60 protein-coding genes (2 of these 60 only partly in view) are annotated in these 54,022 nt (G+C 63.6%); 37 read left to right on the plus strand and 23 right to left on the minus strand.

The window, feature by feature from the left end; genetic code table 11:
- A protein-coding gene (locus ACWTU9_RS21570; protein ID WP_455860122.1) for a PA0069 family radical SAM protein crosses the window boundary here: on the minus strand, positions 1–512 show its start. Its footprint begins 643 nt before the window's first position; only the first 512 of its 1,155 coding nucleotides appear in the window; its start codon is at positions 510–512; its stop codon lies beyond the left edge, outside the window.
- A gap of 149 nt (positions 513–661) precedes the next feature.
- Between ACWTU9_RS21570 and ACWTU9_RS21575 the strand changes: the two genes are divergently transcribed.
- Entirely contained in the window at positions 662–1,165 is a 504-nt protein-coding gene (locus ACWTU9_RS21575; protein ID WP_455860123.1) for a glycosyltransferase, read from the plus strand.
- 191 nt (positions 1,166–1,356) lie between these two features.
- On the plus strand, positions 1,357–2,331 hold the full coding sequence (locus tag ACWTU9_RS21580; RefSeq protein WP_455860038.1) for a hypothetical protein: 975 nt from the start codon (positions 1,357–1,359) through the stop codon (positions 2,329–2,331).
- Here ACWTU9_RS21580 and ACWTU9_RS21585 read toward each other — a convergent pair.
- The 7 genes from ACWTU9_RS21585 to ACWTU9_RS21615 all read right to left on the minus strand — a co-directional run bounded on the left by ACWTU9_RS21585 (position 2,321) and on the right by ACWTU9_RS21615 (position 6,605).
- A complete protein-coding gene (locus ACWTU9_RS21585; protein ID WP_455860039.1) occupies positions 2,321–2,749 on the minus strand; it encodes a GFA family protein in 429 nt (142 codons plus the stop codon). The genes ACWTU9_RS21580 and ACWTU9_RS21585 overlap by 11 nt on opposite strands.
- Positions 2,750–2,878: 129 nt before the next feature.
- Entirely contained in the window at positions 2,879–3,433 is a 555-nt protein-coding gene (moaB, locus tag ACWTU9_RS21590) for a molybdenum cofactor biosynthesis protein B (RefSeq protein ID WP_455860040.1), read from the minus strand.
- Positions 3,420–4,310 (minus strand): 4-(cytidine 5'-diphospho)-2-C-methyl-D-erythritol kinase, encoded by an 891-nt coding sequence (locus ACWTU9_RS21595; protein ID WP_455860041.1) that lies wholly within the window; start codon positions 4,308–4,310, stop codon positions 3,420–3,422. The genes moaB and ACWTU9_RS21595 overlap by 14 nt, the downstream gene beginning before the upstream one ends.
- A gap of 26 nt (positions 4,311–4,336) precedes the next feature.
- On the minus strand, positions 4,337–4,522 hold the full coding sequence (locus tag ACWTU9_RS21600) for a hypothetical protein (RefSeq protein WP_455860042.1): 186 nt from the start codon (positions 4,520–4,522) through the stop codon (positions 4,337–4,339).
- Between the two features lie 83 nt (positions 4,523–4,605).
- Positions 4,606–5,463 carry a S49 family peptidase gene (locus ACWTU9_RS21605; RefSeq protein WP_455860043.1) on the minus strand — a complete coding sequence of 286 codons (858 nt, stop codon included), beginning with the start codon at positions 5,461–5,463 and terminating at the stop codon, positions 4,606–4,608.
- A gap of 120 nt (positions 5,464–5,583) precedes the next feature.
- Positions 5,584–6,381, minus strand: coding sequence for a tRNA1(Val) (adenine(37)-N6)-methyltransferase (locus ACWTU9_RS21610; RefSeq protein ID WP_455860044.1), 798 nt, complete (start codon positions 6,379–6,381; stop codon positions 5,584–5,586).
- Positions 6,381–6,605, minus strand: a complete 225-nt coding sequence (locus tag ACWTU9_RS21615) for a putative signal transducing protein (RefSeq protein ID WP_454573744.1) — start codon at positions 6,603–6,605, stop codon at positions 6,381–6,383. Before ACWTU9_RS21615 ends, ACWTU9_RS21610 begins: the two co-directional genes overlap by 1 nt.
- A 199-nt stretch (positions 6,606–6,804) precedes the next feature.
- Between ACWTU9_RS21615 and ACWTU9_RS21620 the strand changes: the two genes are divergently transcribed.
- From ACWTU9_RS21620 to ACWTU9_RS21640, 5 genes are all read left to right on the plus strand, one after another.
- The gene (locus tag ACWTU9_RS21620) at positions 6,805–7,821 is read left to right on the plus strand and encodes a polyprenyl synthetase family protein (protein WP_454573971.1); all 1,017 of its coding nucleotides are present in this window, start codon (positions 6,805–6,807) and stop codon (positions 7,819–7,821) included.
- 76 nt (positions 7,822–7,897) lie between these two features.
- Positions 7,898–8,566, plus strand: a complete 669-nt coding sequence (locus tag ACWTU9_RS21625) for a GntR family transcriptional regulator (protein WP_455860045.1) — start codon at positions 7,898–7,900, stop codon at positions 8,564–8,566.
- Between the two features lie 152 nt (positions 8,567–8,718).
- Positions 8,719–9,318 carry a biotin transporter BioY gene (locus ACWTU9_RS21630; protein WP_455860046.1) on the plus strand — a complete coding sequence of 200 codons (600 nt, stop codon included), beginning with the start codon at positions 8,719–8,721 and terminating at the stop codon, positions 9,316–9,318.
- 6 nt (positions 9,319–9,324) lie between these two features.
- Positions 9,325–9,741 (plus strand): DUF1284 domain-containing protein, encoded by a 417-nt coding sequence (locus ACWTU9_RS21635; protein ID WP_455860047.1) that lies wholly within the window; start codon positions 9,325–9,327, stop codon positions 9,739–9,741.
- Positions 9,742–9,932: 191 nt separating this feature from the next.
- Entirely contained in the window at positions 9,933–11,705 is a 1,773-nt protein-coding gene (locus ACWTU9_RS21640) for a tetratricopeptide repeat protein (protein ID WP_455860048.1), read from the plus strand.
- A 60-nt stretch (positions 11,706–11,765) separates the two neighbouring features.
- Here the strand turns inward: ACWTU9_RS21640 and ACWTU9_RS21645 are convergent, their stop codons facing one another.
- Positions 11,766–12,227, minus strand: a complete 462-nt coding sequence (locus ACWTU9_RS21645; protein ID WP_455860049.1) for an N-acetyltransferase family protein — start codon at positions 12,225–12,227, stop codon at positions 11,766–11,768.
- A 192-nt stretch (positions 12,228–12,419) separates the two neighbouring features.
- Between ACWTU9_RS21645 and ACWTU9_RS21650 the strand changes: the two genes are divergently transcribed.
- Both ACWTU9_RS21650 and ACWTU9_RS21655 read left to right on the plus strand, forming a co-directional pair.
- On the plus strand, positions 12,420–13,340 hold the full coding sequence (locus tag ACWTU9_RS21650) for a glycine--tRNA ligase subunit alpha (RefSeq protein WP_455860124.1): 921 nt from the start codon (positions 12,420–12,422) through the stop codon (positions 13,338–13,340).
- A gap of 83 nt (positions 13,341–13,423) precedes the next feature.
- A complete protein-coding gene (locus tag ACWTU9_RS21655) occupies positions 13,424–14,110 on the plus strand; it encodes a DUF4328 domain-containing protein (protein WP_455860050.1) in 687 nt (228 codons plus the stop codon).
- Here the strand turns inward: ACWTU9_RS21655 and ACWTU9_RS21660 are convergent.
- A complete protein-coding gene (locus tag ACWTU9_RS21660; protein ID WP_455860051.1) occupies positions 14,107–14,277 on the minus strand; it encodes a hypothetical protein in 171 nt (56 codons plus the stop codon). The two genes, ACWTU9_RS21655 and ACWTU9_RS21660, sit on opposite strands and share 4 nt — an antisense overlap.
- Before the next feature lie 313 nt (positions 14,278–14,590).
- Between ACWTU9_RS21660 and glyS the strand changes: the two genes are divergently transcribed.
- Together glyS and ACWTU9_RS21670 are read left to right on the plus strand one after the other, a co-directional pair.
- The gene (gene glyS / locus ACWTU9_RS21665) at positions 14,591–17,032 is read left to right on the plus strand and encodes a glycine--tRNA ligase subunit beta (RefSeq protein WP_455860052.1); all 2,442 of its coding nucleotides are present in this window, start codon (positions 14,591–14,593) and stop codon (positions 17,030–17,032) included.
- 121 nt (positions 17,033–17,153) lie between these two features.
- The gene (locus ACWTU9_RS21670; protein WP_455860053.1) at positions 17,154–17,522 is read left to right on the plus strand and encodes an ATPase (modular protein); all 369 of its coding nucleotides are present in this window, start codon (positions 17,154–17,156) and stop codon (positions 17,520–17,522) included.
- Positions 17,523–17,619: 97 nt separating this feature from the next.
- Here ACWTU9_RS21670 and ACWTU9_RS21675 read toward each other — a convergent pair whose 3' ends face one another.
- Both ACWTU9_RS21675 and ACWTU9_RS21680 read right to left on the minus strand, forming a co-directional pair.
- Positions 17,620–18,012: a hypothetical protein gene (locus ACWTU9_RS21675; protein WP_455860054.1), complete on the minus strand. Its 393-nt coding sequence runs from the start codon at positions 18,010–18,012 to the stop codon at positions 17,620–17,622.
- A gap of 146 nt (positions 18,013–18,158) precedes the next feature.
- Positions 18,159–18,629, minus strand: coding sequence for a hypothetical protein (locus tag ACWTU9_RS21680; protein WP_455860055.1), 471 nt, complete (start codon positions 18,627–18,629; stop codon positions 18,159–18,161).
- Between the two features lie 174 nt (positions 18,630–18,803).
- Here ACWTU9_RS21680 and ACWTU9_RS21685 point away from each other — a divergent pair, with 174 nt between their 5' ends.
- The 3 genes from ACWTU9_RS21685 to ACWTU9_RS21695 all read left to right on the plus strand — a co-directional run bounded on the left by ACWTU9_RS21685 (position 18,804) and on the right by ACWTU9_RS21695 (position 21,971).
- Complete coding sequence (locus ACWTU9_RS21685; RefSeq protein ID WP_455860056.1) at positions 18,804–19,769, plus strand: L-threonylcarbamoyladenylate synthase; 966 nt, start codon at positions 18,804–18,806, stop codon at positions 19,767–19,769.
- 18 nt (positions 19,770–19,787) lie between these two features.
- Positions 19,788–21,218, plus strand: a complete 1,431-nt coding sequence (locus tag ACWTU9_RS21690; protein WP_455860057.1) for an FAD-binding oxidoreductase — start codon at positions 19,788–19,790, stop codon at positions 21,216–21,218.
- 186 nt (positions 21,219–21,404) lie between these two features.
- Entirely contained in the window at positions 21,405–21,971 is a 567-nt protein-coding gene (locus ACWTU9_RS21695; RefSeq protein ID WP_455860058.1) for a DUF6101 family protein, read from the plus strand.
- A 169-nt stretch (positions 21,972–22,140) separates the two neighbouring features.
- On the opposite strand, the gene ubiA is transcribed toward ACWTU9_RS21695, so the two are convergent.
- Positions 22,141–23,124 carry a 4-hydroxybenzoate octaprenyltransferase gene (gene ubiA / locus ACWTU9_RS21700; protein ID WP_455860125.1) on the minus strand — a complete coding sequence of 328 codons (984 nt, stop codon included), beginning with the start codon at positions 23,122–23,124 and terminating at the stop codon, positions 22,141–22,143.
- A 51-nt stretch (positions 23,125–23,175) separates the two neighbouring features.
- Positions 23,176–24,087, minus strand: coding sequence for a LysR family transcriptional regulator (locus ACWTU9_RS21705; protein WP_455860059.1), 912 nt, complete (start codon positions 24,085–24,087; stop codon positions 23,176–23,178).
- A 103-nt stretch (positions 24,088–24,190) separates the two neighbouring features.
- On the opposite strand from ACWTU9_RS21705, the gene ACWTU9_RS21710 reads away from it, so the two are divergent.
- Both ACWTU9_RS21710 and purD read left to right on the plus strand, forming a co-directional pair.
- Positions 24,191–24,985 carry a phytanoyl-CoA dioxygenase family protein gene (locus ACWTU9_RS21710; protein WP_455860060.1) on the plus strand — a complete coding sequence of 265 codons (795 nt, stop codon included), beginning with the start codon at positions 24,191–24,193 and terminating at the stop codon, positions 24,983–24,985.
- A 132-nt stretch (positions 24,986–25,117) separates the two neighbouring features.
- Complete coding sequence (gene purD, locus ACWTU9_RS21715) at positions 25,118–26,404, plus strand: phosphoribosylamine--glycine ligase (protein WP_455860061.1); 1,287 nt, start codon at positions 25,118–25,120, stop codon at positions 26,402–26,404.
- 58 nt (positions 26,405–26,462) lie between these two features.
- Here the strand turns inward: purD and ACWTU9_RS21720 are convergent, their stop codons facing one another.
- Positions 26,463–27,575: a glycoside hydrolase family 25 protein gene (locus ACWTU9_RS21720; protein ID WP_455860126.1), complete on the minus strand. Its 1,113-nt coding sequence runs from the start codon at positions 27,573–27,575 to the stop codon at positions 26,463–26,465.
- A gap of 493 nt (positions 27,576–28,068) precedes the next feature.
- Here ACWTU9_RS21720 and ACWTU9_RS21725 point away from each other — a divergent pair, with 493 nt between their 5' ends.
- Positions 28,069–29,838, plus strand: coding sequence for an acyl-CoA dehydrogenase family protein (locus ACWTU9_RS21725; RefSeq protein WP_455860062.1), 1,770 nt, complete (start codon positions 28,069–28,071; stop codon positions 29,836–29,838).
- A 33-nt stretch (positions 29,839–29,871) separates the two neighbouring features.
- Positions 29,872–30,624, plus strand: a complete 753-nt coding sequence (locus ACWTU9_RS21730) for a crotonase/enoyl-CoA hydratase family protein (protein WP_455860063.1) — start codon at positions 29,872–29,874, stop codon at positions 30,622–30,624.
- Positions 30,625–30,633: 9 nt separating this feature from the next.
- Here the strand turns inward: ACWTU9_RS21730 and pdxH are convergent, their stop codons facing one another.
- Entirely contained in the window at positions 30,634–31,251 is a 618-nt protein-coding gene (gene pdxH, locus ACWTU9_RS21735) for a pyridoxamine 5'-phosphate oxidase (RefSeq protein WP_455860064.1), read from the minus strand.
- A 40-nt stretch (positions 31,252–31,291) separates the two neighbouring features.
- Between pdxH and ACWTU9_RS21740 the strand changes: the two genes are divergently transcribed.
- The gene (locus ACWTU9_RS21740) at positions 31,292–31,753 is read left to right on the plus strand and encodes an RT0821/Lpp0805 family surface protein (RefSeq protein WP_455860065.1); all 462 of its coding nucleotides are present in this window, start codon (positions 31,292–31,294) and stop codon (positions 31,751–31,753) included.
- Positions 31,754–31,876: 123 nt separating this feature from the next.
- A complete protein-coding gene (locus ACWTU9_RS21745) occupies positions 31,877–32,806 on the plus strand; it encodes a DnaJ C-terminal domain-containing protein (RefSeq protein WP_455860066.1) in 930 nt (309 codons plus the stop codon).
- 6 nt (positions 32,807–32,812) lie between these two features.
- On the opposite strand, the gene ACWTU9_RS21750 is transcribed toward ACWTU9_RS21745, so the two are convergent.
- Positions 32,813–33,472 carry a TetR/AcrR family transcriptional regulator gene (locus ACWTU9_RS21750; RefSeq protein WP_455860067.1) on the minus strand — a complete coding sequence of 220 codons (660 nt, stop codon included), beginning with the start codon at positions 33,470–33,472 and terminating at the stop codon, positions 32,813–32,815.
- Between the two features lie 187 nt (positions 33,473–33,659).
- Between ACWTU9_RS21750 and mddA the strand changes: the two genes are divergently transcribed.
- From mddA to ACWTU9_RS21765, 3 genes are all read left to right on the plus strand, one after another.
- Complete coding sequence (gene mddA, locus ACWTU9_RS21755) at positions 33,660–34,394, plus strand: methanethiol S-methyltransferase (protein ID WP_455860068.1); 735 nt, start codon at positions 33,660–33,662, stop codon at positions 34,392–34,394.
- Between the two features lie 225 nt (positions 34,395–34,619).
- Positions 34,620–35,438, plus strand: coding sequence for an enoyl-ACP reductase FabI (gene fabI, locus ACWTU9_RS21760; RefSeq protein ID WP_454573774.1), 819 nt, complete (start codon positions 34,620–34,622; stop codon positions 35,436–35,438).
- Positions 35,439–35,484: 46 nt separating this feature from the next.
- Positions 35,485–36,072, plus strand: coding sequence for a histidine phosphatase family protein (locus tag ACWTU9_RS21765; protein ID WP_454586677.1), 588 nt, complete (start codon positions 35,485–35,487; stop codon positions 36,070–36,072).
- Between the two features lie 111 nt (positions 36,073–36,183).
- On the opposite strand, the gene ACWTU9_RS21770 is transcribed toward ACWTU9_RS21765, so the two are convergent.
- Positions 36,184–36,438: a DUF1344 domain-containing protein gene (locus tag ACWTU9_RS21770; RefSeq protein ID WP_455860069.1), complete on the minus strand. Its 255-nt coding sequence runs from the start codon at positions 36,436–36,438 to the stop codon at positions 36,184–36,186.
- Positions 36,439–36,622: 184 nt separating this feature from the next.
- On the opposite strand from ACWTU9_RS21770, the gene aroC reads away from it, so the two are divergent.
- Both aroC and ribB read left to right on the plus strand, forming a co-directional pair.
- Complete coding sequence (gene aroC, locus ACWTU9_RS21775; protein WP_455860070.1) at positions 36,623–37,720, plus strand: chorismate synthase; 1,098 nt, start codon at positions 36,623–36,625, stop codon at positions 37,718–37,720.
- 87 nt (positions 37,721–37,807) lie between these two features.
- Positions 37,808–38,908 carry a 3,4-dihydroxy-2-butanone-4-phosphate synthase gene (gene ribB, locus ACWTU9_RS21780; protein WP_455860071.1) on the plus strand — a complete coding sequence of 367 codons (1,101 nt, stop codon included), beginning with the start codon at positions 37,808–37,810 and terminating at the stop codon, positions 38,906–38,908.
- A 261-nt stretch (positions 38,909–39,169) separates the two neighbouring features.
- Here ribB and ACWTU9_RS21785 read toward each other — a convergent pair whose 3' ends face one another.
- Entirely contained in the window at positions 39,170–40,393 is a 1,224-nt protein-coding gene (locus ACWTU9_RS21785) for an MFS transporter (protein WP_455860072.1), read from the minus strand.
- A gap of 120 nt (positions 40,394–40,513) precedes the next feature.
- Here ACWTU9_RS21785 and ACWTU9_RS21790 point away from each other — a divergent pair, with 120 nt between their 5' ends.
- The 8 genes from ACWTU9_RS21790 (at position 40,514) to ACWTU9_RS21825 (ending at position 47,160) form a co-directional block, all read left to right on the plus strand.
- The gene (locus tag ACWTU9_RS21790; RefSeq protein ID WP_455860073.1) at positions 40,514–41,122 is read left to right on the plus strand and encodes a TetR/AcrR family transcriptional regulator; all 609 of its coding nucleotides are present in this window, start codon (positions 40,514–40,516) and stop codon (positions 41,120–41,122) included.
- 94 nt (positions 41,123–41,216) lie between these two features.
- Positions 41,217–42,194, plus strand: coding sequence for a hypothetical protein (locus tag ACWTU9_RS21795; protein ID WP_455860074.1), 978 nt, complete (start codon positions 41,217–41,219; stop codon positions 42,192–42,194).
- A gap of 71 nt (positions 42,195–42,265) precedes the next feature.
- Positions 42,266–43,192 carry a histone deacetylase family protein gene (locus ACWTU9_RS21800; RefSeq protein WP_455860075.1) on the plus strand — a complete coding sequence of 309 codons (927 nt, stop codon included), beginning with the start codon at positions 42,266–42,268 and terminating at the stop codon, positions 43,190–43,192.
- Between the two features lie 3 nt (positions 43,193–43,195).
- On the plus strand, positions 43,196–43,447 hold the full coding sequence (locus ACWTU9_RS21805) for an exodeoxyribonuclease VII small subunit (protein WP_112396785.1): 252 nt from the start codon (positions 43,196–43,198) through the stop codon (positions 43,445–43,447).
- A gap of 45 nt (positions 43,448–43,492) precedes the next feature.
- Positions 43,493–43,759 (plus strand): DUF2277 domain-containing protein, encoded by a 267-nt coding sequence (locus ACWTU9_RS21810; RefSeq protein ID WP_455860076.1) that lies wholly within the window; start codon positions 43,493–43,495, stop codon positions 43,757–43,759.
- 10 nt (positions 43,760–43,769) lie between these two features.
- On the plus strand, positions 43,770–44,690 hold the full coding sequence (locus ACWTU9_RS21815) for a pirin family protein (protein ID WP_455860077.1): 921 nt from the start codon (positions 43,770–43,772) through the stop codon (positions 44,688–44,690).
- Positions 44,691–44,799: 109 nt separating this feature from the next.
- A complete protein-coding gene (dxs, locus tag ACWTU9_RS21820; RefSeq protein ID WP_455860078.1) occupies positions 44,800–46,713 on the plus strand; it encodes a 1-deoxy-D-xylulose-5-phosphate synthase in 1,914 nt (637 codons plus the stop codon).
- Positions 46,714–46,875: 162 nt separating this feature from the next.
- Complete coding sequence (locus ACWTU9_RS21825) at positions 46,876–47,160, plus strand: hypothetical protein (RefSeq protein WP_455860079.1); 285 nt, start codon at positions 46,876–46,878, stop codon at positions 47,158–47,160.
- Between the two features lie 97 nt (positions 47,161–47,257).
- Here the strand turns inward: ACWTU9_RS21825 and ACWTU9_RS21830 are convergent, their stop codons facing one another.
- The gene (locus ACWTU9_RS21830; RefSeq protein ID WP_455860080.1) at positions 47,258–47,659 is read right to left on the minus strand and encodes a GFA family protein; all 402 of its coding nucleotides are present in this window, start codon (positions 47,657–47,659) and stop codon (positions 47,258–47,260) included.
- A gap of 140 nt (positions 47,660–47,799) precedes the next feature.
- Between ACWTU9_RS21830 and ACWTU9_RS21835 the strand changes: the two genes are divergently transcribed.
- Positions 47,800–48,564, plus strand: a complete 765-nt coding sequence (locus tag ACWTU9_RS21835) for a TlyA family RNA methyltransferase (RefSeq protein ID WP_455860081.1) — start codon at positions 47,800–47,802, stop codon at positions 48,562–48,564.
- Positions 48,561–49,796, plus strand: a complete 1,236-nt coding sequence (locus ACWTU9_RS21840) for a class I SAM-dependent RNA methyltransferase (RefSeq protein WP_455860082.1) — start codon at positions 48,561–48,563, stop codon at positions 49,794–49,796. Before ACWTU9_RS21835 ends, ACWTU9_RS21840 begins: the two co-directional genes overlap by 4 nt.
- A gap of 4 nt (positions 49,797–49,800) precedes the next feature.
- Here the strand turns inward: ACWTU9_RS21840 and tldD are convergent, their stop codons facing one another.
- From tldD to ACWTU9_RS21855, 3 genes are all read right to left on the minus strand, one after another.
- On the minus strand, positions 49,801–51,213 hold the full coding sequence (gene tldD, locus ACWTU9_RS21845) for a metalloprotease TldD (protein ID WP_455860083.1): 1,413 nt from the start codon (positions 51,211–51,213) through the stop codon (positions 49,801–49,803).
- 106 nt (positions 51,214–51,319) lie between these two features.
- Positions 51,320–51,787, minus strand: a complete 468-nt coding sequence (locus tag ACWTU9_RS21850) for a YbjN domain-containing protein (protein WP_455860084.1) — start codon at positions 51,785–51,787, stop codon at positions 51,320–51,322.
- Between the two features lie 74 nt (positions 51,788–51,861).
- Positions 51,862–52,428 carry an invasion associated locus B family protein gene (locus ACWTU9_RS21855; protein ID WP_455860085.1) on the minus strand — a complete coding sequence of 189 codons (567 nt, stop codon included), beginning with the start codon at positions 52,426–52,428 and terminating at the stop codon, positions 51,862–51,864.
- Between the two features lie 363 nt (positions 52,429–52,791).
- On the opposite strand from ACWTU9_RS21855, the gene coxB reads away from it, so the two are divergent.
- Together coxB and ctaD are read left to right on the plus strand one after the other, a co-directional pair.
- Entirely contained in the window at positions 52,792–53,688 is an 897-nt protein-coding gene (coxB, locus tag ACWTU9_RS21860; protein ID WP_455860086.1) for a cytochrome c oxidase subunit II, read from the plus strand.
- A 38-nt stretch (positions 53,689–53,726) separates the two neighbouring features.
- Positions 53,727–54,022, plus strand: partial view of a cytochrome c oxidase subunit I gene (ctaD, locus tag ACWTU9_RS21865; protein WP_454586659.1) — the 5' portion only. Its footprint extends 1,357 nt past the window's final position; the window shows 296 of its 1,653 coding nt (coding positions 1–296); it begins with the start codon at positions 53,727–53,729; its stop codon lies off the right edge, out of view.

The raw sequence follows: 54,022 nt of genomic DNA on the forward strand, positions 1-54,022 counted from the left end.
TATTGCTTCTCGATCGGCTGGTAGGGATCGGTGTTGGTGCCGATGGCAATGGTGCGCGGCTGGTAGCCGTCCTTGGACAGTTCCTTGTCGAGCAGCCGAGCCGCATCCGGCTTGGCAAAGAGCTTCGATTCGAAATCCAGCCCCGGCGACAGGCCCATGAAGGAATGTGTAGGCCGGGCGAAACAATAGACGCAGCCATGCTCGCACCCGCGATAGGGGTTGATCGAGCGGTCGAAGGAGATGTCCGGCGATTCGTTGCGGGTGATGATGGTGCGCGGCTTCTCGACCTGAACCTCGGTCTTGAACGGCGGCAGCTCCTCCAGCGAATTCCAGCCATCGTCAAACACATGCCGGCTGACCGGTTCGAACCGGCCGGACGGGTTGATCCCGGCAGAACGGCCGCGGCTGCGGTCCGGACGGACGCGCATGCCGCTCTGTTCGATCATCGCATTGGCCATCTCGGCTCGTCCTGCTCCGAAGGCTGCAATGTCCGCACGCACGATATGTTCCATTTTCGCCCTCTCCCAGGGACTGTCGGCCGGCTGTCGAATCGTTCTGTTCATGAAAATAATCCTATTTTGCCGACGAGAACAAAGCAAGAACTTTTTTGCTGCGCGATGCCAAACTGGCGCTTCGCGATGCTTTCCGCTATTGCGCTGAAATGCTCAGCGTTCTCATCGAAACCCATGATGACGAAGAGGGCCTTGCCCGCACGCTCGCCTCGCTGATCGGCGGCGCGGTCGAGGGCGTGGTGCGCGACGTCATCGTCTGCGACACCGGCTCGACGGACCAGACGCATCGGGTCGCCGATCATGCCGGTTGCCACTTCGTCGCCGGCCGCATTGCCGCCGGGATCAGGCAGGCGAAAGGCGACTGGCTGCTGTTGCTGGAACCCGGCGCACGGCTTGTCGAGGGCTGGATCGACGACGTTGTCGCCCATACAGCGCGGCAAACCATGCCGGCGCGCTTTTCCCGCGCCCGCGGCAGCCGCAGGCCGTTCCTGGCGCGGATGCTCCAGGGAAACCGGGCGCTGGCCGAAGGACTGGTCATCAGCAAGCGGCAGGCGACGTCCCTGTCGAAGAACGCGCACAGCGCCGAAGCCCTCGCGCGGGGTCTTGCCACCAGGCGGCTCGACGCCGAAATCTGGGTGGCTTCGGCCAAGTGATGTCTTGCCCTCCCGCGTCGGCGGGCGAGAGCGATGTCAAACTTGTTACTTTAGCTCGTCGTTATTGTGCATTGCACAAAAGTTGACGCGGGGATAACATTCCCCTGATGCGGGACAATTGGGTTTGGGTAATGCTTGGGCGGTGAGCAGCCGACATTTCGTCGGTGCCGCGCTCATAACCGAGGACCCTGATGAACCTTTCCGCCCCTGACAAATCCGGCGCCGCCAGCCTCGAGGCCATTGCCCGCAATGGCAGCCTGTTCCGCCGCATCGCCGCGCGCATTCCGACCTACCTGTCCGACCTGCGCGAGAACCCGGCCTGGCTGCCGATGTTTATGCTGGCCCGCACCATGCCGGCGCGCAGGCTGCACTGGCTGGGCGCCAAAGCCGCTCGCCCGGCGCAAAATGCCGGGGCTACGATGTTCAAAGGCGTCGAGCTCAAGTCGATTGTCGAGACGCTGCGTGCGGACGGCCTGTTCTCTGGTCTGGTGCTGCCGCAGGCAATCCATGAAGAGATCGCCAGCTTTGCACAGAGCACGCCATGCTTCGGCAATTTCGACCGCCGGCTCGAATTCATGCCTGGGGATCATGCTGAGGCCGAGAAGCGTTTCGGCCGCTCCTTGCTCAGCGGCCACTATTTCGAGCGCATCCTCGGCTGCAACGCGGCACTCGCCATCCAGAACGATCCGCTGCTGCTCGACATCGCCCAGAACTATCTGGGCGGGCAGGCAAAGCTGATCACGACGCGCGTCTGGTGGAGTTTTCCGACCGGCGAGGCCTCCGATGCCGACAAGAACCTCGCCTCGCTCGGCAAATACCATTTCGATCTCGACGATTGGCGGATGCTGAAATTCTTCTTCTATCTGAAGCCGTGCGATGCCGGCACCGGTCCGCATGTCTATGTCAAAGGCAGCCACAGGCGACGCAGCCTCAAGCACCAGCTGACGCTGCTCGTCGGCCATTCGGCGCAAGAGGTGCTCAAGGTCTATGGCGACGACAGCCCGGTCACGTTGACCGGCGAGGCAGGTCTCGGCTTTGTCGAGGACCCGTTCGGCTTCCATATGGGCACCGTGCCGTCGCGCACGCCGCGGCTGATGATGGAAGTCGGCTTCGGTGTGTCGCCGCCCTCGCGCCGCCGCTTCCACGGCGAACCGGTCATCCGCTGATCCGGATCTCGACCGGCATCCAACGCGCCTGCCGCCGGGCCATGCGGCCCTCGCGGCTCTCGGCATCGTAATCCATGGCGACCGGCTCGCGGCTGAACCGCGGCCGGTCGTCCAACGCGTTGACGATGACGATCGCTCTCGGATCGCCGCCATCGGTGGTCACCGCCGCGACATAGACGCCGCAGTCCCGGCAGATGAGATAGTCGGCGGTGCGCAATCCGAACCGGTATCGGTGCAACCGCGCCTCGTTCTCGACCGTGACGATCAATCGGCCCTGCGGATCGGCGGCAGCGCGCGAGCCATGCCGGATGCAGAACGCGCATTGGCAGGCGCGGATCTCCATCTGCGATGGGTCGATCCCGGTTTCAAACGTCAGGTGGATGTTGCCGCAATGGCAACCGCCGCGGTACGCACGCATGGCACCTTTCCGTCTCAAGGACCCTGGCGACAGATTACCCGCCTGGCGACCTGCAGGAAATGACCCTTCGAAGGTCCAGACGTCATTCGGCCTGAGATAGGCGGCGCGCGACCGGCACTTTGCCTTGGTTTACGAGCCGGCCCTGCCGCGCTTGAGATGCTCGTCCAGGCGGGGCATGATCTCGACGAAGTTGCAGGGCATGTGGCGATAGTCGAGTTGCGGCTTCAAAATGCCGTCCCAGGCATCCTTGCAGGCGCCGGGCGAACCCGGCAGCACGAAGACGAAGGTGGCGTTGACGACGCCGCCGGTCGCCCGGCTCTGCACCGTCGACGTCCCGATCTTGTCGTAGGAAATGCGATGAAACACTTCGGAAAAGCCATCCATGCGCTTTTCGAAGATCGGCTCCAGCGCCTCCGGCGTCACGTCGCGGCCGGTGAACCCGGTGCCACCGGTGGTGATGACGACATCGATATCCTTGTCGCGCGACCAGCCCAGCACCTTGTCGCGGATTTTCTCGCGATCGTCGGTGACGATGTCGCGGGCGGCGAGAATATGGCCGGCCTCGGTGATGCGGTCGGCCAGCGTCTGGCCGGATTTGTCGTCTGCGAGGCTGCGTGTATCGGACACCGTCAGCACCGCGATGCGCACCGGAATGAACGGGCGGCTCTCGTCAATTTTGGCCATCGGTTCCCTCCGAAGCGATGCTTCGTGTCGCCGCGACAAACCAGTCCGGTTCGCGGCTGCGGATCTCGGCCGCTGCGCGCTTGGCGACATTGCCGGTCTCGAACAGCCCGAAACATGTCGCGCCGGACCCCGACATGCGCGAAAAGCCCGACCCGGCTCTGTTCAGCAGCGAAAGCGCCCTGCCGATGGGTGGCTGTATCGCCTGCGCCGGTGCCCCAAGATCGTTGCGGGTGATCTCCAACCAGTTGCGGACACTGTGGAAGTCGAAGCTGCGAGGCATCGGCGGCAGTGGTTCGTTGTCGCGTTTCTCGAGTGCGTTGAACACGTCCTGCGTTGAGACGGCGACGCCGGGATTGACCAGCACCAAAGCCAGCGCGGGAAAATTCCGCAGCAACGACAGCTCGTCACCAACGCCGCGCGCGACCAGCGGTTTTGCCGCAAGGCACATCGGCACATCGGCACCGAGCGTGAGGCCAATCCGCGCCAGTTCGGCTTCGCTGATGTCGAGACCCCAGGTCTGGACAAGGCCGCGCAGCACCGCCGCCGCATCGCTCGAACCGCCGCCGACGCCGGAGGCGATCGGAAGGTTCTTTTCCAGCCGGATGGCAACCGGCGTGCTTTGCTTGCCGGCCTGCCGGCGCAGCGCCTCGCGCGCCTTCACCACCAGATTGCTGTCGTCGATAGGCACAGACGTCGCGTAGCGGCCCGACACGGCAAGTCGGTCGCTGTCGGCAGGCTCGATCTCGACCCTGTCACCGAAGCGGGTGAAAACGGCGAGACTTTCAAGCAGATGATAGCCGTCGGCACGCCTGCCGGTGACATGCAGCGCCAGATTTATCTTGGCAGGCGCAAGCCATGTCCGGGCTGCGGCATCCACAGTGTCGGCTGCAAGCGGGATGATGCTCAGTCCTTGGCCAGGCGGTATTCGCCGGTCTTCGGATCCTTGACCAGCGTGCCGTTGGTGCCGTTGGCGGCCTGCTTTTCGGTGCGCCGTACCTTGGCGGTCACACGCTCGGCTTCGCGGATGAAAGTTCGGTATCCGAAGTACCCGATGGCGGCGACGGCTGCGAAGAAAATGATCTGTGGCATCTCAAAACTCCTCCCTCGCAAGGCGGCAAAGGCGGCCGGGTCGGGTCAGACAGATTGTTATGCTAGACGCTTTCCCTGGTTTTTCAAAGCCCGAAGCGCGCCCACAATGCGCGTTCTTCCGCCGCATCGATCACGCCGCTTGCCGCGGCGGCAGCAATATCGGGCGCCGAAAAGTTCGAGCCGAACAGGCCGATGCGGCCGAAAAGGCCACGCGGCGCGGTGACCAGCCTGAGCTGGGTTTTCGCGCCGAAGCGGGTCTTCAGCACCGTGCGCATGTCGCTCAACGCATCGACGAGGCCAAGCTCCAGCCCTTTCTTGCCGGTCCAGAACAGGCCGGTGAACAGGTCCGGATCGTCCTTCAGCTTGCTGCCGCGACGCTCCTTGACCAGGTCGATGAATGTCTCGTGCACCTCGAGCTGCAGCGCCTTCAGGCGCTCGACGTCGTCCTTCTTCTCCGGCTTGAACGGGTCGAGCACCGCCTTGTTCTGGCCGGCGGTGTGGACGCGGCGCTCAACGCCGATCTTTTTCATCAGCTCGGGAAAACCGAACGAGGCCGAGACCACGCCGATCGAACCGACGATAGAGGATGGATCGGCAAAGATCTCGTCGCCGGCAACCGCGATCATGTAGCCGCCCGAGGCCGCCACGTCTTCGACGAAGACCAGCACCTTCTTGTTCTTCTCGACAGCGAGATCGCGGATGCGCTTGAAGATCAGCCGCGACTGCACCGGCGAACCGCCCGGCGAATTGATGGAGATGGCGACAGCCGGCGCGTCGAACAGGAATGCCTTTTCGATGAGAGCGGCCGTGGAGGCGAGCGACAGGGTCGGCCGGAATTGGCCGCCGCCGGCCATGATGGCGCCGTGCAGCCTGATGACCGGAATGGTGACGACATTGGAGCGCCAGGATTTCGGCAGCAGGCGGTTGAAAAGGCGTTTCACGATGTGGCTGTCTCCAGTGGCTTCAACGCATGTAGGGATTTGCTGGCCAACGGCAATGCCGCGGTTTTGGGGCGAATGCATGTCGCGTGCAGTAGCTCGCGACACGCCGGCAGCCCAAAATCAATCGCCGAACAGCGACGCCAGTCCGTTGTTGATCATCTCGGTCCTTTCCGACGGGCCGTCGCCCGTCTCGGCGTGCAGCATCAGCGGCGGGCGGATCGACAATTTTCCACGCGCGCCGAGCGCCGCCCGCACGACAATGCGGATTGCGGCTGCTTGCGGGCGTGGATGGACGGCCAGCATCTCGGCGTCGCCGAAGCGGCCGGACAAGGCATCGAGGAGATCGCGGAGCTGTTCAGGCCGCGCGATGACGGCCAGGCCGCCGCGCGGCTTGGCGACGGCGGCCGCACTTCGGATCCAGCTTTCGAACAACCCGTCTTCCATGACATGCGCTTGCCGGCGCAGCGGGTCAGGTGTGGCGCGGTCCTCGGTGGCGTTGAAGGGCGGGTTCATGATGACGAAGTCGAAGGAATTATCGGCAAGGCCGGCCTGCGTGCGCGCCCGGCCCGACAGTGTAACGTCGGCTTTCAGCACCGAAGCGCGGTTGCCGAGATGCGCATTGCCGGGATGGGCGAGTGTGGTTGCCGCGAAACCCGCCATCTCGGTCGAGCGTTCGACAAGCACGACCTGCGCCTCTGGGCAGCGCGACAGCACCGCCAGGCCCGCCGCTCCCGCGCCGGCGCCGAAATCGGCAAGCCGCCCGGCAAAGGTTGACGGTACAGCTGCTGCCAGCATCATGGCGTCCATGCCGGCGCGGTGGCCGGTCGTGGGCTGCACCAGCCAGAAGCGGCCGCGATGGAAGGCATCGACCGTGTGGGCCGGCGTATCGGTGACAGAGGCGGCGCCGGGCACGGCCATTATTTTCGGCGGATTTCGTTGGCAATCCCGGCGTCGGTCAGGATGCGCCGCGCCTGATCGGCCTGGTCGGCATCGACCATAACGCGCTTTTGCAAAAGACCGATCGACCCTTCGAGAATACTCATATTCTGGTCGGCGACGAAAAAGACGATGCCGGCATCGCGCATCAGCGATTCGACAAAAGAGATGATCACGGCATCGTTGGTGCGGATGAGTTCTATCATCGGACGAAGTTCGCAGGTTGTATCGTTGATGTAAACGCTGGAGCATGGTGCCGAAAAGCGTGGAGCGGCTCTAAGGGCTGACATGCCGTCACCAAAGCCGCGCCAATTCGCCTCTTGCCGTGCCCGTATGTGCCGCCCTAGAGTCTGTGGCGGGACCAGGGTGCCGTCGCACGCGTGATCAAGACGGGAGTGTTTGTTGGTGGGTGTCGTTCTCAACATCGAAAACGGGAAGCGGGAACCTGCTTCCATCAAGGATCTCATCGACCTGACATCCGCCGATATGGGCCGCGTCAACGAGTTGATCCTGTCCAAGGCCGGCTCCGACGTCGAGATGATCCCGGAGGTCGCCAACCATCTGATCTCGTCGGGCGGCAAGAGGCTCAGGCCAATGCTGACGCTCGCCGCCGCCCAGATGTTCGGCTATTCCGGCGAGGGTCACGTCAAGCTCGCCACCTCGGTTGAATTCATGCACACCGCCACGCTGCTCCACGACGATGTCGTCGACGAGAGCGGCATGCGCCGCGGCAAGAAGACGGCGCGCATGATCTGGGGCAACCAGGCGAGTGTGCTGGTCGGCGATTTCCTGCTCGGCCAGGCTTTTCGCATGATGGTCGATGTCGGCTCGCTGGAAGCGCTGGACATCCTGTCCAGCGCCGCCTCGATCATCGCGGAGGGCGAGGTGATGCAGCTTGCCGCCGCCAAGAACCTGGACACCACCGAGGACGAGCATTTCGCCGTCATCAAGGCCAAGACCGCGGCACTGTTTTCCGCCGCCGCCGAGGTTGGGCCGGTCATCGCGCTGGCGACGCGCAACGATCGCGCCGCATTGCGCTCCTACGGCATGAATCTCGGCCTTGCCTTCCAGCTCATCGACGACGCGCTGGATTATGGCGGCTCCAGCCAGGAGCTGGGAAAAAATGTCGGCGATGATTTCCGCGAGGGCAAGGTGACGCTGCCGGTCATCCTCGCCTACCGACGCGGCACCAAGGCCGAACGCACCTTCTGGAAACGCGCCATCGAGGACAATGTCACCGACGATGCCGGGCTGGAAAAGGCGATCGGCCTGATGACCCGCCATGGCGCCATTGCCGACACCATCGGCCGCGCCCGCCATTTCGGCGAGATCGCCCGCGACGCGCTGGCGCCGCTGGAAGCGACGCCGCAGAAATCGGCGCTGATCGACGTCATCGATTTCTGCATCAGCCGGGTGAACTGACCGTCGAGCGCGTTTGCCGCGAAATCGCACAGCGGCCGGCTCGACAAAGCGGCGCGCGTCAAATTATCTATAAAACATGGCAAAGACCGCAGACGACACTATCGCCGTGCGCATCAGCAAGGTGCTGGCCGACCGCATCATATCCGGCGCGATCGAACCGGGGGCTCGGCTGCGGCAGGATCATATCGCCGAGGAGTTCCAGACCAGCCATGTCCCGGTGCGCGAGGCCTTCCGGCGTCTTGAGGCACAAGGGCTGGCGATCGGCGAGCCCAGGCGAGGCGTGCGCGTTGCCGCTTTCGATCTCGGCGAGGTCAGGGAAGTTGCCGAAATGCGGGCGGCACTTGAAGTTCTGGCGCTCCGCCATGCCGCGCCGCATCTGACGGCGGCCATTCTCAACCTTGCCGAGGAAGCCACCAAGGCCGGCGACAAATCCCGCGATGTCCGCTCCTGGGAGGAGGCCAACCGCACCTTCCACCGGCTTATCCTGGCGCCTTGCGGCATGCCGCGGCTCATCGCCACCATCGACGATTTGCATGCGGCAAGCGCGCGCTTCCTGTTCGCCGCCTGGCGCTCGGAATGGGAAATCCGCACCGACCAGGACCACCGCGCGATCCTGAGCGCGCTTAGGCAAGGCAACATCGAATCGGCCGCCGCCACTCTTGGCCGGCATGTGCAGTGGATCGGCCAGAAACCGGTCAAGACCGCCTCCGGCAAGATGCGCGAGGCGTTTGCCATCGTTGGCTAGCCGCGCGAGACGTGGACCTACGATCATCGCTATTTCGGTCCGCTCCAAGCCTTTTTCAGGGCGAGGGGTTGCCATCTCTGCGCAAATATGGATTCGATAATAGATCGAACATCAAAATTATCTATAATTTGCAATCAACCAGGGAAGCCGCCATGACCGACATCGCCTTTTCGCCCTCCAAGCCATCCTTCAGCCCGTTGCGCCTGCAGACCCGCTCGCTTGGCTGGCAGGTCGGAGCCGTCGTCCTGGGCACGCTGTTTCTGGCGCTGTCGTCCTACATCGAAGTGCCGATGGTGCCGGTGCCGGTAACCATGCAGACCTTCGCGGTGACGCTGATCGGCGCGCTCTATGGCTGGCGGCTCGGCGCCATCACCATCGCCGCGTGGCTCGTCGAGGGCGCCGTGGGCTTCCCGGTGCTAGCGGGCGGCGCCGCCGGCATCCAGCACTTTGCTGGGCCAACCGCCGGCTACCTCTTCGCCTTCCCGCTTGTCGGCGCGCTTGTCGGCTGGCTGGCCGAGCGCGGCTGGAACGGCAACCGGGTAATGATGGCCTTCGCCGCCATGATCCTCGGCAACCTTGCCTGCCTGGTTCTCGGCACCGCCTGGCTCGCCGTCATGATCGGCCTCGAACAGGCCATCACCTTCGGCTTTCTGCCCTTCGTCGTCGGCGGCTTGCTGAAGTCGGCGCTCGGCGCCGCGACACTCAAGCTGCTTTCGGGCAACAAGGCGGATCCGGCCGCAACCGCGTCCTGAGACCCGATGACCGTCAGGCTGCGCTCCCATCATCTGCTTTGTCTGCTGACCTATGTCGGCAAAGGGTACAGCGCAGCCTTCGTCGCCAATTATGACGCGGTCGCGAAACGTCTTGGCCGGGGCGAGGATGTTCTGATCGTCTCAGGCCCGGACGACATCTGCCAGCCGATGCTCGGGGAGGCCGAGTCCCATTGTTTGGGCGAAAGCGCCGCCGGCCGGGACGAACTGGCGGCACGCGATGTCGGCAAACTGCTGGCCCGGCCGATCCAGCCCGGTTCCCGCTTCAGCCTCGACGCGGCAACGTTGGCCAGCCTGCGCGCGGCCTTTTCAGCCGGTGTGACGCGTCAGGCCTGCCAAGGTTGCGAGTGGGCAGGCCTGTGCACCACTGTCGCAACAGACGGATATCGCGATGTCAGGCTGTAGCTCCCAAGCCTGATCTGCTATTATCCCGAACCGACAGTGTGTGCGTTGCCATGGTTTGTTAATCGGGTGACCCGATTGTGAATTCGGCCCGGATTGAAGCCTGACCCCAAAAAGGCCATGCTTTGTCCGGAAACATCGAGTCTATGGCGGTCCCGCCTATGTGCGGGTTGTGTCTGGCTGAAAGGGATACGATGCGGCAAGGACGTGCGCGCTGGCTCGCGGGGCTGGCAATTGTGGCAGGGATGGCGATTTCTCCGCTGCCCGCCTACGCCAAGGAATCGGCCGACCCGGTCAAGATCACCTCCTTCTCGGGCGCCTATCTCGCCGCCCGGATCGCCGAAGGCGACAACGACCTCGACAATGCCATCGCCTATTACAAGCAGGCGCTGGCGTTCAATCCCGGCGACACCTCGCTGCAGCAAAGCCTGATGCTGTCGTTGATCGCGCAGGGGCGCTTCGAGGAATCGCTTGTCTATGCCGACAAGCTCAAGGAAGTTCCCGATGTCGAGCGCTTCTCGCGGCTGGCGCTGGCGGTTGATTCTTTCCACAAGAAGGATTTCACCAAGGCGCAGTACTGGCTGAAGCTGTCGCTCGAATCCGATCTCGATCGCCTGATTTCCGGCGTCATGTCCGGCTGGGCACAAGAGGGTGCGGGCGACCCAACCGGGGCGATGGCCTCCATCGACAAACTGCAGGGGCCGGACTGGTTCGGCCTGTTCAAGTCCTTCCACCGCGCGCTGATCGCCGATGCCGCAGGCATGTCGGACAAGGCCGATGCGCTCTACGACGCGACCCTGACCGACACCACGGCCGGCGGTGCCGCGCCCGAGACATGGATGCGCAGCGCCCAAGCCTATGCCTCTTTCCTGGCGCGCAAGGGCGACAAGAACAAGGCGCTCTACGTGCTCGACAAGGCCGAGGCCTTCGCGCCCGGCAAGCTCGACATCCAGGCGCTTCGCGACAAGATCAGCAAGGGCGACAAGATCGAGCCCTTTGTCTCCAGCCCGTCGGAAGGCGCGTCCGAAATCCTGCTTGACCTCGCCATCGCGCTCAATCGCGGCGGCGGCGAGCCGTTCGTGCGCCTCTATCTGCAATATGCGCTGGCGCTGAAGCCCGACAGCGACGCCGCTTTGGTGCAGCTTGCCGCCGTTGCGGAGCAGCTGAAGGACGGCGAAGGCGCCATTGCGCTCTATCGCCGCATTCCAGCCTCCTCGCCGCTGAAGGAGCTTTCCGACCTGCAGCTCGGCCTCAACCTTGCCGATCTCAACCGTCACGATGAGGCGATCACCCATCTGAAGGCCTTCGTCGACGCCCACCCAGACGACATGCGCGCCTATCTGGCGCTGGGCGGGGTCTATGCCTCGAAGGAGGATTTCCGCTCCGCCGCCAACCTCTACGACAAGGCGGTCGCGGCGCTGAAGACGCCGACCAATGCCAACTGGAACATCTATTACCAGCGCGGCATCGCCTATGAGCGGCTGAAGGAATGGCCGAAGGCCGAGCCGAACTTCCGCAAGGCGCTGGAACTGTTCCCCGACCAGCCGCAGGTGCTGAACTATCTCGGCTATTCCTGGGTCGACATGAACATGAACCTCAAGGAAGGTCTGGCGATGATCCAGAAGGCCGTCGACCTGCGGCCGAGCGATGGCTACATCGTCGATTCGCTGGGCTGGGCCTATTTCCGCATGGGCCGGTTCGACGACGCCGTGCGCGAAATGGAGCGCGCCGTGTCGCTGAAGCCGGAAGATCCGGTGCTCAACGACCATCTCGGCGATGCCTACTGGCGCGTCGGCCGCAAGCTCGAAGCCACCTTCCAGTGGAACCAGGCGCGCGACCTGAAGCCCGATCCCGATGTGCTGGCCACCTTGCAGCAGAAGCTGATGAAAGGCCTGCCGCCGATCGAATCCAACACCGCGCAGGAAACCCCAAAGGTCAAGCCTGTCGTGCCCGCACCGAAAGGGTGAAACGGCCATACGTCTGATGAAACGGGGCTCGCTGAGCCCCGTTTTCGTTTCAGAACAGCATCAAAAGAGCTTTCGGTAGACGACAAACCCCGAGCGCTCGCCGATCTTGTCGTAAAGCTTCATCGCCGTGTGGTTGGTCTCATGCGTCAGCCAGTAGACGCGGCCCGCCCCGGCAGCTTGCGCACGCTCATAGACGCCTTCGATCAGCGCCCGGCCGACGCCTTTGCCGCGCGACGCCTCATTGGTGAAAAGGTCCTGCAGATAGCAGTTCGGCGAAATCGCCGTCGTGGTGCGGTGGTAGAGAAAATGGACAAGGCCGAGAAGCTTGCCTTCGCTCTCGGCCACCAGCGCATGCATCGGCTCGTAGACATCGAAGAAGCGCGACCAGGTCATTGCGGTGATCTCGCCTGCAAGGGCCGTTGGGCCGGAGCGCTCGTAAAACGCATTGTAGCCGTTCCACAGCGGCAGCCATTGCTCGTAATCTTGCCGGGCGATGGGGCGCACGATGGACTGGGCGGGCATGGCGGAACCTTTGTCGTTGGAACTTGCCCGAGCAAATGGCGCTCAGCGCCGTCCGGCAATGGGCCAGCCGGAAGCAAAGCGTTCAACCTCTGAAGGCACAGTGCGGCAGGCGCTGCCTTGACGCTTGCCGGCCCGGCAACTAGGGAATGGCTTCATTTTTGCGCTTCCGAGGCCGCCGTGTCGACAGACCATATGCATCCCAGCCGTTCGTTCCAGGGGCTGATCCTGACCCTGCACAATTACTGGGCCGCCTATGGCTGCGTGATTTTGCAGCCCTACGACATGGAAGTCGGCGCCGGCACCTTTCATCCGGCGACCACGCTGCGCGCGCTTGGCCCCAGGGGTTGGAACGCCGCTTATGTGCAGCCCTCGCGCCGGCCGAAAGACGGCCGCTATGGCGAAAACCCCAACCGGCTGCAGCATTATTACCAGTACCAGGTGATCCTGAAGCCCAATCCGTCGAACCTGCAGGAGCTCTATCTCGGCTCGCTCAAGGCGATCGGCGTCGATCCGCTGCTGCATGATATCCGCTTCGTCGAGGACGACTGGGCAAGCCCGACGCTGGGCGCCTGGGGGCTCGGCTGGGAGTGCTGGTGCGACGGCATGGAAGTGTCGCAGTTCACCTATTTCCAGCAGGTCTGCGGCATCGAATGCGCGCCGGTGGCGGGAGAACTGACCTACGGCCTGGAGCGGCTGGCCATGTATGTGCAGGGCGTCGACAATGTCTACGACTTGAACTTCAACGGCCGCGAAGGCGCCGAAAAGGTTACCTATGGCGAGGTCTTCCTGCAGGCCGAGCAGGAATATTCCAGGCACAATTTCGAATATGCCAACACCGCCATGCTGCTGAGGCACTTTGAAGATGCCGAAGCCGAATGCAAGGCGCTGCTCGCGGCCGGCGCCCCAGCCTCGAACGACAATCTGCCGATGCACCGCATGGTCTTCCCGGCCTATGACCAGTGCATCAAGGCAAGCCACGTCTTCAACCTGCTCGATGCGCGCGGCGTGATTTCCGTCACCGAGCGGCAGAGCTACATCCTGCGCGTGCGCAATCTGGCGAAAGCCTGCGGCGAGGCGTTCCTGATGACCCAGGCCGGCGGACTGGCGGCCTGACCTGACCGATAAGGTGCTGGCCGCTTGAGCGTCGGCCTTTGCGCGTCTAGCTTGTGCAGGGCGCGGATGAGGAGCGGGCTGACGTGAGCATCTTCAAGGACTTCTCGGCAAGCACCGCTTGGGTGATCCGCATCTTGTGGGTCCTCATAGCGGTCGATGTCATCGCTGTCGTGTCCGGCTATTTCGAGTTCCAGCTTCTGGTCGACATCGGCAGCGGAACTGGAAGCCTGGGTTACGACGTTTCGGCGGCCGCCGATTCGAGCGACAACAGGCAGAGGATTGTCGGCATCATCCAGGTCATTCTCTGGCTGGTGGCGGGAATAAGCATTCTTGCCTGGATAAGGCTGGCCAACAAGAACGCCAGGGCGCTTGGCGCCACGGATATGGAGTTCACGCCCAATTGGGCGATCGGCTGGTATTTCATCCCCGTCGCCAATCTCTGGAAGCCGTATCAGGCGATGGCTGAGATCTGGCGGGCGAGCGGCGGATCGAAAAGCTGGAAGACAGAGTCGGCGCCGGGCATATTGACGATCTGGTGGTTAGTCTGGCTCGCCTCAAACATTTTCGACCGGGTCGCATTTCGGCTCACCATGAAAGCAGAGCAAATCCCGGAACTGCAGAATGCAAGTCTGGCGATGATGGCTTCCGATGTCGTCAGCGTGTTCTTGAGCCTGGCCTTTCTGGAGGTCGTCAAGGATATTTCGCGACGGCAGACGGTCCAGCCGGCGGCAGCAATGGAGAAGATCTCGGAGCAGCCGGATCCCGCCTAGGCGGAAAGGGAAACGGTGTAGATTACGTCAGGCGTGCTCTGGCCGCTCGCCCCAGCCATCGTGCGCATTGCCTGACGCACGCCCGGCATCGAGAAGGCGCCATGCACCTGCGCGGCGAAACAGGCGCTGAGTGCGAGTATCTGGAGAAGTCTCGATGCCGTTTTCATGGTCGTTCAGCCAATAGTTCCCTGCCTGAGCGTTGGTCGCTTCAGCGCTGCGTTTGGTTCATGGAAATCTTTGATCCAAGGACGGGTGGGGTCCGCTCGTCCCGACAGGGCGGTCAAAATTTCTGGAAAGGGTGACAGCGGCCAGCCGAGTTGCTATGCCCCGCGCGGACCATTCTCCCGCACGAGCCGAACCTATGCCTGACCTGCTACTAGAACTTCGCTCCGAGGAAATCCCCGCCCAGCCGTGCGACCGCAGCGCCGGAGGCGCGAGGACGCGCAAACAGAAAAACGGCATGCGGGTGGAGAAGCTCTGATGCCGGATTTGCTGCTGGAACTTCGCTCCGAGGAAATACCGGCCCGCATGCAGCGCAAGGCGGCGGGCGATCTCAGGAAGATGCTGACCGACGGTCTGGTCGAGGCGGGTCTGACCTATGAGGCCGCGCGCGAATACTGGACGCCGCGGCGCCTGGCGCTCGACGTCAGGGGCCTGACCGCGCGCTCGAAGGACATCCACGAGGAGATCAAGGGGCCGTCGACGACGGCGCCGGAACAGGCTGTGCAGGGTTTTCTGCGCAAGGCAGGCCTTGCCTCGGTTACCGAGGCGCATGTCCATTCCGACCCGAAGAAGGGCGATTTCTACGTCGCCCATATTTCGAAGCCGGGCAGGGCGGCGGAAGCAATCATCGCCGAGCTGGTGCCGGCAATCATCCGCAGCTTCCCGTGGCCGACATCGATGCGCTGGGGGCCGGCTTCGGCCAAGCCCGGCTCGCTGCGCTGGGTGCGGCCGCTGCAGACGATCCTGTGCACCTTCGGCCCCGAGACCGAGGAGCCGGTGGTGGTCGATTTCGAGATCGACGGCATTCGCTCCGGCAACGTCACCTACGGCCATCGTTTTATGGCGCCCGGCGAAATCACGGTGCGCCGCTTCGACGATTACGTGACCAAGCTGGAAGCGGCCAAGGTCGTGCTCGATGGCGACCGGCGCAAGGAGATCATCCTGGCCGATGCCCGCAACCTTGCCTTCGCCAACGGGCTCGATCTGGTCGAGGACGAAGGGCTGCTGGAAGAAGTGTCGGGCCTTGTCGAATGGCCAGTGGTGCTGATGGGCGAATTCGAGCAGGCCTTTCTTGCCATACCGGCCGAAGTGGTCCGGCTGACCATTCGCGCCAACCAGAAATGTTTTGTCACCCGGCCACAGGGCGACGGCGAAAACCTATCCAACCGCTTCATCCTCACCGCCAACATCGAGGCCAGCGACGGCGGCAAGGAAATCGCGCACGGCAACGGCAAGGTGGTGCGCGCGCGCCTCTCGGATGCTCTGTACTTCTGGAGGACCGACCAGGGCGATCTGCCCGATCTGGAGCAGCTCGAGGCATCGGCGAGAAAGTTCGGGCTCGATCTGAAAAAGCCGCTCGACCAGCGCATGGCCCGGCTCGACCATCTCAATGTCACCTTTCACGCCAAGCTCGGCACGCAGGGCGAGCGGGTGGAACGGATCAAGCGGCTGGCGCAACAGATTGCCGACAGCCTGTCGAAGCAGCCGAAATTCTTCGACGGCAAGCTTCTGTCGGCCGACGACCTCAACGCCGAGCAGAAATACCTGCGCGAGCGCGCCGGGCGTGCCTCTGTGCTGGCGAAGGCTGATCTGACCACCGAAGCAGTGGGTGAGTTTCCCGAACTGCAAGGCGCCATGGGCCGCAAGTATGCGCTGCTGCAGGGCGAGCATCCGTCCGTCGCCGCAGCCATCGAGGAACACTACAAACCGCAGGGCCCATCCGACCGTGTGCCGACCGATCCCGTGTCGATTGCCGTAGCGCTGGCCGACAAGCTTGATACGCTGGTCGGCTTCTGGGCAATAGATGAAAAGCCGACCGGTTCGAAGGATCCCTATGCGCTGCGCCGGGCCGCACTTGGCGTGGTGAGAATCATCCTGGAAAACAAGCTCAAGCTTTCGCTTGGCACCGCCATTGCGGCGGCAGTCTCCTCCGCACTCGCCGCATATGAACAGCAGGGCGAAGGGGTGGAGAGCCGCGGTGTTGTCGCGATGCTCGACTCCCGTATCCGTGACTACAAGGGAACAAGTCAGCTGTTGTCGGAAGCAAGCTTGATTTCCGACTTGCTGAAGGGTGGGCTGGCCGACGCACGTTCACGGACCTTTGGCTCTGCCGACCAGGAACGAGAGTTCTTCGACGGTCAGCGCATGATGGAATTGGAGGCGTCGCTGTCGCCATTTATTGCTGACCTCCTCGCCTTCTTCCACGACCGCCTGAAAGTCTATCTGCGCGATCAGGGCGCCCGCCACGATCTCATTGACGCTGTGATAACGCCGCAGTCGGACGACCTCCTTCAGATCGTGCGCCGCGTCGAAGCGCTCGGCTCCTTCCTCGACACCGAGGACGGCAAGAATTTGCTCGCCGGCACCAAGCGGGCGGCCAACATTTTGGCCGCCGAGGAGAAGAAGAAAACGGCCATCGCCGCGACTGTTGAGCCGGCGCTGTTTCGCGAGGAGGCCGAGAAGTCGCTGTTTGCCGCGGTGAATCAGGCCGAGAAGCAAGCCGGCGAAGCGATTCAAAAGGAAGACTTTTCCGCCGCCATGCTGGCGCTTAGCGTGTTGCGTGAACCCGTTGATTCATTCTTTGAGCGCGTTCTCGTGAATGATGAGGACCAGGCCGTGCGCGCCAACCGTCTGGCGCTGCTCGCCCGCATCCGCGCAGCCACCGATCAGGTCGCGGATTTTTCCAAGATAGCTGGCTAAGGGGCGGGGAAAAGCCCAGAAAATTTTCTCCGCCGCCAGCGGTTCGAGCCGGCTTACAGTCATATGGCGATGATCTCTCCGTGGCAAAAAGGACATGTTCCCAACCCCCACGGAGGCTTCCATGAATTCCGCTCACGACATCGAAGTGACAGAAGAAACCTTAGGCACTCCCGAGGCGCTCGAATCCGCTTCTGAAAATAGTCTCGACCATGCCGCCGCCGCGGCGGTCGAGGCCGCTGACCTGTCGGACGACGAGGAAGGCGATGACGAAGACAGCGACGAATTGGGCGAGGAAGAAGGTACCGAATCCACCGCTTCTTCGGACGACGATGAGGACGAGGAAGACGACGAAGACGAAGGTGAAGACGACGACAGCGTGAAGGCCGAAGCCGGCGGCGCTGACCAAACCGAGGAATCCGACTACGAGGACAACGACGACAAAAAAGAGTCCGAAGACGAGTCGGACGACGACAAGGAAGAAGCGGCCTGAGCTTTCAGGCGACTGACATCAACGAGAAGGGCGGCGTTCACACGCCGCCCTTTCTTGTCTGGAACTGACTCCGTCAGTCCTCCCGAGGTTGACGAAGTCAATCCTCCAAAATGCTCACATGCACGCTGTCTGAATAGACGTCGACCTGGATCAGCGGCTCGCCATTGACGATGGCGTTCCGTGTCGAGGAACTCATGGCGCCGCCGCGCTTCAGCATGCGCTCCAGATACGCGCGGTCGTCGTTGCCGCGGAACCAGTCGTCGCCCTGGTCGTCGGCGTCGCGGCGGTGGAATTTGTGCCAGTTGGCGCGGTCCTGCCGCACCATCTGCGCCGCGCTGCTCAGCTCGTAGCCGTCGCTGGCATGGTGGTCGCGATCCGAAATGCGCGCGACGTAGGACCCCAGCATGTCGTCACCGGCCTGCGCGCTGCCAACGCCCAGAAATGACGCCAGCAACAGGCCGGCAACAGTCAATGATTTCGTCATGTTCATGATAACCCCTCGCTCTCCTAGAACCCGGCGCGCTCATGCCAAACCCGATGGGCGAAATTGGGGCCGTCGCCGACAAGACGATCGTGCGCCGAGGCGCCGATCGACGTCAAGCTGAATGGACTGGCCGACTGTCTTGGCTGAATGGCCTACTCGGCCTTGCCGACGCCCTGGCTCGGCTGCTGCGGCGTTGCCGCTGCCTGCGGCGCAGCAGCCGGCTGCGACTCGGGCTTGCCATTCGACGCCGTAGCAGTTCCGGCCGGTGCGGTCTCTGCTCCAGGCTTCGTCTCCGCTGCCGGTGCTGCTGCAGCGTTCGCCTTGGCGGGAGCCGGCGCGGCGAAGGCGCCGCCGACGATGCCGCCGCGAATGATCATCGGGCCCTGGCCATGCCTGGGCTTCTCGGGGATCGCCGCGACCTTTTCATAAGTCACGTCGGGCTGGGCATCGCCGAGCGCCACGATCGATGGCGACGACGCGAGCTTGACCGATTGGGGTCCGCCGACTTTGATGACCGATGGCGTCGAGGTCGAGACGCCGAGAAAGACGATCGACGAGGCCTGTGCCCCACCGGTCACCGCCGCCAGGGCCAAACCAAGCGCTGCAAGCATACGCATCGACATCGAAACCATCCCCTTGCCCAACAAGCCGCCAGCCTTGATCCAGAAAGCCTTAACCCCAGTGGATTGATGCCGGCTTGCGGAGAAACATAGCATTTTAGGCATTGATAATTCACCAACGCCGGCTTGCCCGAAAATCGCTGCCGTACTAGGTCCGGCGCCTGTGAGGTGATGCGAGTGGCTGAGATACTACCCGTCGGCGAAGCGATGGAGCGGGCGCTGGCGCTGCTTGAGGGCGGCGACGTCGTCGCCATCCCGACGGAGACTGTCTACGGACTGGCCGGCGACGCCACCAATGGCGTCGGCGTCGCCCGCATCTTCGAAGCCAAGGGCCGGCCGCGCTTCAACCCGCTGATCGCCCATGTCGCCGATCTGGCGATGGCCGAGCGCATTGCGACCTTCGACCCGCTGTCGGAACGATTGGCCCAGGCGTTCTGGCCGGGGCCGCTGACGCTGGTGCTGCCGCAGCAAGCCGGCAACGGCATCCATCCGCTGGTCACGGCGGGGCTGGATACGATCGCGCTGCGCATGCCAAGAGGGTTCGGCGGCGAGCTGATCGCCAGGCTCGGCCGGCCACTGGCCGCGCCCAGCGCGAACTCTTCGGGCAGGATCAGCGCCACGACGGCGCAAGCCGTGGCGGCCGATCTCGGCGCCAAGATCCGGCTGGTGGTCGATGGTGGCGCGACCCCGGTCGGGCTGGAATCGACTATTCTCAAGGTTGAAGGCGACACTGTGCGGCTGCTGAGGCCGGGGGGCATAGCCGCGGCCGAGATCGAGGCGGCCGTCGGCACCAAGTTGCTGCGCGGCGCGACGACCGGGATTGAGGCGCCAGGCATGCTGGCGTCGCACTATGCGCCGGGCGCATCGGTGCGGCTCAATGCGCAAAGTGTGGCCAAAGGAGAGGCCTTGCTGGCCTTTGGCGGTGACCGCGCCGACGGCTGGCAAGCGGCTGTCGCCTTGCGCAACCTGTCCGCGTCAGGCGACCTGCGCGAAGCGGCAAGCAATCTCTTCGACTATCTGCAGGAGCTCGACCGCAGCGGCGCGGCGACGATCGCCGTCGAGCCGATCCCGTTCGAAGGCCTGGGCGAGGCGATCAACGATCGGCTCTTTCGCGCCGCCGCCCCACGTGACAAGCTCGACTGAGCGCCATAGTTTCTGCCCATGAACGACCAGCCCTTCGATCTCGATCCCGCCCTCATCGACCGCTTCGCCGCAATCGTCGGCGACAAATATGCGCTGCGCGGCCAGGCCGATATCGCGCCTTACCTCATCGAGCGGCGCGGGCTGTGGCACGGCAGGACAGGGCTGGTGCTGCGTCCCGGCAGCGTCGACGAGGTCAGCCAAATCATGCGGCTGGCGAGCGAGACCGGAACGCCGGTCGTGCCGCAGAGCGGCAACACCGGGCTGGTCGGCGCGCAGGTGCCGGATGCCTCCGGCCACGAGATCGTGCTGTCGCTGTCGCGGCTGAACCGTATCCGCGAGATCGACGTCTTCTCCAACACGGTGACCGTCGAGGCCGGCGTCATCCTGCAGACGCTGCAGGAAGCGGCGGATGCCGCCGACCGGCTCTTTCCGCTGTCGCTTGCCGCGCAAGGATCCTGCCAGATCGGCGGCAATCTGTCGTCCAATGCGGGCGGCACGGGCGTGCTTGCCTATGGCAATGCGCGCGAACTTTGCCTCGGTGTCGAAGTGGTGCTGCCGACCGGCGAGGTGTTCGACGATCTGCGCAAACTGAAGAAGGACAACACCGGCTACGATCTGAAGAACCTGTTTGTCGGCGCCGAAGGCACGCTCGGCATCATCACCGCCGCGGTGCTGAAACTGTTTCCCAAGCCCAAGGGGCGCGAAGTCGCCTTTGCCGGCCTGTCGTCGCCGGAAGCAGCCCTTTCGCTGTTCAGCCTGGCGATGGACCGGGCAGGGGCGGCACTCACTGCGTTCGAACTGATCGGCCAGCGTCCTTATGATTTCACGCTGCGCCACGCGCAGGGCGTCACCCGGCCGCTGGCTGAGGACTGGCCCTGGTATGTGCTGATGCAGGTGTCATCCGGCCGTTCGGCCGAGGACGCCAGAGGGCTGATCGAGGAGGTGCTGTCGGAAGGCCTCGAGCAAGGCATTGTCGGCGATGCGGTGATCGCGGCAAGCCTGGCGCAGGGCGACGCGTTCTGGAATTTCCGCGAGGTGCTGCCGGATTCGCAGAAGCCCGAAGGCGCCTCGATCAAGCACGATATTTCGGTGCCGGTGGCATCCATCCCGGCGTTCATCGCCAAGGCTGCGGGGGCTGTCGCCTCGGTCAGTCCGCAAGCACGCGTCGTCTGCTTCGGCCACATGGGCGACGGCAATCTCCACTACAACATCTCCCGGCCGCAGGGTGGTGACGACGAAGCGTTTCTCGGCCTCTACCACGCCATGAATCATGCCGTGCACGATGTCGTGCGCTCCTTCCATGGCTCGATCTCGGCCGAACACGGCATCGGCCAATTGAAGCGTGATGAACTGATCGCGACTGCGCCGCCAATGGCGATCGAGCTGATGCGCCGGGTGAAGGCGGCCTTCGACCCGGCCGGCATCATGAATCCCGGTAAGGTTATCTAATCCTTTCAACATCTTGTGGCTGGTCTCATTCCGATAACCATCCACCGAGATCAGCAAAATTTAACCGACTTTCTTAAGCGCGCAGGTAAGAAGCCCGCGCTACTGTTTCGCCATAACGAGGCTGGGAAAACTGGCCCGGTGGGATCCGTGAAAGCGGCTCTCAGGAGAGACACAGGAAGGCAGTAGATGAACAGTGTACTGAAGCCCGTCTGGGCTGGGCGCAACATGCGTCTTGACCCATTCCGCCTGCCGCAAGTGGTAAGCTATGCCACGCGCGACGACTATGGCGACGTTACCTTCACCATCGACCAGCGTGGCGCCGTCATTCGCCGCACGCTCGAGATGAGCGGCCTGCCGGCGATCATCGCGCTGCCCGCCAATGCGTTTCGCGGCGTCGCCGCCCGCGCGATGGAGGATCCGGAAGGCAATGTCACGGTAACCCTGGAACTCCTGCACAATGACCCGATGCTGTCGGTGCCGTTGCTGGTGGCCGACGATCTCGACGACGTCGCCGCCGACTGGCGCGCCTGGGCCGATGCCTACCGGCTGCAGATGCTTTTGATCGAATCCGACGGTATTGCCCGCACACTCGAAGAATCGCTGGGCGCCGCCATCAAGGCGCTGCCGGCCAAGGATCGCCGCAAGGGCCGGGTTTCGACCACGCGCCGTCCGCGTTTCCTCGTCCGCCGCCGGGCCGGCGATCTCGGCTTGAGGCTGGTCGTCGACGGCGAAGAGATTATTTCGAGAGAGTGAGAAGCAGTCCTTTTCCTTCCCCCCTTGTGGGAGAAGGTGGATCGGCGCGCAGCGCCGAGACGGATGAGGGGTGTTCCAGCGGAGTGAGGCGTTAGCGTTCCTTGGAACACCCCTCATCCGTCGCCTTCGGCGACACCTTCTGCCACAAGGGGAGAAGGGAAAAGCTGACCTACACCAGCGGCTTCAGCGCCACCCAGAGCGCGCCGCCGATCAAGCCGAGGAAGATCAGCCAGCCGACCTGGTTGTTCGATTTGAACAGCCGCAGGCATTGATCGGGATCGTCGATATCCAGAACTGCTATCTGCCGCGCCATATGCGCACCGGCGGCGATCAGCCCGGCCAGCGCCACCACCGGCGCCTGCGCCGAGGCGAAGGCGATGGCAAAGCACACCAGCGTGCCGCCATAGAGCCCGACCAGCCAGGTCTTGGTGTTGTCGCCGAACAGCCGCGCCGTCGAGCGCACGCCGACAATGGCGTCGTCTTCCTTGTCCTGATGCGCGTAGATGGTGTCGTAGCCGATCACCCACAGGATCGAGCCGATATAGAGCATGATGGCCGGGCCATCGAGATCGCCGAACTCGACCGCCCAGCCCATCAGCGCGCCCCAGGAGAAGGCGAGCCCAAGCACGAATTGCGGCCAGTTGGTGAAGCGCTTCATGAAGGGGTAGACGGCTACGATCAGCAGAGAGACAATGCCGAGCGGAATGGCGAAGTCGTTGAACTGCAACAGCACGACGAGGCCCAGCAGCGCCTGGATGACCAGGAACGCCCAGGCCTGGCGGCGGGTCACCTTGCCGGCCGGCAGCGGTCGCGAACGCGTGCGCTCGACCTTGTTGTCGATGTCCTGGTCGACAATGTCGTTGTAGGTGCAACCGGCGCCGCGCATGGCGACGGCGCCGACAAAGAACAGGAACAGATACCAGGGCGACGGCAGCAGCGTCAGCAGCGGGTCGGTGGGGCGGGGATAGGCGCTGGCGGCAAGTGCTGCCGACCACCAGCAGGGCCACAGCAGCAATTGCCAGCCGATCGGCCGGTCCCAGCGCGCAAGCTGCGCATAGGGCCACAGCCAGCGCGGCAGTATCTTGTAGACCCAATGGCCGCTCGGCGCGTCGGCGACACGGCCCTGGGCCGCTTTCGACTGGATGGTTTCCATCGTGCTGGAGTGGCAGCAGCGGCGAGCGCCGTCAAGCGCCCGCATTGTCGCTCAGGCGGTGAAAACATCGTGGCTGGCAAACCATTCCTTCGCCACCTCGATGAAGGCCAGCGCCGCCTTCGACAGCCTTTGCCTTGTGTCATGGGTGAGGATGATCCGCTGCATCGGTAACGGATCGGACAGCGGCTTGCAGACCAGCGGCAGGCCGTCATAACTCCTGTCGCCATACGGCCTTGTGTAACTCACCGCGACGCCGAAGCCGTTGGCGACCATGCTGCGGTGCAGTTCGAATGAACTCGTCGTCGATTGCGAGACCGGCGACAGGCCGCGGCTCAGAAACAGGTCCAGCATATGCTGCCAGCTGTGCGGCTGGTCGGTGGTGACAAGCGGATGGTCCGCCAGTTCCGCCAGGCTGACGCTCGCCTGGCTGGCCAGCGCGTGGCCCTGCGGCAGAAGCGCGTGCGGCCGCAGCTCATGCAGCAGGATGCGGGCGAAGTGCGAGGGCAGGCCGAGATCATAGGTCAGGCCGAGATCGATGGCGGAATCGCCGAGCCGCCGCCCCAGCGTCTCGAAGGTCTCGTCGCGCACGACCACAGTGACCGCCGGGCAGCGTTCGGAAAAAGTGCGGATCAGCGCCGGCGCGAAATAGGGCGCCAGATCCTCGAAACAGCCGAGCACCAGCTCGCCGCCGACATCGGCATCGCGCATCCCGAGCCCAACAAGTTCGTCCGCTTCGGCCAGCACCTGCTTCGCCTTCGCCACCGCGCTGCGGCCGAACGAGGTCAGCGCGATGCCGCTGCCGCGCTGGCGCACGAACAGTTTCTGGCCGAGCGTCGCTTCGACATTGTCGATCGCCACCGAGATCGAGGGCTGTGAGACGTTCAGCATCCGGGCGGCCGCGGTGACGCTGCCATGCCGGGCGACGGCGACGAGGTAGCGCAATTGGGTGAGTGTCAGGTTCATAGGTTAAAGCTATAAACGGAATGAGAAGTTATTATTTTACGTGATGTTGTGCGGCTGCGATAGTCGGTTATCCAACTTCGGGATCCAACAGGGGAGACATGACATGGCCGCCAGACATATCGACGCCGCAGCGATTGCCGACTGTCAGCGCGACGGCGCCGTCTGCATACGCGGCGCGTTCAAGGACTGGGTCGGCACTATCGCCGCCGGCATCGAGCGCAACATGCAAAACCGCAGCGCCACGGCGTCTGACATCGCCAATGGCAAGGGCAGCTTCTTCGACGATTACTGCAACTGGGAGCGCATCCCTGAATTCGTCGATGTCGTGCGCAATTCCCCGGCCGCCGAACTGGCGGCGGCGGCAATGCAGTCGCGCAGCGCCCAGTTCTTCCACGACCATGTGCTGGTCAAGGAACCGGGTACGCAGAAGCCGACGCCCTGGCATCAGGACATCCCTTATTACTTCGTCGATGGCACGCAGACCGTCAGCTTCTGGATCCCGATCGACCCGGTCAAGGAAGCGACGCTGCGGCTGATCGCCGGCTCGCACAAATGGGACAAGATGATCCTGCCGGTGCGCTGGCTCGACGACAGCAATTTCTATGCCGGCGACGGTGACTATCTGCCGGTGCCCGATCCCGACAAGGACCCGACTCTGAAGGTGCTCGAATGGGAGATGGAGCCGGGCGACGCCATATTGTTCGACTTCAGGACCGCGCATGGCGCGCGCGGCAATCCGACCGCGGCGCGGCGCCGGGCGCTGTCGCTGCGCTGGGTCGGCGACGATGCGCGCTATGTCGAGCGCCCTGGCCGCACCTCGCCGCCCTATCCCGGCCATGACATGAAGCCCGGCCAGAAACTGCGCGAGGATTGGTTCCCGGTGGTTTTTCAGAGCTGAGCTTCCGCTATCGCCCTGCCGGTGCGCGCGACGTTCCCGTGCGCAACCGGCGTCGCGCAAGGTAAAACTCTTGACCCGCGCCGCCCGGCGCAATAGCGCAGTCCCTGTCGTGAAATGACAAGGGACATCGGCATGCGCGTTTTGTTGATCGGCTCCGGCGGCCGCGAACATGCCCTGGCCTGGAAGATCGCTGCCTCGCCGCTGTTGACGAGGCTCTATGCCGCGCCCGGCAATCCGGGCGTCGCCCGCGAGGCCGAACTGGTCAAGCTCGATATCGCCGACCACGCCGCTGTGGCCACTTTCTGCAAGGAGAACGCAATCGACCTCGTTGTCGTCGGGCCGGAAGGGCCGCTGGTGGCAGGCATTGCCGATGATCTGCGCGATCAGGGCATCCGTGTCTTCGGCCCGTCGAAGCGGGCAGCACGGCTCGAAGGCTCGAAAGGTTTCACCAAGGACCTCTGCGCCAAATACGATATCCCGACCGCCGCCTATGGCCGCTTTACCGATCTGGCCGCGGCAAAAGCCTATGTCGAAAAGGTCGGTGCGCCGATCGTCATCAAGGCCGACGGCCTCGCCGCCGGCAAGGGCGTCACCATCGCCATGACGCTGGATGAGGCGCGGGCCGCGCTCGATGCCTGCTTCGACGGCGCCTTTGGCGAGGCCGGCGCCGAGGTGGTGGTCGAGGAATTCATGACCGGCGAGGAGGCGAGCTTCTTCTGCCTGTGCGACGGCACCACAGCACTTCCCTTCGGTACCGCTCAGGACCACAAGCGCGTCGGCGACGGCGACACCGGCCCCAACACCGGCGGCATGGGCGCCTATTCGCCGGCGTCGGTGATGACGCCTGAAATGATCGAGCGCACCATGCGCGAAATCGTCGAGCCGACCATGCGCGGCATGGCCGAGCTTGGCGCCCCGTTCGCCGGCATTCTCTTCGCCGGGCTGATGATCACCGACAAAGGGCCGAAGCTGATCGAATACAACACCCGCTTCGGCGATCCCGAATGCCAGGTGCTGATGATGCGGCTGAAGGACGATCTCCTGGTGCTGCTCAACGCCGCGGTCGACGGCCAGCTTGCGCACAGTTCGGTGCGCTGGCGCGACGAGGCGGCGCTGACCGTGGTGATGGCGGCTCGGGGCTATCCCGGCACGCCGGAAAAAGGTTCGGTCATCCGCGGCCTGGACGCCGCCGCTGGTGAAGGCGTCCAGATCTTCCATGCCGGCACCGCCATCAATGGCGGCGCGCTGGTCGCCAATGGCGGCCGCGTGCTCAACGTCACTGCGTCAGGCAAGACGGTCGGTGAAGCGCAGGGCCGCGCCTACGCCGCGCTCGACCGCATCGACTGGCCGCAAGGCTTTTGCCGCCGCGACATAGGCTGGCAGGCGGTGGCGCGGGAAAAGGCAAGCGCGGCCGGGTAAGCAATTCCAGGAAAAGCGCGTAGCGCTTTCCCTGAGGAATTGCGCAGAAACAAAGATTTCAGCGCTCGCGAACGAGTTCCGTCGAAGCGGTGCTGACCGGGTCGGCGGCCTGGGAGAAGGCGGCCCCGAGCAGAGCCTCCGAGCGATAGGCGGTCCGCTTCCAGGCGACATACTCGGCAATGCCGAAGCGTGCGCGGCGCGGCACCGTCTTGACCACCGGCATGCGGAAGGCGGCGCGGAATGTCTGCCAGCGCGCGCCGAGCACCGCTACCATCTCCTCGACCGTCGGCGGCGTCGCCACATCGGCATAGGTGATGGTGACTTTGCCGGCCAGCCCCGCCTCGCGCGAAACCGGCACCGGGACCGAGGCGAGGTAGTCGGGCGGCACATTGACCAGGCCGCCGAACGGCCATTGCTGGCGCAGCGTGGCTGCATCCATCGGCGCGACGTTGACATCGATGTCGTTGGGCGTGCCGGCGACACGGTACGGGCAGCGCAGGCGACCGCAATTGGCCTGCGCCGAAAACTGCCACAGTGCATAGCCCTGCCAGTTGCCCATCGGAAAATGCACGTCGATGTCGGGCTTGTAGCGCGCATACCAGAGCGGCAGTCGCGACAGCAGCCGATATTGATAGCGGTTGTCGGCGATATACTGTGCGGTCTTGCCGTTGCTGTAGAGTATCGGAAAACGGCCGAGCCGCCGGTGCACCTGGCGGACGAATTCCTCGGCATCCTCGAGCGACATCCATTGTGTTGGGTCATTGCCTTCGAGGTCGAGGGCCACCAGATCGTCCGGCGCCGGTTCGGCGAAATCGATGAAATTGTTCGCCTGCTCGACCGGATTGCCGGGGCGGGCAAGGTGATAGGCGCCCCATTTCAGCCCGAGCGCCTTGGCCACCACCTTGCGCGTCTGGAACAGCTCACGCGTCACCGCAAAGCGTTTCCACAGCGTCTTGCAGAGTTTTACCGTGGTCTCGTCGCCGTAGCAGAAATAGGGCGGCGGCAGCCCGTCGGAGGCCTTGTTGATGAAGCCGACGACGCGCTTGTCGGTGGCAAGCTCACCCCAGTCGATGGAATTGTATTCATAGGCGTCGACGACAAGCGCGCGGTCGCCATCCCGCCAGGGCTGGGAAAAATCAGAGGCTTTTGCCGCTGATGTCAGCGCCATCATCGCCGCGAGAGCGATCGCTGAGCGGCGAAGAAGATGCGCCGGCGTTTTCAAACAGGGAGTCCCCGCTGACCAAACACTGATGGTGAACTGCTATGGTTAAGGAAGTGCTTTCGTCGTGACTGGCGAAGGCCGGCGTGAAATCCGATCTCGAGGGGGAGATTGGCCAAGCCCTCGCGATTTCGTCATTCCATGGCGAAGCAAGGAGCGAAGCGACGCGGCGCAGACCACAGAATCCATGCCGCGACTTCGAAGCGTTGCCACGGCCCAGAATTCTGCGCGTCCCGCCCTGCGCGCGAGATCGCGACATGGATCCTCGAGACTTCGCGTCCGCTCCCTTCCGCTCCGCCCGTGGATGACTAAGTTCAGTTGCAAAATCCGCGTGACAAAGTTTGACGTTTACGTAAAAAGAAGGTCGGAGGCCGCCCAAAGGCGGATGGTTTTGCGTCGTCCAGGGTCCTAGGATCGAGGGGCGAGCAGCGGAGGAGAAAGCGGCATGTACAAGGCGCCGGTCGAGGACATTTCGTTCACGCTCAAGCATGTCGCCGGTCTCAAGACGGCGCTCGACAGCGGCGCGTTCGGCGATCTCGGCGAAGCCCTTGTCGATGCCATCCTGGCCGAGGCCGGCCGCTTTGCCAGCGAGGAGGTGGCGCCGCTTTACAAGATCGGCGACGAGCACGGCGCGGTGCTGAAGGATGCCGCCGTCACCACGCCGCCTGGCTGGAAGGCGCTCTACCGCAGCTGGATCGACGGCGGCTGGAACGCGCTGTCGGGGCCTGAGGAATTCGGCGGCCAGGGCCTGCCGACCATGCTCGGTGTCGCGGCGCTCGAAATGTGGAACTCCGCCGCCATGGCCTTCGGCATCGGTCCGACGCTGACCATGGGCGCCGTCGAGGCGCTCGACAAGCACGCCTCCGAAGCGCTCAAGGCCAAATATCTGGCAAAACTTGTCTCCGGCGAATGGATGGGGACGATGAACCTCACCGAGCCGCAGGCCGGTTCCGATCTCGCGGCGCTACGCAGCCGCGCGGAACCTGCCGGAGACGGCACCTATCGCATCTTCGGCCAGAAGATCTTCATCACCTATGGCGAGCACGATTTCACCGACAACATCGTCCATCTTGTGCTGGCGCGGCTGCCGGATGCGCCCGCCGGCACGCGCGGCATTTCGCTGTTTCTGGTGCCGAAATTCCTGGTCAATGATGACGGTTCGCTCGGTGTCCGCAACGATGTCTTCTGTTCGGGCCTCGAACACAAGCTCGGCATCCATGCCTCGCCGACCTGCACCATGATCTATGGCGACGGTTTTGGAGGCGCCGCGCCCGGCGCCATCGGCTGGCTGATCGGCGAGGAGAACAAGGGGCTCGCCTGCATGTTCACCATGATGAACAACGCCAGGCTTTGCGTCGGCGTGCAGGGCGTGGCCGTGGCTGAAGCCGCGACGCAAAAGGCGATCGCCTATGCCAATGAGCGCCGCCAGGGCAAGGCATCGGATTTTGCAGGCACCGGCATGGCGCCGATCGTCCATCACCCCGACGTGCAGCGCAATCTTCTCACCATGAAGGCGCTGACCCAGATCGCGCGCGCCATCTCCTACTCCTGCGCCCACGCCATCGACCTCGCGCGTGTCTCGACAGGCGAGGAAGCACTGCATTGGCGCGACCGCGCCAATCTGCTGACGCCGTTGGCCAAGGCCTTCTCCACCGATGTCGGCGTCGACGTCGCTTCGCTCGGCGTCCAGGTGCATGGCGGCATGGGTTTTATCGAGGAGACCGGCGCCGCAGCCCTTTATCGCGACGCCCGCATTGCGCCGATCTATGAAGGCACCAACGGCATCCAGGCGATCGACCTCGTGGCGCGCAAATTGCCGCTCGGCGGCGGCGAGCACGTGCATGGCTACATCGCCGAACTGAAGGCGGTCGCAAATGAAGTGCGGACCTCGAACCTGCAGGGGTTCGGCCGCACCGCTGAGACCCTCGACCGGGCCTTCGACGATCTCACCGACGCAACACGTTTCCTGCAGAAGCTGCTGGCCGAAGGCCGCCTCGACGAAGCGCAGGCCGGTGCGACGCCCTATCTCCGGCTGATCTCGCTTGCCGCCGGCGGCGCCTATCTGGCGCGTGGCGGGCTTGCCGAGCCGAACCGCATCGCCCTCTGCCGCTTCTTCGCCGAAAACCTGCTTGGCGAGGCCAGCGCCTTGAAGGACCGCGTCATCGACGGCGCCGAAAGCCTCGCGGCTGCCGGCAAGACGCTGATTTCAGCCTGAATACTCAGCTTGACGTTCATCAGGGAAGAAACCGTGACAGACCATATCCTCGTCGAGCGCCAGGGCGCCATTCAGATCATCCGCATGAACCGTCCGGACAAGAAGAACGCGCTGACGCGTGCCATGTACGCGAAAATGTCCAAGGCGTTGGCCGAAGGCGATGCCGATCCGGCGGTCCGCGTCCATGTCTTCCTCGGCGTGCCGGGCGCCTTCTCGGCCGGCAACGACCTCGCCGACTTCCTGGTCATCGCCACCGGCGGCGACGGCGGCACGGAAGTCTGGGACTTCCTGCTGGCGCTGGCCAGGACGGAAAAGCCGATGGTGTCGGGCGTCGACGGCATCGCCGTCGGCATCGGCACCACGCTCAATCTGCATTGCGACCTGACCTTTGCCACGCCGCGCACGATGTTCCGCACCCCCTTCGTCGATCTCGGCCTTGTGCCGGAGGCCGGCTCCAGCCTGCTGGCGCCGCTCATCCTTGGCCGCCAGGGCGCCTTCGCGCTGCTGGGGCTCGGCGAAGGCTTTTCCGCCGAGCGCGCCAAGGCCGCCGGCTTGATTTACGAAGTGGTAGAGGAGAATGCGCTCGAAACCGCTGTGCTGGCAGCCGCCGGCGCAATCGCCGCCAAGCCGCCGCAGGCGCTGAAGATCGCCCGCGACCTGATGCGCGCCCCGCGCGCCGAGCTTCTCGCCCGCATCAAGGTGGAGAGCGAGCATTTCTTTGAGCGGCTGACGTCCGATGAAGCGCGCGCCGCGCTGACTGCCTTCATGACGCGCAAGAAGGGCTAAGCCCACCGCTCAGGGATAGAGCCGCGTCTTGTCCCAGCCGCCTTCGGCGTTGCGCGAAAAGACCAGGCGGTCATGCAGCCTGAATGGCCGGTCATGCCAGAACTCGATTTGCTGCGGCACGATGCGGAAGCCCGACCAGTGCTTTGGCCGCGGGATCTCACCGATCGGGTAGCGCGCCGCGTATTCGGCCACCGCCTTCTCCAGCGCAAAGCGGCTTTCCAGCGGCCGCGACTGTTTCGAGGCCCAGGCGCCGATGCGGCTGCCGCGCGGCCGCGTCGCGTAATAGGCGTCGGCCTCGGCGTCGCTGACGATCTCCACCGGGCCGCGTATGCGCACCTGGCGGCGCAGCGATTTCCAATGGAAACACATAGCCGCCTTCATGCTGCCAAGAATCTCGCGGCCCTTGGCGCTCTCGAAATTCGTGTAGAAGACAAAGCCGCTTTCATCGAAGCCCTTGAGCAGAACCATACGCACATCCGGCATGCCGTCGGCATCGACGGTTGCCAGTGCAACGCCGTTGGCGTCGTTGATTTCGCTCTTTGTGGCGTCCTCCAGCCACGCGGCAAAGAGCCGGAACGGCTCGGCGGCCTCGGTAAAGTCACCACTTGTTAACTCGGTGTCACTCATAGTTTTTCTCAAATTGTCTCGAATCTCAGGGGGTTGCCGATTGTCGCGTATCGCGCAAGCTTTTGACAGCGGGCAATGGAGCGCTATCGCTTCGGCCAGATCGAAAGCCGTGATCGTGATCGTCGCCTTGCCGCTTGCCGCCTGCGGCGCCGGCGGCTTCAGCCTGGAAAAAGCCGAAGTAGATCGTGCCATCGTCACCTCGAGCGCGCCGGCTCAAACGATATCGGCCGACGCCGACAACGCTTCCGACCAGACCACCATCGGCAATGCGGTCTCTTCGGCCGATATAGAGGAGCTTCGCGGCCAGGCCGTGCCTTGGGCGAATGCCGACACCGGTTCGCGCGGCTCCATCACCGAACTGGCCGAGCTGCAGGACAACGGCCAGACCTGCCGCAGCTTTACCGCCTCGCGTGAAAGCTTCGACGGCGTCGCTTTGTTCAAGGGGCAATTGTGCATGGCCGGCGCCGGCGGCTGGCACATGCAGGACTTCAAACCGCTCTGATTTTCAGCCATTACTGGTGCCACAATTTCAGCCGTCAATATGGCTGTGCAGCACTGGAATTTCTTCCTATTCGAGCGCATATAGAAGACAACTACAGACTCACTCCTTCTGCAGGCAGGACGCATGCGCGACCCCTATGAGGTGCTGGGCGTTGCCAAGAACGCATCGGCCAAGGACATAAAATCGGCCTACCGCAAGCTCGCCAAGAAGCATCATCCGGACCAGAACCCGAATGATCCCAAGGCGAAGGACCGGTTTGCCGCAGCAAACCAGGCCTATGAGGTCGTCGGCGACGAGAAGACGCGCGCCGCTTACGACCGTGGCGAGATCGACGCCGACGGCAAGCCGAAATTCCAGGGTTTCGAGGGCGCAGCCGGTGGCGGCGATCCATTCGCCGGCTTCCGCCGCCAGCAGGGCGGCGGGGGCTCGCGCTTCGAATTCCGTTCAGGCCGTCCCGGCGGCGATCCGTTCGACGGCAACAGCGACATCTTCAGCCAGATCTTCGGCGACGCCTTTTCGGGTGCCCGCGGCGCCGGAACAGGAGATCGCCGCCAGCCCGTCCAGGCTGCCGACCTCAACGTGACGCTCGACGTCACCATCGAGGAGATGGCGACCGCCGAAAAGGTGACCGCCATGTTCCCCGACGGGCGCAAGATCGCGGTCAAGCTGCCGGCCTATGTCGAGGACGGCCAGACCATCCGGCTGAAGGGCCAGGGCGAGCAGGGACCGGGACAGCCGGGCGATGCCCTGGTCAAGATCCACATCCGCAGGCATCCGCGCTACCGCATCGAGGGGCGCGACCTGCATGCCGATCTCGAGGTCGCGTTGGCCGATGCAGTGCTGGGCGCCAAGGTTCCGGTCGAAACGCCGACCGGCAGGCTGGCGGTCAATGTCCCGGCATGGTCGAGTTCGGACAAGGTGCTGCGGCTGAAGGGCAGGGGCTTGCCGGAAAAGGCCGGCGGCCATGGCGATCTCTACGCCCATGTCCGCATCATGCTGCCGGAAGGTGGCGACAGCGATCTCGAAGCGCTGGTGCGCGGCCGCAAAGGCTGACACGTTTCATTTCGCCAATTGGGCGTCGGGCGCTGCTTCCTCCATCCGCCGGATGGTTGCGCCGAAGCGGCGCAGCGCCTGCCGCACCGGAACGTGCGGACTCTCGATATCGAGCAGGATCATCGTCTCGCTGCCAAGGAAGGCGGCGCTGACCAGACTGGTCACCTCGGCGGCGGAAAATGGTCCAAGGCCACCGAAGCGCCGCTCCGCCTCTTGCGCCAGTCCGTCCAGCAGTTCGAACCAGCCGCGCAGGTCGCGGCGCACTGCCTTGGCGATTTCGGGGCTCGACAGGCTTGCCGCGATCATCTCGTGCAGGATCCGGACATAGCCGGACGCCAGATCATCATCGAGGAAATCGCAGGCGCGCTCCCAACGCTGCCACAGCGGCATCGGTGCTGCAAACGTCTCCGCCTGCCGCTTTAACAGCCCCTCGTTCAGATGGTCGAGCAGGGCCAGGAACAGCCGTTCCTTGGAGCCGAAATGATAGTGGATCTGGCTGAGCGGAACGCCGGCGATCTCGGCAACCCGCCGAGTCGACAGGTCGGCGTAGCCGCCTCGATAGAGGCACAGCTCGGCTGCCGAAATCAGTTCAGCACGCGTGTCGCGCTTTGTCTTGTTCTGGGCCGTGACGGCGGCTTTGGCGGCGGCTTTGACAGCGTCCGTCATGCGGTGTGCCTGCCGCTGGAATCGGCACAATCTGGGCGGATCATAAACTCTCCTGTCCGGGGCTGGGCGTCTCGCCACCATATCTCGGTCGAACGACCGATCAAGTTGACTCGCTATCAAATTTATGGTTTTTGACCCTGAATTCGGTCGACCGACCGAATCCTGATGCTTGCATGGAGGGGCAATCATGGCGGGCGTAATCACCCTAATCTACGGCGTTGCCGCATACCTGATATTTCTCGGCTCGTTTCTCTATGCGGTTGGTTTCGTCGGCAACATTGCGGTGCCGAAATCGATTGATTCAGGGATCGTGGGAAGTCCGGTCGAAGCCGTCATCGTCAACGCACTGCTGCTCGGCCTTTTCGCCGCCCAGCACAGCATCATGGCGCGGCCGGTGTTCAAGCGCTGGTGGACGCGGATTGTCCCGCACGCGGCCGAGCGCAGCACCTATGTGCTTTTGGCCAGCCTCGTCCTGCTATTGCTCTACTGGCAATGGCGGCCGATCCCCGGCCCCGTCTGGACGGTCGAGAGCCCGTTCTGGGTCGCCGTCCTCCATGGCGTGGTCTGGCTCGGCTGGGCTGTCTTGCTGATCAGCACCTACCTGATCAACCATTTCGAACTGTTCGGCCTGCGCCAGGTTTTCGCGGCTTTGCGCAAGAGCAAATTGCCCGAACCTGTGTTCAGGACGCCGCTTTTCTACAAATGGGTCCGGCATCCGATCTATGTCGGCTTTCTCCTGGCCTTCTGGGCGACGCCGTCCATGACATGGGGCCATCTCCTCTTCGCAGCCGGCAGCACCGGCTACATCCTGCTCGGCATCTTCCTCGAGGAACGCGATCTCATCGCGATGTTCGGCGATCAGTACCGCCTCTACCGCAAGCAGGTGGGAATGATCATTCCCTGGCGCAAAGTCGCCGAATAAGGCGATATCCGGTGCCGACCAGCCGATTCGGCTGGTCGCCCGGGCCTCGCCGATCCAGGCGCGCGGGCCGAAGTGAGGCGTTGAATCTCACAACATCGTTATTATCCCCCATTCGTTGTTTATGCCGAGTGTCTGAATTGAACGCGCAGCCCGTCTGCGCTTGAAGCGCCTTTCTGCCTGTGCGATAGGCACTCCAAAGCAGAAAATCTTTCGGAGAGCGCTGACATGGCGGGTGGACAGGGCCTTATGGCCGGCAAGCGCGGGCTTATACTGGGCGTCGCCAACAACAGATCGATCGCCTACGGCATCGCCAAGGCTTGCGTCGACCATGGCGCCGAGATCGCGCTGACCTATCAGGGCGAGGCGTTCAAGAAGCGCGTCGAGCCGCTGGCTGCGGAACTGGGCGCCTTTGTCGCCGGCCATTGCGATGTCACCGATCCGGCAAGCCTCGATGAGGTTTTTGCCAATGTTGCCAAGCACTGGGGCAAGCTCGACTTCCTCGTCCATGCCATCGCCTTTTCCGACAAGGACGAGCTGACCGGCCGCTATGTCGAGACGACGCGCGACAATTTCCTGCGCACCATGGACATCTCGGTGTTTTCCTTCACCACCATCGCCAAGCGCGCCGAGGCGCTGATGACCGATGGCGGCTCGCTGTTGACGCTGACCTATTATGGCGCCGAAAAAGTCATGCCGCACTACAACGTCATGGGTGTCGCCAAGGCCGCGCTCGAAGCCAGCGTGCGCTATCTCGCCGTCGATCTCGGCGGCAAGAAGATCCGCGTCAACGCCATCTCGGCCGGCCCGATCAAGACCCTGGCGGCCTCCGGCATCGGCGACTTCCGCTACATCCTGAAGTGGAACGAATACAATTCGCCGCTGAAGCAGACGGTCACCCAGGAAGAAGTCGGCGATTCCGGCGTCTATTTCCTGTCGGATCTGTCGCGTGGCGTCACCGGCGAGGTGCACCATGTCGATTCCGGCTACCATGTCGTCGGCATGAAGGCGGTCGACGCGCCGGATATTTCGACCGTCAAGGAATAGTCCTGCCGCGATTTCCGCCTGCCTGTCCTGACACCCGGAAGACTTGATGGTTCCGCTCGTCTACATCGTGCGCCACGGCCAGACACAGTGGAATGCAGAGGCCCGGCTGCAAGGCCAAGCCGACACCGATATCAATGAACTCGGCCGCCAGCAGGCGACCCGTAACGGACGGCGGTTGGCCGGACTGATCGACAATCCCGGCGATTTCGACTTTGTCGCCAGCCCGATGAAGCGGACGCGTGAGACGATGCAGCGGCTGCGCTCGGCAATGGGCCTCGATCCTGATGCCTACCGCACCGACCCGCGCCTGGTCGAGGTGCACTTTGGCGACTGGCAGGGCTTTACCTTTGCCGAACTTGAGGCGCACAGCCCCGGCTCGCCGAAGGCGCGCCGCCGCGACAAGTGGAATTTCCATCCGCCGGGCGAGGACGCCGAAAGTTACCAGATGCTGCTCGAACGGGTGAAGCCGTGGTTCGATGCGCTGGACTGCCAGACCGTCTGCGTCACGCATGGCGGCGTCATACGGACCCTGTTCAGGATGGTGGAAGGTGTTTCCGAGCACGAAGCGGCAAACCTGGCAGTGCCGCAGGACCGGGTGCTCAGGCTGCAGGACGGGCGTCTGGAGTGGCTTTAGGCTGGAAGCCGGAGCTTCGCATGACCAGAAGCTCCACAAACAGGACGTCCCTCCTGTTTTGTACGCAGGGTGAAAGATCCCGTTCGATGCCGGTCCTATACGGTGTCGGCCTTACTCGGTATCGGGCAGTTCCATGTCGGTGACGACGTTCTCGCCATTCGTCACGTCATAGGCAATGACGATATCCATGCCCGGCTTCAGCGAGTCGAGATCGGTCTCGGCGTTGAGCTTGTAGGACTTGCCGTCCTCCAGCGTCAGCGTCAGCGCGTCCTTGTCGACCTTCGCGATCAGGCCTTCGGTCTGGCCGGCATAGGCGGTGGTGGAAATCAGCAACATGGCGGCAGCAGCGCCAATCAGGGTACGCATCGTCGTCCTCTTTGTCATTGCGCCTGTACAGGTGGCGGCGAGCTTTCAACGGGCGGATGGAAGAGAGCAGAAACCAACCGAATGTGTCAAAACTAAAACCGCCAGATCACAGTTTGACCCCTGTGGAAAACGCCAATAGAAGGCAGGTTTAAGCCGGCTCTCATGCCGGGCAGGGCTAAAATCCATGTCTCACAACACGTTCGGCCATCTGTTCCGCGTCACCACCTGGGGCGAAAGCCATGGTGCGGCACTCGGCTGTGTCGTCGACGGCTGCCCGCCCGGCATCCGCTTCACGCGGCAAGATATCCAGGCCGAACTCGACAAGCGCCGTCCCGGCCAGTCACGTTTTGTGACACAGCGCCGCGAACCGGACGAGGTGAAGATCCTGTCCGGCTTCATCCTTGACGAGGACGGCGAGACGATGATCACTACCGGCACGCCGGTCTCGATGCTGATCGAGAATGTCGACCAGCGCTCCAAGGACTATGGCGAGATCGCCCGCCAGTACCGTCCCGGCCATGCCGACTACACCTATGACGTCAAATACGGCGTCCGCGACCATCGCGGCGGCGGCCGTTCCTCGGCGCGCGAGACGGCGGCACGCGTGGCGGCCGGTGCGCTCGCCCGCAAGGTGGTGCCCGGCATGGTGGTGCGCGGCGCCCTGGTCTCGATGGGCGAGAAATCGATCGACCGCGCCAACTGGAACTGGAATTTTATTGGCGACGCCGAAAACCCGTTCTTCACCCCGGATCCAGCGTCGGTTCCGGTCTTCACCCTCTATCTCGACGGCATCCGCAAATCCGGATCCTCCGTCGGCGCGGTGATCGAGATCGTCGCCGACGGCGTGCCGGCCGGCCTCGGCGCGCCGATCTACGCCAAGCTCGACCAGGACATTGCGTCCGGCCTGATGTCGATCAACGCCGTCAAGGGCGTCGAGATCGGCAACGGTTTCGAAGCCGCCCGCATCACCGGCGAACAGAATGCCGACGAGATGCGCATGGGCAATGACGGCAAGCCGGTATTCCTGTCCAACAATGCCGGCGGCATTTTGGGCGGCATCTCGACCGGCCAGGCCATTGTCGCCCGTTTCGCGGTCAAGCCGACCTCGTCGATCCTGACACCGCGCAAATCCATCGACAAGGACGGCCACGACGTCGACGTCATGACCAAGGGCCGCCACGACCCCTGCGTCGGCATCCGCGCCGTGCCGATCGGCGAAGCCATGGTTGCCTGCGCGATTGCCGATCATTATCTGCGGCACCGAGGACAGACAGGGAAGTGAATTGTGAATAGTGAATGGTGAAATCAGCCAGCTGTGGCATTCACCATTCACTCACTACGAGACTCACGACGAGCGAAGCGAGCATCCATGCCTTACGATCAGAAGAAAATCGTCGAAGCCCTCCGCGCATTCGAACGCGGCGAGATCGTCGTCGTCATGGACGATGACGGGCGCGAGAACGAGGGCGATTTGATCGTTGCCGCCGTGCATTGCACGCCCGAAAAGATGGCCTTCATCATCCGCCACACCTCCGGCATCGTCTGCACGCCGATGCCGCGCGACGAGGCCAAGCGGCTGAACCTGTCGCCGATGGTCGCCGACAATGATTCCGCCCACACCACCGCCTTCACCGTCAGCGTCGATTTCAAGCACGGCACCACGACCGGCATTTCGGCAGAAGACCGCACGCTGACCGTGCGCAATCTTGCCAATGGCAATGTCGGCGGCTCGGACTTCGTCCGGCCCGGCCACATCTTCCCGCTGATCGCGCGCGAAGGCGGCGTGCTGATGCGCTCTGGGCACACCGAAGCCGCGGTTGACCTCTGCAAGCTCGCCGGCCTGCCGCCGGTCGGCGTCATTTCCGAACTGGTCAATGACGACGGCACGGTCAAGCGCGGACCGCAGGTAGCAAGCTTTGCCGAGGAACACGGCCTCAAGCAGGTTTCGGTCGCCGACCTTATCGCCTACCGGCAGCGCAAGGAAACGTTGGTCGAGCGCGTCGCCTGCTCCGAGATCGACACGCTGGGCGGCAAGGCGCAGGTCTTCACCTACACGCTGCCCTGGGATTCGATGCACCATGTCGCCGTCGTCTTCGGCGACATCAGGGACGGCGAGGATGTTCCGGTGCGGCTGCATTCGGAGGATGTGGTGACCGACGTCTTCGGCACCAGCCATCGGCTCGACGGCATCATGAAGGCGATGGGCGAGCGCAAGCGCGGCGTCATCGTGTATCTCAGAGAAGGCTCGGTCGGCGTCGCCCATCAGGAGCGCAAGCGCCCGCTGAGCGGCGACCGCGAGGACCATGAAGAGGCACGCCGCCGCGAGAACGAGTGGCGCGAAATCGGCCTCGGCGCGCAGATCCTGAAGGATCTCGGCATTTCATCGATCAATCTGATCGCCTCGCGCGAACGCCACTATGTCGGCCTCGAAGGCTTCGGCATTCATATTGCCAAGACCGAGATTTTCTAGCTGGCTGAGAGCCCCGCGACTTCGTCATCGTAGGGCGAAGCAAGGAGCGAAGCGACGCAGCGCAGACCCTAGGATCCATTCCGTGACGTTGAGGCGTCGCAACGGTCCAGAAATTCTGCTCCGCTGCACCCTACGATCAAGGTAACGGAATGGATCCTCGGGTCTGCGCGTCCGCTTCGCTCCCGCTACGCCCGTGGATGACGACATCGCATGGGCCTTGCATCTGTTCAGCAGGCACCGCAGCGAAGAACGGCGCTTAGGTCACTCCGCGGGAACGGCGGCTGCGTCGCATCCGTCCAAGTCGCATGTGTGGGTGGCCAGGCTGCGCTGGCCCGCGAGCACGGTGACCAGTGCGATGGTGCCCGCCGCCACCGAAACCCAGAACCCGTTCCGGGCGCCGAATTCATCCACCACCGCGCCGGCGGCAAACGACCCGAGCGCCATGCCGATGCCGATGCCGGTCATCACCCAGGTGATGCCTTCGGTCAGCATCGCTTCCGGCACGTGCCGCTCGATCAGGCCGAAGGCGGTGATGAAGGTCGGCGAGATCGCCACGCCGCTGAGGAACACCGTCAGCGCCAGCAGCGGCACGGTGCCGGCCGTGAGCGGCAGCAGCGTGCCGAGCGCGACAAGGGCGACCGCGATGGCGAGCTGGCGTTGCAGCGGCGCCTTCAGATTGAGCGCGCCGACGACGAGGCCAAGCACGAACGATCCCAGCGCATAGACGCCGATGACGAGGCTGGCGGCGCCGGGCTGGCCGAGCTCCTTGGTGATCGCCACCGTACTCACTTCCGTCGTCGCGAAGGTCGCGCCGACGAAGATCAGGGCAAAGGTGATGATCTGCACCGGCCGCAGGCGAATTGCCGAGCCGCTCGTGACATGATCCACCGGCCGCACTTGCGGCTCGGTCGAGCGCTGCAGGATGAAAGCCGTCGAACCGATGGCAAGGAACAGCGTGCTGACCAGAACACCGGCTTCCGGGAAGAGGGCCGCGCTCAAGCCCACGGACAGCGATGCCCCGGCGATGTAGACGAGTTCGTCCGCCGCCGACTCGAAGGCGAAAGCGGTGTTCATCTGCGGCCGGCCGCGAAAGATCTCGGTCCAGCGCGCGCGCACCATTGCCGGCATGCTGGGCATGGCGGCGGCCGCCAGCGCCGAAACGAACAGCGTCCATACCGGCCAGTCCTGATTGGCTGCTGCAATCAGCACCGCGAAAGCGATTACGGTGACGATGGTGGTTGGCACCACGACCCGTGTCTGGCCAAGGCGGTCGACCAGCCTTGAGATTTGCGGCGCCACAAAAGCATTGCTCAGCGCGAATGTCGCCGAGACCGCACCCGCCAGCCAATATTCACCACGTGTTTGTGAGAGCATGGCCACGATACCAATCGGCGCCATGGCGATCGGCAGGCGCGCCAGGAAGCCCGCGGCGGCAAAGCCCTTGGCTCCAGGAGCGCGAAAGATTTCCGAATAGGGGTTTTGCATGGCTTGGTTCCTCGACAAAGGCCAATTCGACAATTACATACGATGCGTATGATTGTTAAATAGATCATACGTTGCGTATGTCAATTGGCATACGAGACGTATGTGAATAGGTCCAAAGCCATGCACAGACCCCGCAAGGAGATGATTGCCGAAACGCGCGCCAAGCTGATCACGGCGGCCCGCCATGCCTTCGGTACGATCGGCTATGCCGAGGCGTCGATGGACGACTTCACCGCGTCCGCGGGACTGACGCGTGGCGCGCTCTATCATCACTTCGGCGACAAGAAGGGCCTGCTGCAGGCGGTCATCGCCGAAATCGACGGCGAGATGGCGGTTCGCATAAATGAGATAGCCTCGAGGGCGCCGACCCGCTGGCAGCGTTTCGTTGACGAATGCACGATCTATATCGAGATGGCGCTGGAGCCGGAAATCCAGCGCATCATGTTCCGGGATGGTCCGGCCGTGCTCGGCGATCCAGCGCAATGGCCGAATGCCAATGCCTGCGTCGGTTCAATGACCGATCATCTGACCAGTCTGCAACAGGAGGGCGTGGTCGTACCCGGCGTCGACCCCGAAACCGCCGCGCGGCTGATCAACGGCGCCAGCAGCCAGGCGGCGCAGCGGATCGCCAATTCGAACGACCCCGAAGCGACGTCGAAGACCGTGGTCGCGGCCTTCAAGCAGCTGCTCGAAGGGCTGCTCAAGAAGCAGGGTTCGCAGCCGGTCTGAAATCTCACCAGCCGAGACCCGGCATTTGCCGAGATTGACAATTCCCGGCCCGGGTTCATCCTCCCCACCCATCTCTGAGGGGAGATTCGGGCGCATGTGGGATTTCGAGATCGGCAGGTCGGTGTCCATCATGACCAGGACATGGCCGTTCATCGTCTTTCGCATGATCGTCTATTTCGGCATCACGCTGGCCTACATCGTGGCGACCGGCACCGGCGCGTCCGTCGGCTATGGCGTCGGCCATATCTCCACCGATCCAGACGGGCCGCTTTCCTTTGCGCTCTGGGGCGGCATCGTCGGCATTGGCGTCGTTTCGATCGCGCTCTACTGGATCCGCGAATACATCCTTTACGTCGTCAAGGCAGGCCATATCGCCGTCATGGTGCATCTGATCGACGGCCGCGACGTCCCCAATGGCCAGGACCAGATCGCCTACGCCAAGGATGTGGTGAAGGAGCGTTTCGCTGAGGCCAACACCCTTTTCGTGCTCGACCAGCTGGTCAAGGGCGCCATCCGCGCCATCACCGGCCTGATCGGCGGCATCGCCGCTTTCCTGCCCATTCCGGGCCTCGGCGGCCTGGTCTCGTTCATCAACACGGTCATCCGCCTGTCGCTGACCTATGTCGACGAGATCATCCTCGGCTACAACATCCGCATCAACTCGTCGTCGCCCTTCGAAACAGCCAGGCAAGGCGTCGTGCTCTATGCCCAGAACGGCAAGACCATGGTCAAGAACGCTGTCTGGCTGGCGGTCATCATGTGGGGCGTGTCCTTCGTCATCTTCCTGCTGATGCTGGCGCCGGCCGCAGCCATCATGTGGTTCATTCCGGGGCAGCTCGGCGGCTGGGCCTTCGTGCTCGCCATCCTCCTTGCCTGGGCCTTCAAGGCGGCCTTCATCGAGCCCTTCGCCATCGCCTGCCTGATGCAGGTCTATTTCAAGACCATCGAAGGCCAGGCGCCGAACGCCGAATGGGACCGGCGGCTGGCCGAGGCATCGTCCAAGTTCAGGGAACTCAAGGACAAGGCTCTGGCCTCCTTTGGTGGTTCGCGCTGGACGCAGCCGGGCACCTAAACCCTGTTGAACACCGGCCTTTCCTACCGCGAAAACATGGTCAAAGCGGCGGGACGCGCCTATATCGGGTCATGGTCACCCGTCTCTACACCCATCCGATCTTCCTCGAACATCTGACGCCGCCCGGTCATCCGGAGCGGCCAGATCGCTTGCGCGCCATCGAGCGCGTGCTCGATGACGAGGCGTTTGCCGGGCTCGACCGGGTCACGGCGCCTCAAGGCGACGAGGCCACCATTCTCTACGCCCACCCTGAGGATTTCGTCGCCCGCGTCCGCGCCGCGATCCCCGAAAACGGCATAGTTTCGATCGACGCCGACACCAGCGCCAGCCCGAAAAGCTGGCAGGCGGTGGTCACCGCGATCGGTGCGGCCAACGCTGCCGTCGACGACGTCTTCGAGGGCCGCGTCGCCAATGCCTTCGTCGCTTCACGTCCGCCCGGCCACCACGCCGAAAAGACCACGGCGATGGGCTTTTGCCTGTTCAACACCGCGGCGGTCGCGGCGCGCCATGCACAGAAGAAACACGGCGCCGAGCGTGTCGCCATCGTCGACTGGGACGTGCATCACGGCAACGGCACGCAGGACATTTTCTGGGACGATCCCTCGGTGCTCTATTGTTCGACGCACCAGATGCCGCTCTATCCCGGCACCGGCGCCAAGACCGAAACCGGCGCCGGCAACATCGTCAACGCGCCGCTGGCGCCGCAGACCGGCTCAGACATGTTCCGCGACGCCTTGCTGTCGCGCATCCTGCCGGCGCTCGACAATTTCGCGCCGGATCTAATCATCATTTCCGCCGGTTTCGACGCCCATCATCGCGACCCGCTGGCCGAGATCAACCTCAGCGAGGACGATTTCGACTGGGCGACCGGCCAGTTGCTGGAACGCGCCGGGCGCCACAGCGGCAACCGGCTCGTCAGCCTGCTCGAGGGCGGCTACGATCTGCAGGGATTGGCATTTTCGGTCGCCGCCCATGTCGGGCGGCTGATGAAGGGATAGGGTATGGCTGGCGAAGCAAATGAAGACGTCAAGGCGATGAGCTTCGAGCAGGCACTCGACGCGCTGGAAAAGATCGTCGATGACCTCGAACGCGGCGACGTGCCGCTCGACCAGTCGATCAAGATCTATGAGCGCGGCGAGGCGCTGAAGGCCCATTGTGACCGGCTGCTGAAGTCGGCCGAGGACAAGGTCGAGAAGATCCGGCTTTCGCGCGACGGCAAGCCGGTGGGAACGGAACCACTCGACGCGGAATAATTTGTCAAACGGGGCGGGCAGAGAAAGCAGGTAAGGAGTTCAAGCATGTGCAGAAACATCAAGACCCTGTTCAATTTCGATCCGCCGGCAACACATGACGAGATCCGCAATGCCGCCCTCCAGTTCGTGCGCAAATTGAGCGGTACGACGCGGCCCTCACAGCGCAACCAGGCAGCCTTCGACCGCGCCGTCGAGGCGATCGCCGAATCGGCGCATGAATTGCTCCATTCGCTCGAAACCAACCATCATCCGCGCAATCGCGAAGAGGTGGCAGCCAAGGCAAAAGCCAAATCGGCGCTGCGCTTCGCCTGAGGAAATCCAGATGAGTTTCTTCCCCGGCAAGGACCCTGAGCCTGGCGATGCCTTCGCCAGCGACCAGATCGAGTTGATGGTCATTCCGAACGCCAAGGACATTGACGGCTTCCAGGTCCGCCGCGCTTTGCCGACGGCAAGGCGGCGGCTGGTCGGCCCCTTCATCTTCTTCGACCGCATGGGTCCGGCCATTTTGCGCGCCGGTCAGGCACTCGATGTCCGTCCGCACCCGCATATCGGGCTTTCCACCGTTACCTATCTGTTCGACGGCAAAATCAGGCACCGCGATTCGCTCGGCACCGAAATGGTGATCCAGCCCGGCGACGTGAACTTGATGACCGCCGGCCGCGGCATCGTCCATTCCGAGCGGACGCCGGAAGAATTGCGCGGCGCGCCGATGTCGGTCTCCGGCCTGCAGACCTGGCTGGCGCTACCCGACAACAAGGAGGAGGTCGATCCGGTGTTCGAGAACACCGCAGCACTCCGTCTGGCCGAAATCGACGCCGAAGGCGTCAGCGGCCGCGTGGTGATCGGCGATTTCCAGGGCCTGCGCTCGCCGGTAAGAGCCGACACCGAAACGCTTTACGCCGATCTGCGCCTGGCGCCGGGCGCCAGCGTGAAAATTCCAGCCGACGCCGAGGAACGCGCCATCTACACGCTGGACGGCGATGTCTCGATATCGGGTGACCGCTTTCCGGCCGAGCGGCTGCTGGTGTTCCGGCCCGGCGACGAGATCGTCGTGTCGTCCGAGCGTGGCGCTCATTTCATGCTGTTCGGCGGGGCGTCGCTCGGGTCGCCACGCCACATCTGGTGGAATTTCGTCTCGTCATCGAAGGAGCGCATCGAACAGGCCAAGCAGGAATGGAAGACGGGCCGCTTCGATATCGTTCCTGGAGATGAGGAAGAGTTCATTCCGTTACCGGACAATTAACGTCAGCAACACCCGCGTCACTGACACGCATTTACATTCGGGCGGCGCAGGCATATTTCGCCCATGATCAACGCGCATGAACGAAAATAGCTGGGCAGGCTCCTAAACAGTGAACGCAACGCTGCATACGCCGCTTCTCGACAAGGTCCGCATTCCCGCCGACCTGAAGAGGCTTGACGAAAGCGAGCTGCCGCAGCTGGCCTCGGAGTTGCGCGCCGAACTGATCGATGCCGTTTCGCATACGGGCGGGCATCTCGGCGCCGGCCTCGGTGTCGTCGAACTGACGGTAGCGTTGCACTATGTCTTCAACACGCCGGAAGACCGCGTGATCTGGGATGTTGGCCACCAGGCCTATCCGCACAAGATCCTGACCGGCCGCCGCGACCGCATTCGCACGCTGCGCCAGGAGGGTGGCCTGTCCGGCTTCACCCGCCGTGCCGAAAGCGAATACGACCCCTTCGGCGCCGCGCATTCCTCGACTTCGATTTCCGCTGGCCTCGGCATGGCCATGGCGCGTGACCTCTCAGGCGGCCACAACAATGTCATTGCCGTTATCGGCGACGGCGCCATGTCGGCCGGCATGGCCTTCGAGGCATTGAACAATGCCGGCGCGCTCGATGCCCGCCTTATCGTCATCCTCAACGACAACGACATGTCGATTGCGCAGCCGACCGGCGCCATGAGCGCCTATCTGGCGCGGCTCGCTTCAGGGAAGACCTATCTTGGCCTGCGCGATTTCGGCAAGAAGCTGACCTCCTATCTCGGCAAGCGCGCCGATCGCGCCATCACGCGGGCGGTCGAGCATGCGCGCGGCTATGTCACCGGTGGTACGCTGTTCGAGGAGCTCGGCTTCTACCATATCGGCCCGATCGACGGCCACAATCTCGAGCATTTGATCCCGGTCCTGAAGAACGTCCGCGACCATGCCGATGGCCCGGTGCTGATCCATGTCGTGACCCAGAAGGGCAAGGGCTACGCGCCGGCCGAGGCTGCGGCCGACAAATATCACGGCGTCAACAAGTTCGACGTCATCACCGGCGCGCAGACCAAGGCACCGGCCAACGCGCCGGCCTACACCAAGGTGTTCGCCGAAAGCCTGATCCAGGAAGCCCGCGCCGACGACCGCATCGTCGCGGTGACCGCCGCTATGCCGAACGGCACCGGCCTCGACCTGTTCGGCGAAGCGTTTCCGACCCGGACCTTCGATGTCGGCATCGCCGAACAACATGCGGTGACGTTTGCCGCCGGCCTCGCCAGCGAGGGCTACAAGCCTTTCGCCGCCATCTATTCGACCTTCCTGCAGCGCGCCTATGACCAGGTCGTCCACGATGTGGCGATCCAGAAATTGCCGGTGCGCTTCCCCATCGACCGGGCCGGCTTTGTCGGCGCGGATGGCGCCACGCATTGCGGCGCCTTCGACACCACCTTCCTGGCGACACTGCCGGGCTTCGTGGTGATGGCGGCCGCCGACGAGGCGGAGCTTCGCCACATGGTGCGCACCGCCGCCTATTATGACGAAGGTCCGATCGCCTTCCGCTATCCGCGCGGCAACGGCGTCGGCGTCGATATGCCCGAGCGCGGCTCGGTGCTCGAAATCGGCAAGGGTCGCATCGTCAGGGAAGGCACCAAGGTGGCGCTGCTCTCCTTCGGCACGCGGCTGCAGGATTGCCTTCTGGCGGCCGAGGAACTCGGCGCGGCCGGGCTTTCGACGACGGTTGCCGACGCCCGCTTCGCCAAGCCGCTCGACGAGGATCTGATCCGCCGGCTTGCCCGCTCGCACGAAGTGCTGGTGACGGTGGAAGAGGGCGCTGTCGGTGGCTTCGCCAGCCATGTGCTGCAGTTCCTCGCCCATGAAGGCCTGCTGGAAAGCGGCCTGAAAGTGCGGCCGCTGGTGCTGCCCGACGAATTCACCGACCACGCCAAGCCGGAAAAAATGTATGCCGATGCCGGGCTGGATGCCGCCGGCATCGTGCGCACCGTATTCGTTGCGCTTGGCCATTCCGCTCGCGCCCAGCGGGCTTGAAATCGCGCCTGAATCAAAATCTCACGCCTTTGAAGCGGTTTGCCGGCTTCCTTCCGTAACGTTCTGTTAACGCTTCTGTTTGGCGTTTCGCTTACCGTGTCTTTTGGCCGTTTTTCAACGCCGCCCTGCTAGAACCCGACCAAGGCAGGGAGTTAAAAAACAATGCGAACGCTTCTGTGCGGCGTGGCCCTTTTGGCCGTCATCGTCGCGCCGGCCGTGGCCGAAACACGCTATGACCGCAAGCTCGAACAGGCGGTGGCAAGCATCGTCGCGGGCAAGATGGGCGACATCAGGGGTGGCTTCTCCTACAAGCAGGTGCCGCAGCTCGTTGTCGTGCCGGACGTACCGGTTGCGCCCGTCGAGAGCCCGCCCAAGCAGGCTTCCGGCGACGCCAGTGACGAGCTGGCGCCCGCCATCGAACGCCAGGTTTCTCGCACGATTTTCTAGAGCCTGTTCCATCCCGATGGGATCGGGGTGGGGCTCTATCTCTTTTGCTTGAGCATGATCTTGTCCGAAAACCGGTTCCCACTTTTCGGGATCATGCTTAAAACCACATATCACGCACGCAGCGCCCGTCGCGTGACAGGTCATCGTAGGTATCGAGACCGTCGAAATGGTCGATCGGCAGGTCGGCGACCGCCTCCGGCGGCGCCAGCCTGACATTGACGGCGATCCGCGTGCGGCCGCTGTCACTGCGGCGCAAGCCGCGCCAGGCGAGCACACAGGCACAGGTCGGGCAAAACAGGATTTCCAGCGACGGCTCGTCTTTCCCAGCTCGCGTATAGGAATGCACGGGTCCTACTACGCGTATGCGCTCATCGACGAAATCATAGGCCCAGAGGGTGCCGTAGCGGCGACAAAGCGTGCAGTTGCAAGCGGTGATCGGGCCGGGGTCTCCCTCCAGGGTCCAGTGGGCGGCGCCGCAATGGCAGGTTCCCGTCAGCATTCGTCCTCCTCCGCATTGCCGAGCCATCCCGCCCCGGCCATCTTGCCGGACTGGGTGCGATTATCAACTGGCGGCGGGTCGGCCAGCTTCTCTCGCCCCAATGTCCTTGCCTTCGCGACCGGCTTTCGCCATGAAGGCCAATGAATTCCCCTCTGCCAGCCAGCACACGTCAGCGGCTCGACGAATTGCTCGTCCAGCGCGGCCTGTTTGCGAGCCGCTCTCGCGCCCGCGACGCGGTCGAGCGTGGAACTGTCTCGGTGGATGGCGTGGTCGCTCGCAAGCCCGGCCAGACTGTCCTGCCGCAATGCCTCATCGTCATCGACGATCCCGCGCAGGGCTATGTCTCGCGCGCGGCGCTGAAGCTGATTGCCGGGCTCGACCACTTCAGTCTTGATCCCTCGGGCTCCGAAGCCCTTGATATCGGCGCCTCGACCGGCGGCTTCACCCAGGTATTGCTCGAACGCGGCGCGGCCCACGTCACGGCCATCGATGTCGGCCACGGCCAGATACATCCCGATGTCTCGTCCAACCCGCGCGTCACCGTGATCGAGGGCTTGAACGCCCGCGAGCTCACCGGCGCCGATCTCGGCGGCTGTATTCCGGATTTCATCGTTTCTGATGTCAGCTTCATTTCGCTGAAACTGGCCCTGCCACCGGCGCTCGCCATCGCCAGGCCGGGAACCCGTGCCGTGTTTCTGGTCAAGCCGCAATTCGAGGCCGGCCGCGAGGCGATCGGCAAGGGAGGCTTGCTGAAGGACCCGTTTGACGCCGCCCGCGTTGCCGGCCTGCTGCAGGAATGGCTCGAAGGCGTCCCTGGCTGGCGAACGCTGGGTCTGCATCTGTCGCCGATAGAGGGCGGCGACGGCAACCGCGAGTTCCTGCTCGGTGGGATCAAGGACCGATGAGCACGCGCTTCACCATCAAGAGACTGGGCTCGCAAGGCGATGGTGTCGCCGAGACGGAAACCGGCGAGCTGTTCATTCCTTTCACGCTGCCCGGCGAGACCGTCACCGCGGCGCGCGAAAGGGATCGCGCCACGCTGATGGCGGTGCTGGAGGCCTCGCCGCTGCGCATCGATCCGGCCTGCCGGCATTTCACAGAATGCGGTGGCTGCGCCGTCCAGCATCTGCAAGCCGACGCCTACCAGCAATGGAAGCGCGACAAGGTCGTGCATGCCTTGAAAGGCATTGTCGCCGACATCGGCGCCTTGGTGCCGTGCGCGCCCCATACGCGCCGCCGCGTCGTGCTCGCCGTGCGGCGCACCGCCACCGGCATCCGGCTTGGCTTCCATCGCCATCTGTCGCCGGAAATCATCCCGATCGAGGAATGTCCGATCTCGCTGCCGGAGATCGTTGCCGCGCTCGATCGCTTGCGATCGGTCGCAGACCTGGTTTGCGCCACCACCAAATCGTTCCGCATGGCGGTCACGGTGACGGGCTCGGGCCTCGACGTCGCGGTCTATGAGTCAGGCAAGCTGGGCGAGCACCAACGCCGGATCGCCTCCAACTTCGTCATGGCCAATGGATTTGCCCGGCTTTCGATCGACGACGAGATCGTCATCGAGCCGAAAAAACCGGTGGTCATGTTCGGCACCGTCGCTGTCGCCGTACCGCCCGGCGCCTTCCTGCAGGCAACCGAAGCCGCCGAACAGACGATGGCCAACCTCGTTTGCGGACATCTGAAACGCGCCAAGAAAGTCGCGGATCTTTTCGCCGGCTGCGGCAGCTTTGCGCTTCGGCTGGCGGCGAAATCCGAGGTGCATGCGGTCGAAGGCGATGCGGCCGCCCTTTCGGCGCTCGACCGCGGATCACGCTTCGCCACCGGCCTGAAGCGAGTAACCGGCGAACGTCGCGACCTGTTCCGGCGCCCACTGACGTCCAAGGAGCTGAACGCTTTCGACGGCGTCGTCTTCGACCCGCCGCGCGCCGGTGCTGAGGACCAGTCGAAGCAGATCGCCCGCTCCGACGTGCCGTTCGTCGCCGCGGTCTCCTGCAATCCAGCGACGCTGGCCCGAGACCTGCGCATTCTGATCGACGGCGGTTATGCCCTGAAAAGCGTGACGCCCATCGACCAGTTCCTGTGGTCACCGCATGTCGAGGCGGTGGCGCTGCTGGAGAAGCCGAAACGGCGGCGGTAGCCGCTCAAACCCTGGTGCCGCCGACCGTCATCTGGTTCATCCTGAGATGCGGCTGGCCGACGCCGACCGGCACGCCCTGTCCGGCTTTGCCGCACATGCCGATGCCGTTGTCGAGCTTCATGTCGTTGCCGATCATCGACACACGGTGCATGGCGTCCGGTCCGTTGCCGATCAGCATGGCGCCCTTGATCGGCTGCGTCACCTTGCCGTTCTCGATCATGTAGGCCTCGGTGCAACCGAACACGAACTTGCCTGAGGTGATGTCGACCTGGCCACCGCCGAAGGAGACGGCGTAGATGCCGTTCTTGACCGAAGCGATGATCTCGTCGGGCTCCATGTCGCCCGATGTCATGTAGGTGTTGGTCATGCGCGGCATCGGCTGGTGCGCATAGCCTTCGCGCCGTCCGTTGCCGGTCGCCTTCATGCCCATCAGCCGGGCGTTCTGGCGGTCCTGCATGTAGCCGACCAGCTTGCCGTCCTCGATCAGCACGTTGCGGGCGGAGGGCGTGCCTTCGTCGTCGACGGTCAACGAGCCGCGCCGCTCGGGCATGGTGCCGTCGTCGACCACGGTGACGCCCTTGGCAGCCACCTGTTGACCCAGCAGGCCGGCAAAGGCGGAGGTCTTCTTGCGGTTGAAGTCGCCCTCAAGCCCGTGACCGACGGCCTCATGCAGCATGACGCCCGGCCAGCCGCTGGACAGCACGATGTCGAAGGTGCCGGCTGGCGCCGGAATGGCTTCGAGATTGACGAGCGCCTGCCTGAGCGCCTCTCGTGCCGCATGCCTCCAGCTGTCCTCGACCAGGAACTCGCCGAACGCCTTGCGACCGCCCATGCCGTAGGAACCGCTCTCCTGGCGGTCGCCATCGCCGACCACGACGGACACGTTGATCCTGACCAGCGGGCGGATATCGCGCACGACATGGCCGTCGGCGCGAACGATCTCGACATGCTGCCACGAAGCCGCGAGCGAGGCTGTCACCTGGCGCACGCGCGGATCCTCGGCCCGCAGCCAGGCGTCGATCTCCTGCAACAGCTTGGCCTTGACCTCGAAGGAAGGCGATGGGATCGGGTTCTCGTCGCCATAGAGATGGCGGTTGGTGCGGGCAGGGGCCGCGGCAAGCGTCCCGGAATAGCCGCCCTTGACGGTCGAGACGGCGTCCGCCGCGCGCAGCAGCGAGGCTTCGGACAGATCGCTGGAATGGGCGTAGCCGCTGGCCTCGCCCGCCACCGCGCGCAGGCCAAAGCCCTGGTCGGTGTTGAAATTGGCGGTCTTCAACTTGCCATTGTCGAACATCAGCGCTTCGCTCTCGCTGTATTCGAGGAACAGCTCGCCGTCATCGGCGCCGTTGAGAGTGTCGGCGACGATCCGCTTGATGTGATCGTCTGAAATGTCGAATTGGCCGATCAGGCTGTTCATGGCAGGTCCGTTCACAGGAGGAATGGTTGTTGCCACGATGTAGGCGTGAAGACGCGCCTGCACAATCCGCAATGACGATCCGCAGCCGGACGTGGAGCGCGGAGCCCTATTTCTCGTTCACGAACTCTTTGATGTCGCTGGTCATGGAATCCCAGTTCGAGAACTGCTCCTCGAGGTAGGAGCGGGTAACCCCGCCCCTGAACATGACATCCATCTTGAAGTTCGACCCGTCACCGGAAAAGGCCTTCACCCAGCGGAACTTCTTGTTCCATTCATTGGCCTGGTCGGCCGTGAAGGCATCCGTATAGCCCGAGGAGAACTGGATCGACTTGCACTTCTCATGGTTTTCGCAGCCATAGAAGTAGATCACATATTTCATGCCCTGAAGCCGGCCGGAGACCATCGGATCGCCGCCGTCATCCTTGTCCATCTTGGCCGAGCCATAGCCTTTCGCAATCTCGAGAATGACGGCCGGATCGGGCGCCATGATGATTTCGGCATCCTCGGCAAAGGCTACGGAAATTGCGCCGGACCAAATCAGGCCGATCGACAGAAGAAGAGAAAAAGAGCGCATGATGACCCCCACAGCCAAAAATCGAACCCGTGGGAAATTCTGCTTCGGGACCGGGCTCTTCGCAAGCATCAAGCTCAGGGGAGCGCGGCAAAACCGTCGGCGAAGCCCTTGAGGTCGACAGGGATGCCGATGCCTTCTTCCGGCGTCTGGAAGACGATGAAGGTGGCCGACGTTCCGGTCTTCAGCGTGTCGAGCAGCGGCTTTTCGAGAATGACCTCGGCGTAGCAGCCGTCCTGGAAGCAGCGCACGAAATAGGCGCGGCCGATATCCTTGCCGTCGACATTGAGACCAAGCCCGTTGGGCAGGAGCACGCCGAGTGGCGCCAGCACGCGCAGGATCTCGGCCTTGTTGTCGGCGGTGCGCAGCACCACGACAGACAGCCCCATTTCCGGGCGATCCTCGGCGACGACGTTCTGCATCATCACGCACTGTTCGGAGGTGGCGCCGGCCGGCGTGTCGCAGATGATCGACCACGCGCCATGCGTCGACTTGACCGTGCCGCTCGGCTGCGCTGCATTGGCGATGCCGGCCGCGGACGAGCCGATACCGATCAGGGCGGCGAGAAAGATGACCTTCGCCTCGCTGCTCGAAAGCCAAGCGCTTTTCGAATGCCAAGCGTTTCTCGAAAGCCAAGAGGTCATGACGGCTCCATTGCGAATCACGGCACTTTAAGCCGCGCCAAGGCCAAGTAAAGGATAAGGGCGACCGCCGGTCAGCCCCGGCAAGCGCAATAGTGCGCTTTTCCCTAGCAAATTCGCCCGAATTGCGACCGTCGGGCGTATTCCGGCCACAAGCCCGCATAGCTCGTCTGCCGACGATCGGCGCGGGGCAAAAAGCCGCTGAAACGGCGCGGCAGCACTTGCGCGCAAAAATGCCGCACGGTTTCGCCCGCTCCTTTCTTGCGGAGGGAAATAGAGTATGGTTTGAACCACCCTTGGAACTGTCCGGGATTCCCATTCCGGCATTGTTCGATATTCTTGCGTGCGATCGCGAGGAACCGGGAGATGAAGAGGGCGATGAGAAAATTCCCAGCAAGCGCCAAATTGATGGCAACAGCAGGCGCTGCCGCCGCATTTTTCGCCGGTGCCTCCGCCCATGCGGCCCAGCCGCAGCCGTGGGAGATGACCTTTCAGCCGGCAGCGACCGACATGATGCGGCAGATCGAGTGGTTCGGAAACTACACGATGTTGTTCGTCGTCCCGATCACCGCGCTGGTTCTGGCTCTTCTCGCCTGGTGCATCTTCAGGTTTCGCGCCAGCGCAAACCCGGTTCCGTCCAAGACCAGCCACAACACGCTGATCGAGGTCATCTGGACCGTCGGGCCGGTCGTCGTCCTGCTCTTCATCGCCATCCCCTCGTTCCAGCTTCTGACCGCGCAGTACACGCCGCCGGAAGAAGCCAAGCTGACCGTCAAGGCGACGGGCAATCAGTGGAACTGGGACTATGAGTACCAGACCGAGAACACGCTCTCCTTCAACTCGGCCATCCTTCAGGACGCAGACCGCGCGGCGATCGGCAAGGAAGACCGCAAGGTCTATCCGCGCCTGCTGGCGGTCGACAATGAGCTGGTGGTGCCGGTCAACACCATGACCCGCGTCCTGGTCACCGCGACCGACGTCATCCACTCCTTCGCCATGCCGGCCTTCGGCATCAAGATGGACGCGGTTCCTGGCCGCACCAACGAGACCTGGTTCAAGGCAGAGAAGGAAGGCCTCTATTACGGCCAGTGCTCGCAGCTGTGCGGCAAGGACCACGCCTTCATGCCGATCGCCATCCGCGTCGTCTCCGACGCGCAGTACAAGAGCTGGCTGGCAGCAGCCAAGACCGACCTTCCCGGTGCCAACAAGGCGCTGATGGCCGAGGTCGACGGTACCAACAAGGTAGCGGCCGCCGGCAATTGATGCCGCGGGTTAGCAAGATTTAGGGAACGGAGCCGACCATGGCAGAAGCTGCAGCTCACGACGACCACGACCACAAGCCCTATCATGGCTGGGTCCGGTGGGTGTACTCCACCAACCACAAGGACATCGGCACGCTCTATCTGATCTTCGCGATCTTCGCGGGCATCGTCGGTGGGGCGCTTTCGGTCGTCATTCGCATGGAGCTGCAGGAGCCGGGCATCCAGATCTTCACCGGTCTGGCGCAGATGGTCTACGGCATGAACGGCGACGCCGCCATCGACGGCGGCAAGAGCATGTACAACGCCTTCGGCACCGCGCACGCCCTGATCATGAT

This window comes from Mesorhizobium sp. 128a (assembly GCF_053848025.1).

Excerpts from the sequence above, each read along its gene's own strand:
- ACWTU9_RS21575 (WP_455860123.1), top strand. The coding sequence starts at position 662 with ATGCTCAGCGTTCTCATCGAAACCCATGATGACGAAGAGGGCCTTGCC.
- ACWTU9_RS21580 (WP_455860038.1), top strand. The coding sequence starts at position 1,357 with ATGAACCTTTCCGCCCCTGACAAATCCGGCGCCGCCAGCCTCGAGGCC.
- ACWTU9_RS21585 (WP_455860039.1), bottom strand. The coding sequence starts at position 2,749 with ATGCGTGCGTACCGCGGCGGTTGCCATTGCGGCAACATCCACCTGACG.
- moaB (WP_455860040.1), bottom strand. The coding sequence starts at position 3,433 with ATGGCCAAAATTGACGAGAGCCGCCCGTTCATTCCGGTGCGCATCGCG.
- ACWTU9_RS21600 (WP_455860042.1), bottom strand. The coding sequence starts at position 4,522 with ATGCCACAGATCATTTTCTTCGCAGCCGTCGCCGCCATCGGGTACTTC.
- ACWTU9_RS21610 (WP_455860044.1), bottom strand. The coding sequence starts at position 6,381 with ATGGCCGTGCCCGGCGCCGCCTCTGTCACCGATACGCCGGCCCACACG.
- ACWTU9_RS21615 (WP_454573744.1), bottom strand. The coding sequence starts at position 6,605 with ATGATAGAACTCATCCGCACCAACGATGCCGTGATCATCTCTTTTGTC.
- ACWTU9_RS21625 (WP_455860045.1), top strand. The coding sequence starts at position 7,898 with ATGGCAAAGACCGCAGACGACACTATCGCCGTGCGCATCAGCAAGGTG.
- ACWTU9_RS21630 (WP_455860046.1), top strand. The coding sequence starts at position 8,719 with ATGACCGACATCGCCTTTTCGCCCTCCAAGCCATCCTTCAGCCCGTTG.
- ACWTU9_RS21635 (WP_455860047.1), top strand. The coding sequence starts at position 9,325 with ATGACCGTCAGGCTGCGCTCCCATCATCTGCTTTGTCTGCTGACCTAT.
- ACWTU9_RS21640 (WP_455860048.1), top strand. The coding sequence starts at position 9,933 with ATGCGGCAAGGACGTGCGCGCTGGCTCGCGGGGCTGGCAATTGTGGCA.
- ACWTU9_RS21645 (WP_455860049.1), bottom strand. The coding sequence starts at position 12,227 with ATGCCCGCCCAGTCCATCGTGCGCCCCATCGCCCGGCAAGATTACGAG.
- ACWTU9_RS21650 (WP_455860124.1), top strand. The coding sequence starts at position 12,420 with ATGCATCCCAGCCGTTCGTTCCAGGGGCTGATCCTGACCCTGCACAAT.
- ACWTU9_RS21660 (WP_455860051.1), bottom strand. The coding sequence starts at position 14,277 with ATGAAAACGGCATCGAGACTTCTCCAGATACTCGCACTCAGCGCCTGT.
- glyS (WP_455860052.1), top strand. The coding sequence starts at position 14,591 with ATGCCGGATTTGCTGCTGGAACTTCGCTCCGAGGAAATACCGGCCCGC.
- ACWTU9_RS21670 (WP_455860053.1), top strand. The coding sequence starts at position 17,154 with ATGAATTCCGCTCACGACATCGAAGTGACAGAAGAAACCTTAGGCACT.
- ACWTU9_RS21675 (WP_455860054.1), bottom strand. The coding sequence starts at position 18,012 with ATGAACATGACGAAATCATTGACTGTTGCCGGCCTGTTGCTGGCGTCA.
- ACWTU9_RS21680 (WP_455860055.1), bottom strand. The coding sequence starts at position 18,629 with ATGTCGATGCGTATGCTTGCAGCGCTTGGTTTGGCCCTGGCGGCGGTG.
- ACWTU9_RS21690 (WP_455860057.1), top strand. The coding sequence starts at position 19,788 with ATGAACGACCAGCCCTTCGATCTCGATCCCGCCCTCATCGACCGCTTC.
- ACWTU9_RS21695 (WP_455860058.1), top strand. The coding sequence starts at position 21,405 with ATGAACAGTGTACTGAAGCCCGTCTGGGCTGGGCGCAACATGCGTCTT.
- ubiA (WP_455860125.1), bottom strand. The coding sequence starts at position 23,124 with ATGGAAACCATCCAGTCGAAAGCGGCCCAGGGCCGTGTCGCCGACGCG.
- ACWTU9_RS21705 (WP_455860059.1), bottom strand. The coding sequence starts at position 24,087 with ATGAACCTGACACTCACCCAATTGCGCTACCTCGTCGCCGTCGCCCGG.
- ACWTU9_RS21710 (WP_455860060.1), top strand. The coding sequence starts at position 24,191 with ATGGCCGCCAGACATATCGACGCCGCAGCGATTGCCGACTGTCAGCGC.
- purD (WP_455860061.1), top strand. The coding sequence starts at position 25,118 with ATGCGCGTTTTGTTGATCGGCTCCGGCGGCCGCGAACATGCCCTGGCC.
- ACWTU9_RS21720 (WP_455860126.1), bottom strand. The coding sequence starts at position 27,575 with ATGATGGCGCTGACATCAGCGGCAAAAGCCTCTGATTTTTCCCAGCCC.
- ACWTU9_RS21725 (WP_455860062.1), top strand. The coding sequence starts at position 28,069 with ATGTACAAGGCGCCGGTCGAGGACATTTCGTTCACGCTCAAGCATGTC.
- pdxH (WP_455860064.1), bottom strand. The coding sequence starts at position 31,251 with ATGAGTGACACCGAGTTAACAAGTGGTGACTTTACCGAGGCCGCCGAG.
- ACWTU9_RS21745 (WP_455860066.1), top strand. The coding sequence starts at position 31,877 with ATGCGCGACCCCTATGAGGTGCTGGGCGTTGCCAAGAACGCATCGGCC.
- ACWTU9_RS21750 (WP_455860067.1), bottom strand. The coding sequence starts at position 33,472 with ATGACGGACGCTGTCAAAGCCGCCGCCAAAGCCGCCGTCACGGCCCAG.
- mddA (WP_455860068.1), top strand. The coding sequence starts at position 33,660 with ATGGCGGGCGTAATCACCCTAATCTACGGCGTTGCCGCATACCTGATA.
- fabI (WP_454573774.1), top strand. The coding sequence starts at position 34,620 with ATGGCGGGTGGACAGGGCCTTATGGCCGGCAAGCGCGGGCTTATACTG.
- ACWTU9_RS21765 (WP_454586677.1), top strand. The coding sequence starts at position 35,485 with ATGGTTCCGCTCGTCTACATCGTGCGCCACGGCCAGACACAGTGGAAT.
- ACWTU9_RS21770 (WP_455860069.1), bottom strand. The coding sequence starts at position 36,438 with ATGCGTACCCTGATTGGCGCTGCTGCCGCCATGTTGCTGATTTCCACC.
- aroC (WP_455860070.1), top strand. The coding sequence starts at position 36,623 with ATGTCTCACAACACGTTCGGCCATCTGTTCCGCGTCACCACCTGGGGC.
- ribB (WP_455860071.1), top strand. The coding sequence starts at position 37,808 with ATGCCTTACGATCAGAAGAAAATCGTCGAAGCCCTCCGCGCATTCGAA.
- ACWTU9_RS21785 (WP_455860072.1), bottom strand. The coding sequence starts at position 40,393 with ATGCAAAACCCCTATTCGGAAATCTTTCGCGCTCCTGGAGCCAAGGGC.
- ACWTU9_RS21790 (WP_455860073.1), top strand. The coding sequence starts at position 40,514 with ATGCACAGACCCCGCAAGGAGATGATTGCCGAAACGCGCGCCAAGCTG.
- ACWTU9_RS21795 (WP_455860074.1), top strand. The coding sequence starts at position 41,217 with ATGTGGGATTTCGAGATCGGCAGGTCGGTGTCCATCATGACCAGGACA.
- ACWTU9_RS21800 (WP_455860075.1), top strand. The coding sequence starts at position 42,266 with ATGGTCACCCGTCTCTACACCCATCCGATCTTCCTCGAACATCTGACG.
- ACWTU9_RS21805 (WP_112396785.1), top strand. The coding sequence starts at position 43,196 with ATGGCTGGCGAAGCAAATGAAGACGTCAAGGCGATGAGCTTCGAGCAG.
- ACWTU9_RS21810 (WP_455860076.1), top strand. The coding sequence starts at position 43,493 with ATGTGCAGAAACATCAAGACCCTGTTCAATTTCGATCCGCCGGCAACA.
- ACWTU9_RS21815 (WP_455860077.1), top strand. The coding sequence starts at position 43,770 with ATGAGTTTCTTCCCCGGCAAGGACCCTGAGCCTGGCGATGCCTTCGCC.
- ACWTU9_RS21825 (WP_455860079.1), top strand. The coding sequence starts at position 46,876 with ATGCGAACGCTTCTGTGCGGCGTGGCCCTTTTGGCCGTCATCGTCGCG.
- ACWTU9_RS21830 (WP_455860080.1), bottom strand. The coding sequence starts at position 47,659 with ATGCTGACGGGAACCTGCCATTGCGGCGCCGCCCACTGGACCCTGGAG.
- ACWTU9_RS21835 (WP_455860081.1), top strand. The coding sequence starts at position 47,800 with ATGAATTCCCCTCTGCCAGCCAGCACACGTCAGCGGCTCGACGAATTG.
- ACWTU9_RS21840 (WP_455860082.1), top strand. The coding sequence starts at position 48,561 with ATGAGCACGCGCTTCACCATCAAGAGACTGGGCTCGCAAGGCGATGGT.
- tldD (WP_455860083.1), bottom strand. The coding sequence starts at position 51,213 with ATGAACAGCCTGATCGGCCAATTCGACATTTCAGACGATCACATCAAG.
- ACWTU9_RS21850 (WP_455860084.1), bottom strand. The coding sequence starts at position 51,787 with ATGCGCTCTTTTTCTCTTCTTCTGTCGATCGGCCTGATTTGGTCCGGC.
- ACWTU9_RS21855 (WP_455860085.1), bottom strand. The coding sequence starts at position 52,428 with ATGACCTCTTGGCTTTCGAGAAACGCTTGGCATTCGAAAAGCGCTTGG.
- coxB (WP_455860086.1), top strand. The coding sequence starts at position 52,792 with ATGAAGAGGGCGATGAGAAAATTCCCAGCAAGCGCCAAATTGATGGCA.